The organism is Deltaproteobacteria bacterium, assembly GCA_020848905.1.
Classification (GTDB): Bacteria; Myxococcota_A; Polyangia.
The window spans coordinates 1-56,851 of record JADLHG010000050.1 but is presented as its reverse complement, the minus strand read 5'-3'; the positions used below and the strand labels follow the sequence as shown (position 1 = coordinate 56,851).

49 protein-coding genes (1 of these 49 cut by a window edge) are annotated in these 56,851 nt (G+C 71.1%); 17 read left to right on the top strand and 32 right to left on the bottom strand.

The annotated features are described in order from the left end of the window. A protein-coding gene (locus IT371_22605) for a polyphosphate kinase 2 family protein (GenBank protein ID MCC6750473.1) crosses the window boundary here: on the bottom strand, positions 1-613 show its 5' portion. Its footprint begins 284 nt before the window's first position; 613 of the gene's 897 nt are visible here — the first part of the coding sequence; its start codon is at positions 611-613; its stop codon lies beyond the left edge, outside the window. A gap of 71 nt (positions 614-684) precedes the next feature. On the opposite strand from IT371_22605, the gene IT371_22600 reads away from it, so the two are divergent. After that, positions 685-1,860 carry a pyridoxal phosphate-dependent aminotransferase gene (locus IT371_22600; GenBank protein MCC6750472.1) on the top strand — a complete coding sequence of 392 codons (1,176 nt, stop codon included), beginning with the start codon at positions 685-687 and terminating at the stop codon, positions 1,858-1,860. Here the strand turns inward: IT371_22600 and hrpB are convergent. Further along, on the bottom strand, positions 1,855-4,404 hold the full coding sequence (gene hrpB / locus IT371_22595; GenBank protein MCC6750471.1) for an ATP-dependent helicase HrpB: 2,550 nt from the start codon (positions 4,402-4,404) through the stop codon (positions 1,855-1,857). The two genes, IT371_22600 and hrpB, sit on opposite strands and share 6 nt — an antisense overlap. 50 nt (positions 4,405-4,454) lie before the next feature. On the opposite strand from hrpB, the gene IT371_22590 reads away from it, so the two are divergent. Then, positions 4,455-4,874, top strand: a complete 420-nt coding sequence (locus tag IT371_22590; GenBank protein ID MCC6750470.1) for a YjbQ family protein — start codon at positions 4,455-4,457, stop codon at positions 4,872-4,874. Positions 4,875-5,017: 143 nt separating this feature from the next. Next, positions 5,018-6,082 (top strand): glycosyltransferase family 2 protein, encoded by a 1,065-nt coding sequence (locus IT371_22585; GenBank protein ID MCC6750469.1) that lies wholly within the window; start codon positions 5,018-5,020, stop codon positions 6,080-6,082. An 18-nt stretch (positions 6,083-6,100) separates the two neighbouring features. Here IT371_22585 and IT371_22580 read toward each other — a convergent pair whose 3' ends face one another. The 3 genes from IT371_22580 to IT371_22570 form a co-directional block, all read right to left on the bottom strand. Then, complete coding sequence (locus IT371_22580; GenBank protein MCC6750468.1) at positions 6,101-6,889, bottom strand: ABC-2 family transporter protein; 789 nt, start codon at positions 6,887-6,889, stop codon at positions 6,101-6,103. Between the two features lie 6 nt (positions 6,890-6,895). Next, positions 6,896-7,636: an ABC-2 family transporter protein gene (locus tag IT371_22575; protein MCC6750467.1), complete on the bottom strand. Its 741-nt coding sequence runs from the start codon at positions 7,634-7,636 to the stop codon at positions 6,896-6,898. A gap of 62 nt (positions 7,637-7,698) precedes the next feature. Continuing rightward, positions 7,699-8,706, bottom strand: a complete 1,008-nt coding sequence (locus IT371_22570; GenBank protein ID MCC6750466.1) for an ATP-binding cassette domain-containing protein — start codon at positions 8,704-8,706, stop codon at positions 7,699-7,701. A 113-nt stretch (positions 8,707-8,819) separates the two neighbouring features. Between IT371_22570 and IT371_22565 the strand changes: the two genes are divergently transcribed. Beyond that, positions 8,820-10,250: a hypothetical protein gene (locus IT371_22565; GenBank protein MCC6750465.1), complete on the top strand. Its 1,431-nt coding sequence runs from the start codon at positions 8,820-8,822 to the stop codon at positions 10,248-10,250. Here IT371_22565 and IT371_22560 read toward each other — a convergent pair whose 3' ends face one another. Further along, positions 10,251-13,316 carry a hypothetical protein gene (locus IT371_22560; protein ID MCC6750464.1) on the bottom strand — a complete coding sequence of 1,022 codons (3,066 nt, stop codon included), beginning with the start codon at positions 13,314-13,316 and terminating at the stop codon, positions 10,251-10,253. Next, on the bottom strand, positions 13,313-14,779 hold the full coding sequence (locus tag IT371_22555) for a hypothetical protein (GenBank protein MCC6750463.1): 1,467 nt from the start codon (positions 14,777-14,779) through the stop codon (positions 13,313-13,315). The genes IT371_22560 and IT371_22555 overlap by 4 nt, the downstream gene beginning before the upstream one ends. Before the next feature lie 119 nt (positions 14,780-14,898). On the opposite strand from IT371_22555, the gene IT371_22550 reads away from it, so the two are divergent. Continuing rightward, positions 14,899-15,558, top strand: coding sequence for a pseudouridylate synthase (locus tag IT371_22550; GenBank protein ID MCC6750462.1), 660 nt, complete (start codon positions 14,899-14,901; stop codon positions 15,556-15,558). Here the strand turns inward: IT371_22550 and IT371_22545 are convergent, their stop codons facing one another. The 5 genes from IT371_22545 to IT371_22525 form a co-directional block, all read right to left on the bottom strand. Further along, positions 15,559-16,641 (bottom strand): NAD-dependent epimerase/dehydratase family protein, encoded by a 1,083-nt coding sequence (locus IT371_22545; GenBank protein MCC6750461.1) that lies wholly within the window; start codon positions 16,639-16,641, stop codon positions 15,559-15,561. It lies immediately after the preceding gene. After that, positions 16,638-17,690: an NAD-dependent epimerase/dehydratase family protein gene (locus IT371_22540; GenBank protein MCC6750460.1), complete on the bottom strand. Its 1,053-nt coding sequence runs from the start codon at positions 17,688-17,690 to the stop codon at positions 16,638-16,640. Before IT371_22540 ends, IT371_22545 begins: the two co-directional genes overlap by 4 nt. Positions 17,691-17,739: 49 nt before the next feature. Then, positions 17,740-19,164, bottom strand: coding sequence for an exopolysaccharide biosynthesis polyprenyl glycosylphosphotransferase (locus IT371_22535; GenBank protein MCC6750459.1), 1,425 nt, complete (start codon positions 19,162-19,164; stop codon positions 17,740-17,742). A gap of 208 nt (positions 19,165-19,372) precedes the next feature. After that, complete coding sequence (locus tag IT371_22530; protein MCC6750458.1) at positions 19,373-20,845, bottom strand: lipopolysaccharide biosynthesis protein; 1,473 nt, start codon at positions 20,843-20,845, stop codon at positions 19,373-19,375. 22 nt (positions 20,846-20,867) lie between these two features. Further along, positions 20,868-22,043, bottom strand: coding sequence for a glycosyltransferase family 4 protein (locus IT371_22525; GenBank protein ID MCC6750457.1), 1,176 nt, complete (start codon positions 22,041-22,043; stop codon positions 20,868-20,870). Between the two features lie 62 nt (positions 22,044-22,105). Between IT371_22525 and IT371_22520 the strand changes: the two genes are divergently transcribed. The 5 genes from IT371_22520 to IT371_22500 all read left to right on the top strand — a co-directional run bounded on the left by IT371_22520 (position 22,106) and on the right by IT371_22500 (position 29,013). Next, positions 22,106-23,953 carry a hypothetical protein gene (locus tag IT371_22520; GenBank protein ID MCC6750456.1) on the top strand — a complete coding sequence of 616 codons (1,848 nt, stop codon included), beginning with the start codon at positions 22,106-22,108 and terminating at the stop codon, positions 23,951-23,953. Between the two features lie 143 nt (positions 23,954-24,096). After that, positions 24,097-25,593 carry a radical SAM protein gene (locus IT371_22515; GenBank protein ID MCC6750455.1) on the top strand — a complete coding sequence of 499 codons (1,497 nt, stop codon included), beginning with the start codon at positions 24,097-24,099 and terminating at the stop codon, positions 25,591-25,593. Next, complete coding sequence (locus IT371_22510) at positions 25,590-26,825, top strand: glycosyltransferase (GenBank protein ID MCC6750454.1); 1,236 nt, start codon at positions 25,590-25,592, stop codon at positions 26,823-26,825. The genes IT371_22515 and IT371_22510 overlap by 4 nt, the downstream gene beginning before the upstream one ends. After that, positions 26,822-28,366: a radical SAM protein gene (locus tag IT371_22505; protein ID MCC6750453.1), complete on the top strand. Its 1,545-nt coding sequence runs from the start codon at positions 26,822-26,824 to the stop codon at positions 28,364-28,366. The genes IT371_22510 and IT371_22505 overlap by 4 nt, the downstream gene beginning before the upstream one ends. Continuing rightward, positions 28,363-29,013, top strand: a complete 651-nt coding sequence (locus IT371_22500) for a YkgJ family cysteine cluster protein (protein ID MCC6750452.1) — start codon at positions 28,363-28,365, stop codon at positions 29,011-29,013. The genes IT371_22505 and IT371_22500 overlap by 4 nt, the downstream gene beginning before the upstream one ends. Positions 29,014-29,031: 18 nt before the next feature. Here IT371_22500 and IT371_22495 read toward each other — a convergent pair whose 3' ends face one another. From IT371_22495 to IT371_22445, 11 genes are all read right to left on the bottom strand, one after another. Continuing rightward, positions 29,032-29,982, bottom strand: coding sequence for a hypothetical protein (locus IT371_22495; protein ID MCC6750451.1), 951 nt, complete (start codon positions 29,980-29,982; stop codon positions 29,032-29,034). A 162-nt stretch (positions 29,983-30,144) separates the two neighbouring features. Further along, complete coding sequence (locus tag IT371_22490; GenBank protein MCC6750450.1) at positions 30,145-31,122, bottom strand: creatininase family protein; 978 nt, start codon at positions 31,120-31,122, stop codon at positions 30,145-30,147. 10 nt (positions 31,123-31,132) lie between these two features. Further along, complete coding sequence (locus tag IT371_22485; GenBank protein MCC6750449.1) at positions 31,133-32,821, bottom strand: hydrogenase maturation protein; 1,689 nt, start codon at positions 32,819-32,821, stop codon at positions 31,133-31,135. A gap of 14 nt (positions 32,822-32,835) precedes the next feature. Continuing rightward, complete coding sequence (hypE, locus tag IT371_22480; GenBank protein MCC6750448.1) at positions 32,836-33,870, bottom strand: hydrogenase expression/formation protein HypE; 1,035 nt, start codon at positions 33,868-33,870, stop codon at positions 32,836-32,838. Continuing rightward, complete coding sequence (gene hypD / locus IT371_22475) at positions 33,867-35,027, bottom strand: hydrogenase formation protein HypD (GenBank protein MCC6750447.1); 1,161 nt, start codon at positions 35,025-35,027, stop codon at positions 33,867-33,869. The genes hypE and hypD overlap by 4 nt, the downstream gene beginning before the upstream one ends. Beyond that, complete coding sequence (locus IT371_22470) at positions 35,024-35,269, bottom strand: HypC/HybG/HupF family hydrogenase formation chaperone (protein ID MCC6750446.1); 246 nt, start codon at positions 35,267-35,269, stop codon at positions 35,024-35,026. Before IT371_22470 ends, hypD begins: the two co-directional genes overlap by 4 nt. A 58-nt stretch (positions 35,270-35,327) precedes the next feature. Continuing rightward, positions 35,328-36,077 carry a hypothetical protein gene (locus tag IT371_22465; protein ID MCC6750445.1) on the bottom strand — a complete coding sequence of 250 codons (750 nt, stop codon included), beginning with the start codon at positions 36,075-36,077 and terminating at the stop codon, positions 35,328-35,330. A 36-nt stretch (positions 36,078-36,113) separates the two neighbouring features. Then, the gene (locus IT371_22460) at positions 36,114-36,887 is read right to left on the bottom strand and encodes a hypothetical protein (protein MCC6750444.1); all 774 of its coding nucleotides are present in this window, start codon (positions 36,885-36,887) and stop codon (positions 36,114-36,116) included. 168 nt (positions 36,888-37,055) lie between these two features. After that, a complete protein-coding gene (locus tag IT371_22455) occupies positions 37,056-37,475 on the bottom strand; it encodes an OsmC family protein (GenBank protein ID MCC6750443.1) in 420 nt (139 codons plus the stop codon). Then, positions 37,472-38,386: a cysteine synthase CysM gene (gene cysM, locus IT371_22450; GenBank protein MCC6750442.1), complete on the bottom strand. Its 915-nt coding sequence runs from the start codon at positions 38,384-38,386 to the stop codon at positions 37,472-37,474. Before cysM ends, IT371_22455 begins: the two co-directional genes overlap by 4 nt. Continuing rightward, positions 38,373-39,167: an aldo/keto reductase gene (locus tag IT371_22445; protein ID MCC6750441.1), complete on the bottom strand. Its 795-nt coding sequence runs from the start codon at positions 39,165-39,167 to the stop codon at positions 38,373-38,375. Before IT371_22445 ends, cysM begins: the two co-directional genes overlap by 14 nt. Before the next feature lie 132 nt (positions 39,168-39,299). On the opposite strand from IT371_22445, the gene IT371_22440 reads away from it, so the two are divergent. Beyond that, on the top strand, positions 39,300-40,031 hold the full coding sequence (locus IT371_22440) for a hypothetical protein (GenBank protein ID MCC6750440.1): 732 nt from the start codon (positions 39,300-39,302) through the stop codon (positions 40,029-40,031). Here IT371_22440 and IT371_22435 read toward each other — a convergent pair. After that, positions 40,006-40,356, bottom strand: coding sequence for a hypothetical protein (locus IT371_22435; GenBank protein MCC6750439.1), 351 nt, complete (start codon positions 40,354-40,356; stop codon positions 40,006-40,008). The two genes, IT371_22440 and IT371_22435, sit on opposite strands and share 26 nt — an antisense overlap. Beyond that, positions 40,353-41,306 carry an alpha/beta hydrolase gene (locus IT371_22430; protein MCC6750438.1) on the bottom strand — a complete coding sequence of 318 codons (954 nt, stop codon included), beginning with the start codon at positions 41,304-41,306 and terminating at the stop codon, positions 40,353-40,355. The genes IT371_22435 and IT371_22430 overlap by 4 nt, the downstream gene beginning before the upstream one ends. A 189-nt stretch (positions 41,307-41,495) precedes the next feature. On the opposite strand from IT371_22430, the gene IT371_22425 reads away from it, so the two are divergent. Next, positions 41,496-43,409 (top strand): hypothetical protein, encoded by a 1,914-nt coding sequence (locus IT371_22425; protein MCC6750437.1) that lies wholly within the window; start codon positions 41,496-41,498, stop codon positions 43,407-43,409. Positions 43,410-43,425: 16 nt separating this feature from the next. On the opposite strand, the gene IT371_22420 is transcribed toward IT371_22425, so the two are convergent. Next, entirely contained in the window at positions 43,426-44,418 is a 993-nt protein-coding gene (locus tag IT371_22420; protein ID MCC6750436.1) for a sigma-54-dependent Fis family transcriptional regulator, read from the bottom strand. A 143-nt stretch (positions 44,419-44,561) separates the two neighbouring features. Between IT371_22420 and IT371_22415 the strand changes: the two genes are divergently transcribed. The 3 genes from IT371_22415 to IT371_22405 are packed head-to-tail and all read left to right on the top strand — an operon-like array spanning position 44,562 to position 46,351. Next, positions 44,562-45,239, top strand: coding sequence for a DUF542 domain-containing protein (locus IT371_22415; protein ID MCC6750435.1), 678 nt, complete (start codon positions 44,562-44,564; stop codon positions 45,237-45,239). 17 nt (positions 45,240-45,256) lie between these two features. Further along, positions 45,257-45,922 carry a hypothetical protein gene (locus IT371_22410; GenBank protein ID MCC6750434.1) on the top strand — a complete coding sequence of 222 codons (666 nt, stop codon included), beginning with the start codon at positions 45,257-45,259 and terminating at the stop codon, positions 45,920-45,922. Positions 45,923-45,976: 54 nt separating this feature from the next. Then, positions 45,977-46,351: a DUF488 family protein gene (locus IT371_22405; protein ID MCC6750433.1), complete on the top strand. Its 375-nt coding sequence runs from the start codon at positions 45,977-45,979 to the stop codon at positions 46,349-46,351. Positions 46,352-46,393: 42 nt separating this feature from the next. Here the strand turns inward: IT371_22405 and IT371_22400 are convergent, their stop codons facing one another. From IT371_22400 to IT371_22390, 3 genes are all read right to left on the bottom strand, one after another. After that, positions 46,394-47,998 carry a right-handed parallel beta-helix repeat-containing protein gene (locus IT371_22400; protein MCC6750432.1) on the bottom strand — a complete coding sequence of 535 codons (1,605 nt, stop codon included), beginning with the start codon at positions 47,996-47,998 and terminating at the stop codon, positions 46,394-46,396. 110 nt (positions 47,999-48,108) lie between these two features. Continuing rightward, positions 48,109-49,278, bottom strand: a complete 1,170-nt coding sequence (locus IT371_22395; GenBank protein MCC6750431.1) for an MFS transporter — start codon at positions 49,276-49,278, stop codon at positions 48,109-48,111. Positions 49,279-49,407: 129 nt separating this feature from the next. Next, positions 49,408-50,559 (bottom strand): hypothetical protein, encoded by a 1,152-nt coding sequence (locus tag IT371_22390; protein ID MCC6750430.1) that lies wholly within the window; start codon positions 50,557-50,559, stop codon positions 49,408-49,410. Between the two features lie 303 nt (positions 50,560-50,862). On the opposite strand from IT371_22390, the gene IT371_22385 reads away from it, so the two are divergent. Beyond that, the gene (locus tag IT371_22385; GenBank protein MCC6750429.1) at positions 50,863-51,810 is read left to right on the top strand and encodes an ATP-binding protein; all 948 of its coding nucleotides are present in this window, start codon (positions 50,863-50,865) and stop codon (positions 51,808-51,810) included. Between the two features lie 285 nt (positions 51,811-52,095). Next, entirely contained in the window at positions 52,096-53,118 is a 1,023-nt protein-coding gene (locus tag IT371_22380; GenBank protein ID MCC6750428.1) for a hypothetical protein, read from the top strand. A gap of 227 nt (positions 53,119-53,345) precedes the next feature. Here IT371_22380 and IT371_22375 read toward each other — a convergent pair whose 3' ends face one another. The 3 genes from IT371_22375 to IT371_22365 form a co-directional block, all read right to left on the bottom strand. Further along, the gene (locus IT371_22375) at positions 53,346-53,618 is read right to left on the bottom strand and encodes a helix-turn-helix domain-containing protein (protein MCC6750427.1); all 273 of its coding nucleotides are present in this window, start codon (positions 53,616-53,618) and stop codon (positions 53,346-53,348) included. A 595-nt stretch (positions 53,619-54,213) separates the two neighbouring features. Continuing rightward, entirely contained in the window at positions 54,214-56,007 is a 1,794-nt protein-coding gene (locus IT371_22370) for a DNA polymerase I (protein MCC6750426.1), read from the bottom strand. After that, positions 56,004-56,851: hypothetical protein (locus IT371_22365; GenBank protein ID MCC6750425.1), on the bottom strand; the 848-nt coding region annotated here is incomplete at its 5' end. The genes IT371_22365 and IT371_22370, both read right to left, overlap by 4 nt.

Here is a 56,851-nt window from a genome sequence, read left to right as displayed (position 1 = left end):
AGGCCTTCCAGTGCTCCCGTTCACGCCAGTCCCCCACGCTCAGCTTCCAGGCCGCCTTGGGGTCCGCCTCGCGCTCGAGCAGTCGCTCCTGCTGCTCCTCGGCGCTGATGTGCAGGTAGACCTTCAGCACGATCGTCCGGTGCGCGGCGAGGGTCTGTTCGAAGGCGTCGATCTGCTCGTAGCGGCGCGACCAGACCTCCTTCGGGACCAGGTCGTGGACGCGCACGACCAGCACGTCCTCGTAGTGCGAGCGGTTGAAGATGGAGAAGGTGCCGTGCCGCGGGGCGTGGGGCCGGACGCGCCAGAGGAAGTCGTGCTCCCGTTCCTCCTCGGTCGGGACGCCGAAGCTCGTCACCGAGACGCCGCGCGGATTCAGGTATCCGACGACGTTCTTGATCACTCCATCCTTGCCGGCGGTGTCGCGGCCCTGCAGCACGAGGAGGACCGCGTGCGTGCGGGCCCCCCAGAGGAGCTCTTGCAGGGAGAAGAGCTCCTCACCGAGAGGGGCGAGCGCCTTCTCCGCATCCTCGCGCCGGAAATTCTTCGGCGGACGGGTGGGAAGGCGTCCGAGGTCGACGGTCTGGCCCGGTCGGTCGAAACGGTAGTGTTTCATTGGGGGGTGGCTCTCCTTATCCGGCCCTTCGCCGCAAGCGTCGGGGCGATGGTAGCATCGACAGCGCATCCATGTTTTCGAGTCGGCTGCCAGAGTCCTTGACGGAGAACGCGCTCGCGCAGGCCCTCGCCGCGCGCCGGCGAAGCGGGTTGCCCCTCATCGACCTCACCGAGTCGAACCCCACGCGGGTCGGGCTTCACTACCCCGAGCGAGCGCTCGCCGAGGCCTTCGCGTCGGTGGAGCTGGCGCGCTACGCCCCGGATCCCCGCGGGCTGCTCTCGGCCCGCGAGGCCATCGCCGCGGTCTCCGACGGAAGGCTGGAGCCCGAGCGGCTCTTTCTCACCGCGAGCACGAGCGAGGCCTACGGCTTTCTCTTCAAGCTGCTCTGCGCGCCGGGCGACGAGGTGCTGGTTCCGCAGCCGAGCTACCCGCTCTTCGAGCACCTGACGCGGCTCGAAGGGGTCGTGGCGCGGCCGTACCGCCTGCACTATCACGGGCGCTGGGCGGCGGAGCTGGACGAGCTCCGCCGCGCGGTGAACCGTCGTACTCGCGCCCTCCTGCTCGTGAGCCCCAATAACCCCACCGGCTCGTGCTGCGAGCCGGCCGAGCTCGCCGGGCTGGCGGAGCTCTGCGCGCGAGGAGCCCCGGGAGGCGAGCCCCTGGCGCTCGTCGGGGACGAGGTCTTCGCGGACTACCCGCTTCACGAGGGTAGTCCGGCTCCGTCGGTGCTCGATCAAGAGCGCGCGCTCGCTTTCAGCCTGGGGGGACTCTCGAAGTCCTGCGGGCTCCCCCAGATGAAGCTCGGGTGGATCGCGCTCGGCGGACCGGCGGGGCTGCGGGACGAGGCCGCGCGCCGGCTGGAGGTGATCTGCGACAGCTATCTCTCGGTAGGGACCCCGGTGCAGCTCGTGGCCCCGCGGCTGCTCGAGCTCGGAGCCGATATCCGTGTCGAGATTCTAGAACGCATCAGCGGAAACCTGGCTCGGCTGGTCGCGGCGGTGGGTCGCCACCCCGCCTGCACGCTCTACCGGCCGGAGGGGGGCTGGACGGCCGTGGTGCGCGTGCCGGCCCTGCGGAGCGAGGAGGGGCTGGCGCTGGAGCTGGTCGAGCAGGAGGGCGTCGTGGTGCACCCGGGGTACTTCTTCGACTTCGCCCATGAAGCCTATCTCGTGCTGAGCCTGCTGCCCGACCCGCGCTGCTTCGGCGACGCGGTCGAGAGGGTGCTGAGGCGTGCGTGTGCGCTATGAGCGGCGGCGCGGGCGGCGCTCGGGTGGGGCGTTCCAGGGGTCCTCGGGCCAGGCGTGCTTGGGATAGCGGGCTCGCAGCTCCTTGCGCACCTCGGGGTAGGTGGTGTTCCAGAAGCTCCGCAGATCCTGCGTCACCTGCACCGGCCGGCCGGCCGGACTGAGGAGGTGCAGGAGCACCGGGGTGCGTCCTGCCGCGATGCGTGGGGTGTCCGCGAGGCCGAAGAGCTCCTGCAGGCGCACGGCCAGCACCGGGGCGCGCCCGGGGGCGTAGTCCAGCCGGACCTGACTCCCCGACGGCACGGCGAGCCGCGTGGGGGCGTGGCGCTCGAGGGCCTGACGCTGGGCGTGCTCGAGGCGCGCCACGATCCACGCCCCGAGCTCGACGGCACGAAGGTCGGCGAAGCTGCGTCGCCCGTGGCAGAGCTCCGGCAGGAGAGCTACGAGCGCGTCGTCATCGCAGGCGGGGAGCCCGAGCTCGGGCATCCAGGCCGCGAGGCAGCGCAGGCGGGCGAGGATCTGCCCCGTCTCGCCGTCGAGGGTCAGCGCCTTCGACAGCTCCTTCGCCGCCTCGGTGGCGAGGAGCTCCGCGGCCGCCTCGGCGGGGGGGGCTGCGCGCGCCTCCTCGAGGCAGAGGTCCTCGTGCAGGAGCCGCCTCGCCGCGATCACCTGCTGGCGGTCTGCGTCGAACTCGCAGACCACCTCCTCTCGCCGCGAGAGCCACGCGGGGTCCAGCTGACTGGCCAGGAGCACGCGCGCCTCCGGGCCCGCGCCGTCCACGGCGATGGAGAGGAAGAAGGGCGCCTCGCGCACCACGCTGCGCGGGTCCAGCACCACGCCGCGGCCTCCGACCATCAGGCCCCGCGGACTGCCGGGCTCCCGGCGGCGGGTCACGCGCTCGGGGAAGGCCGCAAGAAGCAGCCGCAACGGCGCAGCGTCGTCGGAGTTCCGGGAGCGGGCCGGCGGACCGAAGGCTCGCGCGGCTTCCCGCTCGAGCTGGGCGGCGGCGCGGCGGGCGTGGCGCAGGGCCGCACGGTCGAGCGGGAGGCCGGTGGGCCCGAGGTCGCTGGCGGTGGACTCGGTGGCCGCGAAGAGGAGCTCCAGTCGCAGGAGGAGGTCCGAGGGTCCGGTGGGGAGCTCCGAGGCCCGGACGCTCTCGGAAGAGGGGCCGCGGTCGAGCCGCAGGATGTCCCGCTCGGCGAGGAGGGCGGCGAGCCCCGCGCCCTCGCGGAGGCAGCCCCGGCGGTGGGCCTCGAGCAGAAGTCTCCCGAGGCGCGGATGCACGGGGAGCCCGAGGAGGCGTTTGCCGTCGGCCGTGATGGTGCGCGCTCCCTCGGCGAGCGCCCCGAGGCGCACGAGCAGCCGGTCCGCCCGCTCGAGAAGGCTCGGCTCCGGCGCCTCGAACCAGCCGAAGGTGAGCGGGTCGCTCCCCCAGGCCCGCACCTCGAGCACCGTCGGGGCGAGGTCCACGCGACGGATCTCGGGGACCGTGAAGGGCGCGAGGCCCACCTGCTGCGCGCGCGTCCAGAGGCGGTAGACCCGCCCGGGACCGGTGCGCCCGGCGCGTCCGGCCCGCTGATTGGCGGAGGCCACGCTGATGCGGGTCAGCACGAGCTGGTCGATCCCCGTGCGGGGGTCGTGCCGCTGGAGCCGCACGAGGCCGCTGTCCACCACCGAGGTCACCCCCTCGATGGTGAGGGAGGTCTCGGCCACGTTCGTGGCCAGGATCGCGCGGCGCTGGCGGCTGGGCGCGAGCACGCGGTCTTGCTCCTCGGCGGAGAGGGTGCCGTGCAGCGGCAGCACCTCCACCCCGCGCAGGCCCTCGAGGGCCCGGAGCGTGGCGCGGATCTCCCCGACGCCCGGGAGAAAGGCGAGGACGTGGCCGCCGCTCGGGTCGTCGCGCAGGGCTCGCTCTACGGTGGCGGCAGTCCGCACCGGCAGGGGACGTCGATCCTCGCGCTCCGCGTACTGCACCTCGAGGGGATGGCTGTGCGCCTCCGCCTCGAGGACGGGGCAGCCGCCGAGGAACGCGGCCACCGGCGCGGGGTCGAGCGTGGCCGACATGACCACGATCCGCAGCTCCGGCCGAACGCTCGTTTGAACCTCGCGCAGCAGCGCCAGCGCGAGCTCGCTGTGCAGGTTCCGCTCGTGGAACTCGTCCAGAATCACCCCCCCGACCCCCTCGAGGAGCGGGTCCTGCTGGAGCATCCGGGTGAGGATCCCCTCGGTCACCACGCGGAGGCGCGTGTCGTGGGAGAGGCAGCGCTCGAACCGGACCTGATAGCCGACCTCGCGTCCCAGCTCGAACCCGCGCTCGTCGGCGATCCGCCGGGCGATGGCGCGGGCGGCCACGCGGCGCGGCTGCAGCACGAGGAGCTGCCCGGGGAAGAGCTCCGCCTCGAGCAGCGCTGGCGGGACACGCGTCGTCTTGCCTGCGCCGGGGGGCGCCAGGAGCACGGCGGAGCTCTCGCGCCGTAGAGCGGCCACGAGCTCGGGGACGACCGGATCGATCGGCAGGGGCAGAAGGGGCGCGTGCGTGGTTGCCACGACGAGACGGCTCGGTCTACCGTCGGCGCGCTACGGCTGGAGGGCGAAGGATGAAATCACTCACGCGTCACCTGACCTTCAACGTGCCCGCGCGCCTGGGCTTCGTCAACATCACGCACGAGGTCGAGCAGGCGGTGACCGAGTCGGGGGTGCAGGAGGGGCTGTGCCTGGTCAACGCCATGCACATCACCGCCAGCGTCTTCATCAACGACGACGAGTCGGGGCTGCACCGGGACTACCAGGTCTGGCTCGAGAAGCTCGCGCCGCACGCGCCCACCGAGCAGTACCTGCACAACCGCACTGGCGAGGACAACGCTGACGCGCACCTGAAGCGGCAGGTGATGGGACGCGAGGTGGTGGTGGCCATCACGCAGGGGAGGCTGGACTTCGGTCCCTGGGAGCAGATCTTCTACGGGGAGTTCGACGGGCGGCGGGCGAAGCGCGTCCTGGTCAAGGTGATCGGCGAGTAGAGCGCCTGCCCCCCGGGGGATGCCGTCGGGGAAGCCTCCGTCGACGGGACTTGCCCTCGACGGGGCGAGTCGAGTATGGATCGGCCTTCCGCGGGCGAGGCGGCGCAGCTGCGCCGGTGGCAACGCGGGGGTGAGGCCTCCGAATGAGCGTGCAACTCCAGCCCGACGTCTGTGTCCCGAGCTCGTCCGCGCCTCTCGTGTCGGCGGTGGTGGTGAACTGGAACGGCGGCGACATGCTCTTCGAGAGCCTGGAGTCGCTCTTCGGTCAGAGCTACGGCCGGATCGAGGTGATCCTGGTCGACAACGCGTCCACCGACGGTTCGGGGGACGAGGCGGTGCGGCGCTTCGGCAGCCGCCTGCACGTGATCTGGAACGTCGAGAACACGGGGTTCGCCTTCGCCAACAACCAGGGGATCGCCCAGGCCCGCGGGGAATGGATCTTCCTGCTGAACAACGACGCTATCGCCGACCGCGAGGCGATCCGGGAGCTCGTGGACTTCGGCGCCTCGCGACGCGAGGTGGGGATGCTCGCCTGTCGCGTGCTCCAGAAGGACGCACCGGACCACTTCGACTCGGTGGGGCTGCTCTTCTACCCCGACGGGGTGGCGCGGTCGCGCGGGTGGGCCGAGCGGGATGAGGGGCAGTACGACCGGGCGGAGGAGATCCTGGCTCCCAACGCGTGCGCGGCCATGTACCGCCGCGCGATGCTCGAGGAGGTCGGGGTCTTCGACGACGCCTACTTCATGTACCTGGAGGAAATGGACCTCGCGGTGCGAGGACAGCTCTCGGGCTGGCGCTGCTGGTACGTGCCGAGCGCCAGGGCGTGGCACAAGAAGTCGGCCACGGCAGGGAACTCGTCGTCGAAGAAGGCCTACTTCGTCGAGCGGAACCGCGTGTGGAACGCGGTGAAGCTGCTGCCCCGCGGGATGCTGGTGCGGAGTCCGCTGAGCACGCTCCGGCGATACGTCGTGCAGGGGTACGCGGCGGCGCGTGGGCGAGGACTGTCGGCGGAGTTCGTGGGGCAGCACTCCTTCGGTCAGGTGGCGGGGGTGATGCTTCGCGCGTACGGCGCGGCGGCGCTCCGGTTGCCCGAGATGATGGCCAAGCGGCGCGAGATCCAGGGCCGGCGCCGACTCAGCGTCGGGGAATGGAACCAGCTCCTTCGGCGCCACGAGCTCAGCGTCGTCGAGCTGGCGATGAAGGCCTGAGCCGACCCCGCCCGAGATCTAGCCGCCGGCGCTGGTGTAGCGCCTTAGCGCCCGTAACCACACCACCCGCGCGATCCCCGTGAAGGCCAGCGCCCCGACGAGGGCCAGGCCCGCCCGCCAGAGCTCCAGGCGCTCGAGGATGGCGAGGGCCGGAAACGTGGTCATGACGGCGAGCGGGATGACGAAGGTGAAGAGGATCGCCAGCGCGCCCCGGTAGACCGACGCGGGCCAGCGCGCCGCGTCGTAGACCGACGCGAAGAGGAACGAGAGGTTGTCCACCTTGACCAGGATGAAGGCGAGGGCGATGACCAGGATCCAGATGGAATAGAGGATGAGCACCGCGCCGCAGAGGAGCAGCAGGGTGAGCGCCACCGCCTGTGGGGACGGGACGTGACCCAGGCGCCCGAGCGCGATGACGAGGATCGCGAGGCCGGAGGCGACGTCCACGAGCTTCGGCAACTCGAAGCGGGCGGTCGAGACGAGGAACTGGGCGTCGGCGGGCTTGAGCAAGAGGAAGTCCAGCGTCCCCTTGCGCACCTGCTCGACGACGGTCTGCAGCGCGGGACGGATCGCCCCGTCGAGAACCCCCTTGAGGACGGTGAACCAGGCGACGACCACCAGGGCCTCGTCCGCCTTCCACCCGGCCACCGTCTTCCGCCCCGAGAAGAGCACGAGCAGCGGGATGAGGGCGATGGCGGTCCAGAAGAGCGAGAGGACCGCGCCCACCACGAAGTCCAGGCGGTACTGCAGGGAGAGGAGGAGCGAAAGCTTGAGCTGCAGCGCGAGGAGGGTCAGGTAGCGGCGCACCGTGGCTCACCCACCGTAGGCGGCGAAGCGGCGTAGGCCGGCGCGCCAGAGGAGGAGGGCCGCGGCGTAGACGATGGCCACGTAGGTCCACTGGCTGGCGAGGGCGAGCAGGAGCTCGCGGCGACCGAGCAGGCCGAGGAGGGTCTCGACCGGGAACGAGAGGACGTAGCGAAAGGGGAGCCACTTGGAGAGGGCGAGCAGGCTGGCCGGGAAGAGCTCGAGGGGGATGGTGTAGCCCGAGAAGACGAAGAAGAGGCCGAGCCAGAGGTCGAAGAGCGAGAGCGAGCTCTCCCAGAAGAAGCCCAGGGTACCGATGACGAGCATCACGCCGAAGGTGAGGGCCCACGCCCCGGCGAGCGAGAGGGGGAAGACGACCCAGTGGAGCGGGTCCGAGGCGAGCTGGTCGCGGCCGAGCCAGAGGAGCGCGGCCCCCGCGATGGGGAGGGCGAGGAGGACGCGGATCGGCAGGGCGGCGAGGTGCTCCGCGGCGTACGAGACGAAGGGGTGGAGGGGCCGGAGCAGCCGCATGGCCAGCGCGCCGTGGCGGATCTCGTAGTTGAGCTGCCAGACGACCCACGCGCCGGTGAGAAGCCGGACGACGAGCGTGGCGAGGAAGTACGCGCTGAACTCCCGCACCCCGAAGCGCCCGACGGGAGCCTCTTCGGCCACCGCGCTCCAGAGGAGGAGCATGACGAGCGGCATATTGGTCGACAGGATCCAGATCAGGAACTCGCCGCGATAGGCCATCGCCTCGGCGAAGCCGACGCGAAAGAGCGTCGGGAGGGCGCGCAGGGTGCGACCGGCGCCGGTCACCGCGCGCTCTCCGCCGTCGCGGGGGGCGACGCCTTCGGTCGATCGAAGAGCTCGGCGAGGATCTCCTCGAGGGGGGCGTCCTCGACGGTCAGGTCCACGACCGCGAGCTCGGCGAGGGCCGCCGCGATGGTGCCGTTCAGCTCGGCCTGCGGCACCTGGAGCGTGACCTGCGCCTCGCCCTGCTGCACCAGGCGGCCCGCGAGTCGCGCGAGCTGCTCGGGGGTGGCGGGGGCGCCGAGGCGCAGGGTGACGCGCTTTTCGGGCCGGCTCGCGCGGGCGAGCTCCTCCAGCCCGCCGTCGTACGTCAGGCGTCCGTGGTCGATGACCACGATGCGCGGGCAGAGGGCGGCCACGTCGGCCATGTAGTGGCTCGTGAGGAGCACCGTCGCGCCGTGCCGCTCGTTGTACTCCTTGATGAAGCGGCGGATCGCGGCCTGCATCCCGACGTCGAGGCCGATCGTGGGCTCGTCGAGAAAGAGGATCTTGGGGCGGTGGAGCAGCGCCGCCACGAGCTCGCACTTCATGCGTTCGCCGAGGCTGAGCTGGCGCGTCGGCTTCTGCACGAGGTCCCCGAGCTGCAGGAGCGTGCTGAGCTCCGCGATGGTGCCGTCGGCCTCGGCGCGCGGGATCTGATAGATGGCCCGGTTGAGCTCGAAGGTCTCGACGGGGGGGAGGTCCCAGAGGAGCTGCTGCTTCTGGCCGGTGACGAGCGTGATGCTGCTCAGGAAGGCGGCCTGGCGCTCCTGCGGCCGGAAGCCCGCCACGCGCACCTCTCCGGCGGTGGGGTGGAGCAGGCCGGCCAGCACCTTCAGGGCCGTGGTCTTGCCGGCACCGTTCGGGCCGAGAAACCCGACGCGCGCGCCTGGTGGAATGTGGAACGAGATGCCGTCGAGTGCCGGGACCACCTCGTAGCGGCGGGCCACGAGCGAGCGAAGCGCGGCGAGGAGCCCCGGCGGGCGCTTGTGCGTGCGGTAGTGCTTGACGAGGTTCTGGACGTGGATCATGAGCCGCCGCGGCGGCGCAAGTGTAGCCCCACTCCGCCCCCCGGACCACCGACCCGGAGCGAAGGGCCCCGGCGCCTTGCGGGGTCCGGGGCCTCCGCGGTATGGAGGTGCGCATGACCGACGGAGAGCAGCGCCCTCCCGCGGGGCGCGCGGGGCGCCTTTCGGGACTCGCGCTGGCGGGTCTGTCGGGCGCGGCCCTCTTCGTCTCCGACTACCCGCTCCACCTCTTTCCGCTGCAGCTCGTGGCGCTCGTGCCGTGGCTCTGGGCGCTCGACCGTCGCGCGCCGCGCGTGCGGGACGCGCTGCTCGCAGGTCTCGGCTTCGGGCTCTGCTACACGCTGCCGCTGCTCCTCGTGCTGGAGTTCCCGCTCGGGATGGGCTTGCCGCTGGCGCTCTATCTGACGCTCCTCTGGATGGGCGCGTCCGTCGGCGTCCGCTGGGTGCGCGGCTCGCCGGCCCCCTGGGGCGCTCTCGCGACCGCCGGCGTGGTCGTGCTCGTGGAGTGGGTGGACTACGCCCTGGTCCCGGTGTGGGGGACCGCGCAGGCCTTCGTTCGCGTCTGGAGCGCCGCGCCGTGGGCCGTCCAGTTCGTGGCCGCGACGGGCGTGGCGGGCGTGGTCTTCGCCATCGTGGCGCTGCAGGCGCTGGGGCTGGACCTGGCGCGCTCCCGGCGAGCCTGGCGCACGAGCGGCATGGTCCTCGCCGCGCTGCTTCTCGCGCTCGGCCTGGCGAACGGCCTCGGCTGGTACGAGCGGCCGAAGGGGCTGCTCCGGGTCGCGGCCGCCGGGTGGACCTGGCGCGACCTGCCGCGGGGTCAGGCCACGCCGGCGAGCCTCGTGCTGGAGAAGGTCTTCCGCCCGCTGCTGGAGCGGGCCGCGGATGAGAAGGCTGCGCTCGTGGTGGCCCCCGAGGTGGCGTTCTTCGTCGGACCCACCGAGAAGGAGTCGCTCCTCGGCGAGCTGGCGGGGCTCGCGCGGCGGCACCGGCTGGCCGTGGTGGTGGGGTACTTCGACGTCGCGCGGCGGGAGAACCGGGCCGTCTGGATCGACGCCGACGGTCGGCGGCAGGCCGACTACGTGAAGACGCACCTCATCCCCTTCGTCGAGGTCTACCAGGGCGGGAGCGGCGCGCTCGCGCTGGTCGGGACCTCTGTCGGGGCGGCGGGGCTCATGATCTGCCAGGACGACAACTTCACCGACCTCTCGCGGGCGTACGCGCGCGCGGGGACGCGGCTCATGGTCGTGCCCACGAACGACTGGGCCCAGGTGCAGCGCTACCACTACGAGAACAGCCGCTTTCGGGCCCTCGAGGCGCGCTACGGCCTGGTGCGCGGGGCCTCGAACGGCACGAGCGCGATCGTTTCGGGGCGCGGCGAGGTGCTGGCCGAGCGGGACCACTTCCGGAGCGGGCCCGGGCTCGTAGTGGCGGACCTGCCGATCTATGCCGGGCGCACGTTCTACGCGAGGGCCGGCGAGTGGGTCGTGCTGGCGGCGGGGGTGCTGCTCGTCCTCGGCCGGTGGCGCCACAGACGCCGGGGACGCTGATCAGGGAGAGAGCGGGACCGACGGGGCCGGGATCCAGGGGCAGCTCGCCGTGGCCATGCACGGATCGTCGCGCAGCTCGCGTCCGCGCGTCTGATAGAAGCGCCCCACCATGTGAATGAGGAAGGTGTCGGTGTCGAAGGCGCCGCCCGTGTGCGGGACGCCGAAGCCGTGCTGTCCGGCCGGGTTCAGCAGGGGGATGCGGATCGCCGAGAGACCCGTGCTCGTCGCGCGCGTCAGGCGCAGCGGGGCGCCGAGGCGGGGCGCTTCCGGCGCGTGGGCGCCGCGCGAGAAGTCCTCCGGATCGGCGACGACCTGCTTGCCGTCGAAGCGGCGGGTCCACGAGAGCGCCTCCGTGACGTGGGCATCGATCAAGACCTGGTTGGCCGGTCGACCGAAGCGCGGGTCGGGAGAGAGGTAGTCCACGATCCCCGCCGCGCGCGCGGCCGCGATCCCCGTGGCGACGGGGACCGAGGTGTCCCCGGCGGTGACGATGAAGCAGATGTTGGAGCCGGGGCGGGCCCGGTCGTAGTCCTCGGTGTGCAGCGGATCGGCGAAGACGTGCGGGGCGTAGCTCACGGGGTCGCCCGGGTCGACACCCATCTGGGCCAGCACGAACATGCGGCGGAAGTCGGGGGTGTTGCGCTGCAGGCCGAGGCCCGGCGTGAGCGCCACCAGCGGGCTGCCGCTCGCGTAGCGCACGCCGTGCAGGTCCACCTCCGCGCCGAAGCGGTCGTAGGTGGCGCGGAGGGCGCCGGTCGGTCCCTGGAAGACCCGCACCTCGAGGCGTTCGCCGAGGCGGGGCGTGTCGACCACGCGCGTCGGCGGCTCGGGGCTCGCCGGGTCGATCCGGAGCAGCACGCGGAGCTCGGTGGGGTCGAGCGCGTTCGCCGCGACGTGCAGGCGCGCCCGCCCACCCTCGCCGGCGTAGGTGACGTACCGCGCTCCCGAGGCCAGGTTGGTCAGCTCGACCCGGTCGCCGGCGCGCACGTCGACGTTCGGCACCAGCACGCGCGTGACGGCCTTGTTGGCGCTCGGGACTATCGCCGCCAGGTCCGTCGATCCCGGCTTCTCCCCCGGTCGCACGATCAGGATCGGGGCCATGCTGCGCAGCATTGCCGCCTCGGGGACCCCCGGCGTCGTGGTCCGGCCCGAGATAAACGTCAGGCCGCCGCCCCCCGCCGACGGTGCGCCGGCCACGATGGCGGGCTCCACCGCGTTCACGATGGTCGACACGATCCCGCCCAGGCTCGTGCCCCAGGCGAAGTAATCGACCCCCGGCCCACCCAGGTCCACGCGGCCGTCTCCGTCGAAATCGCCGAGGAGCTCGGGCTTGCCGTCCCCGTCGAGGTCCTGCCCGCTCCGTCGCTGCCCGTCGAGGGCTCGCAGGGCGCGCGTCAAGACCAGCAGGTCGAGCACGGTCTGCCGCACCATGTCGCGAGTGTGAAAGACGTCTCCCGAGAAGAAATCGGCGCCCGGGTCGGGCTGCCCGTCGTTGTTCAGGTCGCGCGCGCGTCCCGGCCAGAGCGCCTCGAGGGCCGGCCGGATCTTGAGCAGGCCGAAGATGCCCTTGGCCACCTCGAGCACGTCCTTCGCAGGGGCGAAGCCGTGCCCGTAGGCGTCGATGGTGCAGCTCGCGATCCCGTAGCGCGCCATGTGCCCCGAGAAGAGGAGGTTCTCGACCCGGCTCTGCCCGTAGCCGTGGGCGTAGAGCGCCACCGGGAAGGGAGCGCCGCGGCCGCGGTCCTGGCGCGGGACGGCGCAGAGGAAGGGGATGCGGTGCGTGCCATAGACCGCGTGGCCGGTCTTGCGGTCCAGGTCCCAGACCTCGTCCTCGTCGGCGGGGTGCCCCGGGCCGGCGTGACGATTCCGGTCCGCGAGCAGGTTCGGACCCTCGACCTCGCCCATCACCACGTACGCGACGTTGTCGAAGGACTGCGCGAGCGCCTTGATCCCCTCCGGGTCCGTCCCGGACTGGGTCGGCCCGATGTAGATCGGGCCGAGCACGCCGGCGAGAGAGCGAACCTGCGCGCCCGGCAGGAGGTAGGGGCTGCCCCCGCCCGTGTAGACCTTGTGCAGCGTGAGTCCGACGGGGAACTCGCGCGCGAGGTGCGCAAAGGGCCCCACGCCGTAGAGGCCGCGACGGAGCGCCTCGAGGTCGCGCGTGGGTCCCTGGGTGGTGAAGGTCCAGGCGAACGCCACCTGGTCGAGGTCGAGCCCGTAGCGGCGGAGCACCTCCGGCAGGCCGCGCAGGTCTTCGGTCTGCTTGAGGTGGTGCACGTACGGAAAGGGCGAGCGTACCGGGTGGCCATCCTCGCCGGTCAGTCGCTTGGTCAGGACCACCGCATAGCGAGCTTCCTGCTCGAGCGGCACCACGGGCTTCAGGAGCAGCGTGTCGGTCGCCTTCTCGTAGAAGGTGAGCAGTCGGTCGAGCGGGTCGCCGCCGCGCGGGTGGACGTTCGGAACGTCGAGAACGCCGTCCCCGTCGGTGTCCTCACCGGGGTCGAGCCGGCCGTTTCGATTCACATCCTCGTCGGTGGTGTCGAAGAGCAGGTTGGCCACCTTCGCCCGCGGGTCCCCCTCCCAGAAGGCGGTGAGCCTCGGGAGCGTGAGGGGGAAGTTCCCCTGGTCGAAGTCGAGCAGCACGGCCTGGCCGTAGCGTGGCGACCGCGGCTCGAGGTTCACGAGCAGCACCGCGTCGTCGTCGAAGTCGCGGTTCGCGCGCTGCCGCCGGGTCAGGTTGTCCAGGTCCAGCGGGGCGTCGAAGCGGACGGTGATCGCCCCGTAGGTGCTGAAGCCCTCGAGGCGGCTGGCGTGCTGCCGCACCTTGCGCTCCATGCGGGTCGGCGCGCCGAGCGGCAGATTGAGCCGCTTGCCGGTGGGCGAGTCGGGGTCGGGGCGGGTCGCGAGGTCGTTCGGAAAGGGGAGGTCGGGGAGGGGCTGGGCGTCGAGGTCGAAGATCACCTTGGGGCCGGGGCCGGGGTCGGCCCACTCGAGCCCCTCGGGACGCGGCCCCGCGCACCCCGCGACGAAGGCCGCGAGCAGTCCGGCCAGGCGGCGCCGGGTCACTGGTATCTCCAGTCCAGCAGGAAGCGCCCCACGACTCGGTCCACCCCGCCCATGAAGCGGCCCGCCGCGTCGTTCAGCGCCTCGCCGGGGAAGAGGTGTCCCCAGTCCAGGCCGAAGTTCACGCCGAGGCGCGGTGTCAGCGCCCAGCGGTAGCGCGCCGACGCGTGGACCTCGAACCCGAGCTCGCGTGCCGTCCCCGCGCCGCCGAGGAAGTTGCGATTCACGCCCCCCGCGCGAAAGGAGAGGTACGGGTCGACGAGGTCGGCCGCGCTTCGGGCGTAGAGCAGCCCCGCCCGCAGCGTGAGGCCGCGCACCGGTCGCAAGAAGAAGTGGGTCCAGACGTAGAGGGCGTTCGTCACGCTGCCGTTCGAGGGGACGTTCTCGGTCCCCGAGGGGGCGACGGCCACGTGGGCCCGGTCTCCCGCACGGTCGGCGGCCCGCGCGCTCATCGCCGCGAGCACCTCCGGAAAGAGCACCATGCCGACGGCGTAGTCGGGGTGGAAGCTGGCCGCGCGAGCCACGTCGTCTCCGCGGTCGTTATCTCCCGAGGCGTAGCCGAGTTCCGTGGTCAGGCCGACGCGGGAGGGTCGATGGGAGAGGGTGGCGCGCACCACCGCGCCGCCGGCTCGCACGGTGACCCCCTCGAGGTGGCCCTCCGGGCGCAAGCGGTCGGTGCTGCCGAAGAGGGCCAGCGCTTCGAAGCCGAGGCCGAAGATGAGCCCCGACCGGCCGAGCCGCTGCCGGATCTTTCCCGACGCGTCCAGCACGCCGACGCGCAGCTTGTCGCCGTCCTTGTCGTTCTGGTGCCGGTAACCGCCGTAGACGCCGAGGAAGGCCTGCCGGGTGCGGTAGAAGAGGGAGCCCACGGTGTTGATCGCCACGTCCCCGTTGCTCAGGTTGGCGTTCGTGTCCCGGTAGACGAGGTCCACGGCCGCCGCGACGTAGAGGTTCTGCGCGGGCATGGTGGCGAAGGCCGCGCGCTCCACGAGGTCTCCGAGGTGCGCGTAGCCGAAGGGGAGGTTGCTCTCTCCGTTGTTGGCCAGGATCCCGAGGCCCCAGTTGCTCGCCGTGTGGCCGAGGCGCAGCTCGCCGATGCGGCTGCGCCAGGCCACCATCAGGCGTCGCGGCTCGACGCGCTCGAAGGCGTTACGCTGGTGGCGCGGGAAGAGCACGTACTCGGCGCCCACGGTCGTCGTCTGGCCGGCCACCATGCCCGTGAAGAGATCCAGCCCGAGCTCGATGGTCAGGCCTTGCCCCGGGCGGGACATCTTGCCCATCAAGCGCAGGCGCTGCTCGGCCCAGGCGTTCTGCCCGAGCGTGCTCCGCTGGTCGTCGATCGGAAAGCTCGTCAGCCCGTGCGTGAGGAGACGGTACTCGGCCAGAAACTGCTGCTCGGGATCGTGCGCCGCCCGGATGCGCGGCTGAGCGGCGGCGGGGAGGGCGCACAGAAGGCCTAGAAACACCAGCGGCGACCATTTCACGGGGGGGGACCTCGGGTTCGAGTCGCACCTTTATACACTGGCCCGACCGACCACGTCGACGGGTAGCGTGCGGCGCAGACCATGGATAAGCTTGGTCGTACATGGTGCGACTCCTCTACGAAGACGCGGAACTGGTCGCGGTGGACAAGCCGAGCTGGGCCGTGGTGCACCGCGCGCGCGGTGCCGCCGGAGCCGTCGTTCTGGCCGAGGTGCTGGCCCGCCAGGTGGGGGGGCCGGTCTTCCCGGTGCACCGCCTCGACCGCCAGACCTCCGGGGTGATGGTCTTCGCCCGGACCTCGAGCGCCGCGTCGGTGCTGGCCGGGGACGTGCGCGAGGGGCGCTGGCGCAAGCGCTACCTCGGGCTCTGCCGCGGCGTGGTCGGCGAAGCCCGCGAGGTGGATCACCCCGTGGCCGACGGGGAGCGCCGCCTCCCCGCGCGCACCGACTTCGACCCGCTCGAGGCCTTCTGCGGGCGCTACACGCTCGTGCGGGCCTTTCCGCGCTCCGGTCGTCGGCATCAGGTGCGCTACCACCTGAAGCACATCGCCCACCCCCTCATCGGGGACGCGAACTACGGTCAGGGGGCGATCAACCGCTTCTTCAAGGAGACCTTCGGCCTCTCGCGCATGTTCCTGCACGCCGAGGCGCTGCGCATCGTCCACCCGCGGCGCGCGGAGCACCTCTCCTTCGAGGCGCCGATGCCCGCCGAGCTCGAGGAGGTGCTGGCCCGGCTCAGGATCTACGAGGGGCCGGTGCTCTGATCAGCCCTTCATGATCGCCTCGACGAACGCGCGATGCTCGCTGGCCCACCGGCAGAGGCCGAGCAGCAGCTCCTCGCCGGTCTGGCTCGGCTCCCACCCCCAGTGCGTTGTCACGCGGCGGTTGTCGGTCACGTAGTAGGGCATGTCGAAGGGGCGCTCCTCCCGCGACGCAGTGACCAGCCCCTCGCGCCGGAAGAACTCCTCGCAGAGCGCAGTGGTCTCGAGGAGCGAGAGACTGCTCTTCAGGCCGCCTCCCACATTCAGCCGCCTCGGTACGGGGCGGCCCGGCTCGTGGAGCTGCAGGGCCACGAGCCGCGCGAGATCCTCGGCCGAGACGAGGTCCCGCACCTGCTTTCCCGTCCCGCCGAATCCGAGGTAGCGCAGCGGCCGGCCGACGAGGAAGGCGTAGACCCAGAAGGAGAAGACCCCCTGGTCGATCTTGCCGAACTGGCCGGGGCCGGCGATCACGCCGCAGCGGTTGACCCAGACGGGGAAGTCGAAGGCCTGGCCGTATTCGAGGGCCAGGATCTCGCCGGCCAGCTTCGTCGCGCCGTAGAGCGAGACGGGGGGCTCGGTGGAGAAGGTCTCGTCGAGCCCCTCCACGCTGAGGCCGGGGACCCCCTCGACGCGTTGCGGATCGAGGGCGAGGCGCGTGGCCTCCTCGCGCACCGGGAGCGCGTTCAGCGCGGCGACCGAGTAGACCCGGCTCGAGCTGACCAGCACGAGTCCCGCGCGGTGCTGGCGGCAGTACTCGAGCACGTTGGCGGTGCCGACGAGGTTGTGTTCTACGAGCTGCTCGGCGCTCCCCGCGCCGAAGCCGCCGAGGCCGGCGAGGACGCTCGGGTTGGCCGCGCAGTCCACGACCCAGTCGGCCGGGGGGAGGGCGCGGAGGTCCGACGGGTGGCGGATGTCTCCGTGCAGCAGGGAGACGCCGTGAGCGGCGAGCGCGGGCAAGCTCGTCTCGGCGCCGCGCCGGCTGAGATTGTCGAGGCCGACGACGGTGCAATCCGGGTGGGCCTGCCGCAGGTAGAGCGCGAGCCGCGAGCCGAGGTAGCCCGCGCAGCCGGTGATGAGGATCTTCACGCGGTCAGCCTCTGCCGCCAGGCGGCCACGATCTCCTCGAAGATGCGGTCGAGCGAGACGGAGAGGTCCCAGCTCGGGTAGTGGTCGCGCATCTTGCGCAGGTCCGAGATGTAGCAGATGTGGTCGCCCGCGCGGTTTTGGTCGACGTATTCGTATTGCATCGGCCGGCCGGTCAGCTGCGCCACGCGGTCGAAGGCCTCGAGGATCGAACAGGCGTTCCCCCGGCCACCCCCCAGGTTGTAGACCTCGCCCGGCCGCGGCGCAGCGATGAAGGCCTCGGCGAAGCGCGCCACGTCGAGCGCGTGGATGTTGTCCCGCACCTGCTTCCCCTTGTAGCCGTAGACGCGGTAGGTGCGCCCCTCCAGGTTCACCTTGACCAGGTAGCTCAGAAACCCGTGGAGCTCGACCCCCGAATGGTTGGGGCCGGTCAGGCACCCGCCGCGCAGGCAGCAGGTGCGCAGGCCGAAGTAGCGGCCGTACTCCTGGACCATCACGTCGGCCGCCACCTTCGAGGCGCCGAAGACGGAGTGCTTCGACTGATCGATGGTGAAGCTCTCGGGGATGCCGGCCGCGTAGGCCGGGTCGTCGTAGTCCCAGCGCGTGGGCAATTCCTTGAGCCGGATGCGGTTCGGCGCGTCGCCGTAGACCTTGTTCGTGGACATGTGCACGAAGACCGCCTCGGGGGCGTGCTGCCGCGTGGCCTCGAGGAGGTTGAGCGTCCCGCCCGCGTTCACGTCGAAGTCGTCGTGCGGCCGCGAGGCGGCCAGGTCGTGGCTCGGCTGCGCGGCGGCGTGCACGATCGCCTCGGGGCGTAGCTCGGCGACGAGGCGGTTCACGCCGGCGCGGTCCCGCACGTCCTGCTCCCGGTGGCGAAAGGTGGGGTGGAGCTCCTCCAGCCGGCGCTGGTTCCAGCGCGTGTCTCCCGCCGGGCCGAAGAAGTCGGCGCGCATGTTGTTGTCCACGCCGAAGACCTCGTGGCCGCGCGAGGCGAAATAGCTCACCACCTCGCTGCCGATGAGTCCGCTCGAGCCCGTGACCAGGATTTTCATCGTCTCTCCGTCCACCCGCCCGGCGGGCCGGGAATTTAGCACATGCGTTCTAGTACGCTCCGCGGCCTCGGAGCACCGCGGGGAGCGTGAGCAGGAGCAGCTTGAGGTCGAGGGCCAGCGACCACTCGTCCACGTACTTGAGGTCCATGCGCATCCACTCGTCGAAGCCGAGCTGGCTCCGGCCGCTCACCTGCCACAGGCCGGTGAGGCCCGGCTTCATGGTCAGCCGCCGACGATACCAGCCGCGGATCTGCTGCTGCTCGCCGATCGGCAGCGGCCGGGGACCCACGAGGCTCATCTCGCCGCGGAGCACGTTGATGAGCTGGGGCAGCTCGTCCAGGCTCGTGCGGCGGAGGAAGCGCCCGAGGCTCGTGACGCGGGGGTCGGCCGTCAGCTTGAAGGTGGGGCCGTCCTGCGGGCTGGCTTCCTTGAGCGCGGGTTGCTGCGCCTCGGCCTCGGGGACCATGGTCCGGAACTTCAGCATGCCGAAGCGGCGTCCGTAATGCCCGACGCGCTGCTGGCGGAAGAGGACGGGGCTGCCGTCGAGCAGGCGAATGGCGAGGGCGATCGCGAGGAGCACGGGGGCGGCGAGGAGGAGCAGGAGCGCTCCGAAGAGGAGATCGGCGGCGTGCTTCACGGCGAGCGAGGCCGGGCGCTTCGGGGTGGGTTCGAAGGCCAAGAAGGGCTGGCCGAGCCAGGTCACGATTCGCGCCGGGGCGGAGAAGGGGACCAGCTCGATCGCCACGGCCGAGGGGACGCCCACCTGGTCGCAGGCGTCCATGAGCGGACGAGCCTCCTCGGGGCGATGGAACGGGGGGAAGAAGAGCACGCGGTCGATCGCCTCGTCGTGGAGGAGCTCGGCCAGCCGGCTCACGGACCCGAGGTGGGTGGAGGAGCCCTGCTCGTCCGCGGCGCCGGGGGTGTCGGAGAGGCGGCCCACGAGGCGCGGGGCGAAAGGCCCCGTCTCGCCGAGCGAGGAGACGAAGGCGCGCAGCGTGTCGGTCGGGTCGCCCACGAGAAGGAGGCGGTCCTGGCCCGAGCCGCGCTGGTGCTGGTAGCGCCGCCATTGCAGCAGGAGCAGCCGCTCGAGATAGAGCAGGGTCAGCGTCGAGGAGGTGAAGAGGGCCACGATGGAGCGGTTGATGTGAGCCTGCGTGAGAAAGAGCACCAGGGCCAGCGCGGCGAGGCCGAGCAGGTGGAGCTTCACCAGGTCCTTGAGGATGCGCAGGGGTCCCTGGCCGAGCTCGGCGATCCGATGCAAGTCGAAGAGGGCGATGAGAAAGAGCCAGAGCGGGATGCTGATGGCGACGATCAGCGCGCAGTGTTCGAAGGGGGCCGTGGCCTTGAGCTGGGGAAGAAAGTGGCGGAGCGTGGCGTGGAGGGCAAAGGCCAGCGCCATGGACGCCACGACCACGAGGGCATCGATAAAGAGGACGAGGCGCGCGACGGCGCCACGATCTGCGGGGAGGCTCATCGACGGGTACGCGGTGCTAGAGCGCCGAACAGTTTGACCTCGGTTGTGAAATCGCCGATGTGCGTCGCATCGCTGCGTTGCTCCTCGGTCACATATTCCCGATATGCTCCCTCGTCGCGCCTTGCGCTGCTCGCATCTCGACGATTTCGCTCGGTCGGCCAAACTGCTCGGCGCTCTGGGGGGATCCTAGGCGTGGGGGCGACGGGGGTCAACCGGGCGGCCTCCTCCAGGTGACGAGGGCTCGGCGGAGGGAGGGCGAGACGAGCGCGAGCGTGGCCGCGGCGGCGGCGATGGCCCCGCCGACGAGCGCGAGCTGGATCGTCGACGCTCCGCGCGAGGCCCAGACCGCGACCGAGGCGACCGCCGCGGGGAGGGCCGTCCAGGCCAGGAGGCCCGGATATCGAGAGCCGGCGAGCTGGCACGCCGCCGCGGACAGGAGCAGGTAGAGCAGCACGTTCGCGATGGCGGTGGCCAGCGCGAGGCCGAGGATGCCGAAGCGGGACCCGAGCAGGAGCGAGAGCGCCACCTGGGCCACGACGGCGACGACGTGGAGGGGGATGCTGACCGAGAAGCGGTCCACGGCCATGAGGGCCGCGCTCGACGGGCTGCCGGTCGCGTTGAGGAGCCACGCGAGGGCCAGGTAGGGGAGGAGGTCGCTCGGAGCCGCGCTCTCCGAACCCAGCCAGACGCGGAAGAGCGAGGGACCCGCGAGCACCAACGCGGCTGCGGCGGGGGTGAGCCCCAGGGCCAGCGCGGTCGTGCTCCCCTCGAACTGGAACCGGCCGCGTTCGCGCTCCTCGGCGGTGGCGGCCGGACGGAAGTTGCGCACGAGCCGGTGGAAGAGCGATTCCCACAGCACGTGGGAGAGCTTGTAGAGGGTGCTGGCCCACTGGTCGGCGGCGCTGAAGGCCCCGAGGGCCCTGGCCGAGGCGAAGAGCTGCCCGAGGGGGACGGCCGAGGAGTAGACCACCTTCCCCAGGCCGCGCGTCAGGTTGTAGCCGACCGAGTAGCGGAGGAGCTGCCACAGCCGCGGCCAGTCGGGAGCTGCGGGGCGCCCGATGGGGAGCTTCAGGCGGGCCAGGGCCACGAGCAGGGTGACCACGCGGACGAGCGGGAGCGCGGCGCGCAGCACCTGGATCCCGACGATCCCCAGCTCGAGGTGCAGGCCGAGCAGCACGACGCCCAGGTCCAGCACGGCCCCGACGATGGCTACGGCGTTGAGCTCCCGGATCCAGCCGAGGCCCTGGAGCGTGCCGGAGTAGAGGTTGCCGACGATGTTCAGCGGATAGCTCACCGCCGCGGCGAGGAGCATCAGCTTCAGCTCGTGCGAGTGCGCCACCGTCGCCGTGGAGAGGCCGCGACCCCCCACGAGGGCCAGCGCGCCGAGGACGAGCGTTCCCACGGCCGAGGCGAAGAGGGCCAGGAGGAAGGTCTGGTTCAGACCGGCCAGCACCTGGGCGCGCTCCTCCTGCCGCGCGGTCTCGTAGACGGCGACCTCGTGAATCGCGAGGTCGAAGACGAGCACCATGTCCACGGTCGCGGTGGCGAGCGCGACCATCCCCCAGTCGTCGGAGCCGAAGCGCTGGACGATCGCCCGGGTGAGCCAGAGCGTGGTCGCGAAGCGCGTGGCGCGCGAGATGACGCCGGCGGCGAGGCCCGAAGCGAAACGATCGGAGCGCATCGGCTGCCCGGTCTCCTCGGCGTCAGAACCCGGCCAGGGCCCGGTCGTAGATCGCCTCGAGGCGCGGGGTGAGGAGCGCCCAGGCATACTTCTCCTCGGCCACGGCGCGCGCGCGCTCCCCGAGGGTGGCGCAGCGCTGGGGATCCGTGAGGAGCTCGGCCATCGCCCGGCCGTAGCCCTCGGGGCTGGCGGGGGCGAGCAGCCCCACCTTGTCCCGCTCGAAGATCTCCACCATGTCGCCGACGGGGTTCGCGAGGACGGCCCGGCCCGCGGCGAGGTAGTCCCCGAGCTTGATCGGGCCGCGCGCCTGATTCATCAGGTTGTCCGAGCAGGGCATGAGGAGCACGTCGGACGCGCCGAGGTAGAGCGGTACGCGCTCGAAGGGCTGGGTCCCGACGGCGTGCACCGCCGAGGTCAGCTCGAGGCGCTCCACGAGCGCTTCGGCGTGGGGGTTGCGCGGGCCGACGACGAGCAGCCGGGACTCGGGGACGCGCTGGCGCGCCACGGCGAAGGCGCGAATCGCCAGCTCGAGGTCGTACTGAACGAAGCCCACGAAGCACGCGATGGGCGCGGTGGCGGGGAGGTCCAGCTCGCGGCGACACGCGGCCCGGTCCAGCACGGGCACCGTCCGCACGTTGGCGCCGGAGGGGAGGTAGTGCACGCGATCGCGACGCAAGCCGAGGTCGAGCGCGCGCTGTTCGAGCTTCCGGCTCGTCACCGTCACGTGGCGCGCGAAGCGACGGAAGCGCTCTTCGAGGAAGGTCTCGAAGGGAGCGAAGGCCACCCGCCCGATCCAGCTCTTGCGCTCGGAGATCGCGCCGCCGCGCCCCCACCAGTCGGCCCAGTCGCTGACCCACGGGACGCGCCGGCCGAGGCGCAGGGCGAGGCTCGGCAGCAGCACCACCGGGCGGCAGTCGAAGCCGTGCACGACGTCGAAGGGCTCGCGGGCGAAGCGAGCGCAGCGAAAGAGGGCGTCCCAGGGGTCCCAGCCGGTGCGGGCGAGGCCCACGCCGAGGTCCGGGGTCTCGACCACCCGAACGCCCTCGAGGAGCCGCTCCTCCGCGCGCAACCGCTCCTTGGGCGCGATGGTGGCGAGCGTCACCTGATGCCCGCGCAGCGCCAGCTCCCGCCCGAAGTAAAAGGCGCGAAAGAAGGTGCTGCGCCAGATCACGTTATGGTTGAGCATCAGGACGTTCACGGTGCTCTGCCTCGATCGGCGGCCATGCTACCATGGGCCTCCCGCCGAGCAACGAAGCCAGGATGAACGAGACGCACGAAGCACCTGCTGCTGACGCCCCGGACCGGGGTGGCGAGGCCGTTCGGTCCTCCGCCCGGCGCGGCCGAGCTCTGCTGGCGGTCGGCGTGCTCGGCCTGCTCGGCGTCGGGTTGCTCGCGACGGCCATCCCGGGCGTCTTCACCGTGGACGAGGACAACTACCTCGCGACGGTGGTGTCGCTGCGCCACGGCCGGCTGACCGTCCCCGGGACGGAGGGCTTGCCGCCCAGCAAGGAGCTCATCTGGTTCGAGCCCACGCCCCCCCGGGGAGAGCTGGAGCGCACGCCGGTCACCTCGGGAGCGCCGCCGCTCTACGCCCTCCTGGCCTGGCCGGCCTCGTTCTTCGGCTGGCGAGGGCTCGTTGCGCTGAACGTGCTCGCCTTCCTCGGGCTCCTCTGGGTCGTACACCGCTATGCGGCGAGGCACGCGACGCGCGCAGTTGCGGCGTGGGTCGCCGTGGCCGCTTGCGGCCTGGGGGGGTACCTCGTCGAGTACGCGCAGGGCGTCTGGCCGCACCTGATCTCGATCTTCCTCAACACGGCGGCTTTCGCGCTGGCGAGCCGGGCCCGCGAAGGCGGCAGGCTGCCGGTCCGCGCCTTGCTCGGGGCGGGGCTGCTCGCGGGCCTCGCCGTCGGGGTGCGCTATCCGAATCTGCTCTACGCGGTGGGCACGGGTCTCGGGCTCTTGCTCCTCGCCGAGCGGCGCGTTGCCGCGAGCGCGCTCTTCGCCGCCGGGATGACCGGGCCGGTGCTCCTCAGCACGTTGCTCAACGGGCTGCGCCTCGGGGTCTACAACCCGGTCACGCGAGGCAAGGAGTACTACCGGGCGGGGGACGCGGTGTACCGCAGCCGCGCGCTGGAGCTCGTGGTCGGTTTCGCGGCGCGGTTTCTCGACTACGGGCTGCTCCCCGCGGCGACGGGGGACCACGCCCGGTGGCATCCGTACCTGAGCCGCAGCCAGGAGGGGATCTACTACGTAGGGCGCGCGATCAAGAAGGCCTGGGTCCAGTCGGTCCCCTGGGTGCTCGTGCCCGTCCTCTACGCGGTGCGCAGCTGGCTGCCCGGACCTGCCGGGGCGAGCGCTCAGGGGGCGACCACGCAGCGCGCCGAGCTGCGGGCCATCGCGCTCGTGTGCGCGGTGGTGATGGCGAGTCTCGCCTCCTTCGGGTTACGCCGCGACGACGGACTCTGCTACAACCAGCGCTACTACCTCGACCTGCTTCCCGTCGCGGCGGTCGCGCTGGGTTGGGCCCTCGAGGGGGGGCTCGCCGCGGGCGCTCGTCCGCTCGGGCTCGGCGCGCTGCTCGGCGCGGGTCTCGCGCTGCCGGTCCTGCTCCTGCCGACCGGCGAGGGGCCGAGGTTTCTCCTCCTGGCGAAGGTCCCGCTCCTCCTCGGGGGCGTCGCGCTGCTCGGCTGGGTGCTCGCCAGCGGGCGGCGTCCGCGGGCGCTCGTTCTCGTCGGGCTCGCGCTCGGCTGGGCGGCGGCAGTGCACCTCGGTGACGACCTGCCCGCCTCGCGGCTGCACCGCGCTTGGCACCGTAAGCAGCTCGAGGCGATACGCCCGCACATCCCCGACCGCTCCGCGCTCTTCGCTTGCTGGGGGCGCAAGGATGCCCTCGGGCCCTTGCTCCTCGAGCGAGACCTGGTCATCGCGGACCTCAAGTACGACGACGGCAAGACCGCCCCCGCGCTGGCGAACGCGCTGCTCTCGCAGGGACGGCGCGTCTTTCTCCTCGGGGACGGGTGTGCGCGGGAGTGGGTGCTCGAGCTCTTGACCGGTCGGCCGATTCGGCGCGTCAAGGCCTCGGTCTTTCTGCTCGAGCTGTCGCGCTAGCCGTTACGCGAGCCGTCGCCGGTTGCCTGCACTGCGGAGCGTCCGTATAGTTGTCTGCGACTACATCCGTAACCGTGCGGACCATCGGCGCTCGTGACCTCCGAAGCGGTGGACGTCGCAGGAGGTCGGGAGGCGTACCTGCCATGAGAGTAGCTCTGGTGAATCCCCCCTGGCGCAGGCCGGGGCACTACGGGGTGCGAGCCGGCTCGCGGTGGCCTCACTTCGAGGTCAACGGCTGCCGCTACATGCCCTTTCCGTTCTACCTGGCCTACGCGGCCGCGCTCCTCGAGCAGGACGGGTTCGAGGTCTCGGTCTTCGACGGGTGTGCGACAAAGGAGGCCGACGAGGCCTTCCTCGACCGCGTGGTCGACTTCCGGCCCGACCTGCTGGTGCAGGAGAACGCCACGGCGTCGATCGCCGAGGACCTGCGCTGGGCCGAGGCCTTCAAGACGCGCACGGGGGCCTTCGCGCTGATGACCGGGCACCACGTGGGCAAGATGCGTGACGACCTCGGGCGCTACCCGGCCATCGACGCTCTCGCCGGCGGCGAGTGGGAGTACACCGTTCTCGAGGTGGCGCAGCGTCGGCGCGACGGGCGAGGGCTCGCGGGGATCGCCGGGCTGACCCACCGCGACGACGGGGGGAACCTCGTTCACGAGCCGCGCCGGCCGAACGTGGAGACCCTGGACGCGCTCCCCTTCCCGCATCGGCGGACGCTCGCCATGGACCTGTACCACGACAACCCCGGCGACCTGCCCGACCCGTGTCTGCAGCTCATCGGCTCGCGCGGCTGCCCGTATACCTGCCACTTCTGCGTCTGGCCGCAGGTGGTCTACGAGGACAACCGCTACCGCGTGCGCTCGGCGAAGAACATGGCCGACGAGATCGAGCAGATCTTCCGGCGCGAGACCTTCCCCTACCGCTCCTATTACTTCGACGACGACACATTCAACATCGGCAACACGCGCCTTTCGGACTTCGCCGACGAGCTCATCATGCGCGGGCTGGACCACATCCCGTGGGGGGCGATGTGCCGGCCCGACACGCTGGCCCCGCGGGTGCTCGAGCGGCTTCGCCGGGCAGGGCTGCACGCGGTCAAGTACGGGGTGGAGTCGGGGAACCAGGAGATCGTCGAGATCAACGGCAAGAAGCTGGACCTCGAGAAGCTGCGCGAGACGATGCGCGTGACGCGCGGGCTCGGGGTCAAGACGCACCTGACCTTCTCCTTCGGGCTGATCGGCGAGACGCGCGAGACGATGCGTCAGACGCTGGACCTGGCGCTCGAGCTGAGTCCCGACACGCTGCAGTTCTCGATCGCCACTCCCTTCCCGGGGACGCGTTTCTACGCCTACGCCGAGGAGAAGGGGCTGCTTCTGACGCAGGACTTCAGCGCGTACGACGGCATGTCCCGCTGCGTGGTGCGCACGGACCACGTCTCGGCCGAGGAGCTCGAGAGCTTTCTACAGCACGCGTACGAGACCTGGAACGAGCACGTGGCCGGTCGCGGAGGCCTCTTCAGGCGGGTGGCGCAGCAGCCGGTCGCCTCGGTGAAGGTGGCGCTCGGGGACCCGCGGCGCGTCGTACATCTGGCGCGCGGCGTCCTTTCTCGGGCCCTGGCCCGCGGAGACCGACGGGCATGAGCGAGCGTTCCCTGCGGATCCTCATGGGGATCCCCTTCGACCTCTACTACCAGCCGTTCACCATCCGTTCGATACGCTTCGCCGAGGAGCTGGCACGGCGCGGGCACGAGGTCACGGTCGTGTACGCGCCGATGCGCGAGGGGCGCCGCGGGCGCGCGGTGCGGACCTCGCTCCCGTCGAGCTTCCGGGCGATCGCCTTCCGCATGGTGCGCGAGCCGGGGCGCTGGCCCGAGCTCTCGGAGCTCGTCGCCGCCGCCGACGTGGTGCACTTCCAGAAGTGCAAGCCCCCCATGTCGTGGATCGTCATGGGGCTCGCGCGGTATCACGGCAAGCCGCTGCACCAGGACTGGGATGACGACGAGCTGGCCTTCTGGCGCCAGGCCACGCTCGAGGCCGCGACGAACCCCGACGTGCCGTGGACCCGACGCGTGCCGGGGACGGCGAGGGCCGCGGCCGTGATGACGATGAGCGGCGCGACGGAGTACGTGATCCCGCGCCTCGTGGACACGGTGGGCGGCGCCACCGCGAGCCTGCGGCGGATGAGTCTCGAGCGCGGCTGCGCGGCGGGGGACATCTTCCCGGCGCGCGTGGGGGTGGACGCCGACCAGTTCCACCCGGGGCGGCGCGACGAAGCGCTCCGGCGCGAGCTCGGCCTGGCGGGGCCCACCATCATCTACGCGGGGAGCTTCGACGTGCTCCCGGACCTGCTCTTCTTCGTGGAGGCGCTGAAGGTCACCTTCGCGCAGGTGCCGAGCGCGCGCTGTCTCGTCGTCGGAGACGGGTTTGGTCGGCGGCGCTTCGTGCGACTGCTCGAGGAGGCGGGGTTCGGCTCGCGCGCGGTCCTCACCGGGGGGCTTGTCCCCTTCGCGGAGATGCCGCGCTACGTGGCCTCGTGCGACCTCGCGGCGCTTCCTTTTCGGGACACGGCGATCAACCGGTCGAAGTCGTCGCTCACGCTCCTCGAGTGCATGGCGTCGGGGTTGGCCGTGGTCACGCACGACGTGGGGGACACCGCCTGGACCCTCGGCGGGTGCGGCGAGGTGGCTCGCCCCGACGACGCGCGCGACTTCGGGGCGCGCATGGCTCGCCTGGCGACCGACGAGGCGTACCGCCGCAGCCTCGGGGAGAAGGCGCGCGAGCGCGCCGCGGGGAACTTCTCCTGGGAGCGGTCCGTGGACTGGCTCGAGGAGGCCTATCGCCGCGCGATGGCCAAGCGGCGGGTGCCGGCATGACGGTCTTGCTGGCGAACGCCCCCACCCGCATCCCGACGGAGAACGGTCTCGAGCGCTACTTCGTGAAGGCGGGGAGCCGCTGGCCCTTCTCGCTGGAGAAACCGGTGGGCGAGCCGCCGCGGTACTGCCCCTTCCCCTTCGGGCTCGGCGTGCTCGCGGGGCTGCTCGAGCGCGCCTCCTTGCCCGTCGAGGTGCTGGATGGTGTGGCGCTCAACCTGGCCGAGAGCACCTTCCTCGAGCGCTGCGTCGCGCTCCGGCCGCGCGTGATCCTGCTCGAGGCCACGACGCCGACGGTGGTGCAGGACCTCGCGGTCTGTCGCGAGCTCAAGGCGCGCACGGGAGCTCTCATTGCGCTCGCCGGAACGCATCCGACGGTCTTCGCCCGCGAGCTGCTCCGAGAGGAGCCGGCGGTCTCGTGGGTCTTCCGCGGCGAGTACGAGCTGGCGGCGCTGCGGGCGATCCAGGCCCTCCTGGCGGGGGAGGACCCCGAGGGGGCGGTCGTGGCCGCCACGCCGGGGATCGTGGTCGGGCGCGGCGCGCGCGGCGAGGAGCGCGAGGTGCTCGAGGGCCCCGAGCCCGAGCCGATCTTGGACTTGGACGCGCTCCCCTTTCCGGCGCGGCACCTCTTCCCGACGCGGCAGGCGCCCTCGATGTGGCCCTACTGGGACGGGTTCTGCCAGCGGCGCCCGGCGGTGCAGCTGCAGAGCACGCGGGGCTGTCCGTGGCGCTGCACCTTCTGTCTCTGGATCCCCGTGATGTACCAGCAGGGCCCCTATCGCACGCGCTCGCCGGGCCGCATCGTGGACGAGATGGAGGAGGTGATCGGGCGGTACGGGGCGCGCGAGATCTACTTCGACGACGACACCTTCACCGTGCGCGAGGAGCACGTCCTCGGGCTCTGCAGCGAGCTCGAGCGGCGCGGGCTGAAGGTCCCCTGGTCGGTGATGGGGGACGCGATGGCGGTGACCGAGCGGGCCATCGACGCCATGGCGCGCGCCGGGTGCATCGGCATGAAGTTCGGCCTCGAGAGCGCCAACAAGGAGGTGCTCAAGGCGACGCGCAAGCCCGTGAAGACGGACAAGGTGCGCGACGTCGTGGGCTGGTGCGCGAGGCGCGGCATCAAGACGCACGCCACGGTGACCTTCGGCCTCGAGGCGGACACCTCCGAGAGCATGGCCGAGACGCTGGCCTACTGCTGCGGGCTGCCCGTGGATTCGATCCAGTTCTCCATCGCAACCCCCTTCCCGGGGACCGAGCTCCACGCGCGGGCCGAGCGTGCGGGCCGCATCCGCGCGACCTCGTGGATGGACTACGACGGTGCCCGCTCGACGGTGCTCACCTTCCCGGGGATGCTCGGCGAGGAGGTGGCCTCGTTCGCGCGGCGTGCCCCCTCCGCCTGGCTGAAGAGCCGCCTGCGGGAGCCCGCCTGGGTGCGGCGGCAGGCCCGGTACCTCGCCCAGACCCTGGCCGATCAGGGGCTGCCGGGGCTCGTCCGCCGGGTGAACCGGGGGCTCGCGCTCTTTCTCAGTCGGCCCACGTGAGGCCCCCTCTTCCGCGCGGCTCGTCGGTCCCAGAACCCGCACCGGACGCCCCGTACATCGCGCGGCTCCTCCGCCCGTGGCGTGAGCTCGCCGGGCGCGTGGACGCGTTCTACTCCGCCGTGGAGGCCCGCGCGCTGGGACAGCTCCGCTGCCGACCGGGCTGCGCGGCGTGTTGCCAGCAGGACCTGACGGTGGTGCCGCTCGAGGCCCTCGCCGTGCTCGAGGGTCTGGAGGGCCTCGACGCGAGCGCGCGGCGAGGGCTGGGGGAGCGCGCGGCGACGGCGGGTCCTCCGTGCGTCTTCCTCGTGGACGGACGCTGCGCGGTCTACGCCCACCGGCCGCTGGTTTGCCGCAGCCACGGTCTGCCGATCCTGGAGCGGGACGAGGACGGAGAGCGCGTCTCGTGCTGCGAGCTCAACTTCGCAGGAGAGGATCTGCCGGCGGAGACCGTCCTGGACGGCACTCGGCTCTCGACCACCCTGGGCCTCGCTGACACCCTGCTGCGACGGGACCTGGGCCTAGCGGAGGAGGGCGGGGGGCGCATCGCGCTGCGGGCGCTCGCCGCAGCCGGGTGGGAGGCCTTGCCGGAGTCCGTGCGTGGGGCTCTCGTCGGTGAGAGGTGCGCGCCTCCCCCTGACGAAGGCTGACGCGTTCCTCCCTCGGCATCACATGCAGCAGAGCTTGCCCGTCCAGTGCTTGCCCGTGCCGGTGCAGTCCCAGGAGTAGCCCGAGACGCACGTGGTGGCGTTCTTCACGCAGCAGAACTTGCCGGTCCAGAGCTCCGCCGAGTCGCTGCAGTCGAAGCTGTAGCCGTCCACGCACTTCACGGGGCCCACCAGGCAGCACTGCTTGCCGGTCCAGTGCTTGCCCGTGCCGCTGCAGTCGAAGCTGAAGCCGTCCACGCAGGTGGAGGCGTTCTTGACGCAGCAGAACTTGCCGGTCCAGTGCTCGTTCGTGCCGCTGCAGTCGAAGCTGTAGCCGTCTGCGCAGGTTACCGGGCCATCCACGCAGCACTCCTTGCCCGTCCAGCTCTCGCCGGGGCCGGTGCAATCGAAGCTGTAGCCGTCCACGCAGACCTTCGGGCCCGGCACGCCGGCGTCCGGGGAGGGGCGGCTCGCGTCGGCGGCCGGCTTGCCGCTGTCCCGGCGTCCGACTCCGGCATCGGCCTTCGTCTCGCCGGGACAGAAGGTCTCGCTCCGCGTGGCCGAGCAGGCGGCGCTCTTGTCGGCGCACTTGCCGTCGATGCACGCCGCCGCGAGAAAGCTGCGCGAGGCGGCGGAACAGCCGCAGCAGAAGGGCTGGCAGTCGGCGAAGGTCGTGCAGGTGCTGCCGGGGGACTTGCTCCCCTTCAGCTCCGACGGCGAGGTGGGGCAGCCGCCGTTCTTCTGCTCCCCCTGGCGCGAGACTGTGCTCGAGGTCCCTTTGTCGGAGGTGGAAGCCCCGCCGTCGGTCCGGGGGCCATCGCTTCTCGGCCCGTCGTTTCCGGCTCCGTCCGAGGCCGCGCCATCGACTCCGCTCTGGCTCACCGCGCCGTCGGCGGCGTTGTTCTTCTCGGAGCAAGCCCCGAGCGACCACCCGAGGAGGGCGGCGCAGCCGAGTCGTATGAGAATTCCCATCGTCGGTCCTCCGTTCTGCCGCCGGACGGCCTGTCGTGCATAGCAAGGTGTGCGAGGCGTGAAAAGGCGGGGATGCAGTCTCCAGGTCGGACGCGCGATCCTTGGGGGGAGGATGTGACGTGACGCACAGCCGAGCGACGGAGACCTCGTCTCCTCAGCGCTCTAGGGGAAGCGGTGGAGCGCCTCCTCGGCGACGGCGAGTCCCGGGATGCGTCCGCCGAGTGTCGCGAAGCGCATCCAGCCCAGCACGGGCTCGGGGGGAGGGGCGCTGCCGTCGAACACCGCGCGCACGCCGCGCGAGAGGAGGGCCGCGATGTGGGCGGCGAAGTAGGCCCCCGCTTCGGGGCTCGCGCAGTCGGGGCGCCCCGTGTAGCCGTAGAAAGGGCGCACGGAGGTCCAGCCGCGCCCGAAGGCAGCCAGCTCGAGTTCGCGGGCGAGTCGCGCCCGCCCGAGGCGGGAGGCGAGCCGCGACGCGCGCGTCAGGAGCGGGTCGGGCGTCACGGCCGGGCAGGGGGGGAGCGTTCGATGGACCGGGGAGACGGACTCGGGGGCGTAGTGCAAAGCGAGCGAAGTTTCAAAAAAGCCTGCGTGGAGGTCCGTGCGCAGCTCGGCGAGCACGAGCTGCCGCAACGCGGGGTCGGACAGGTGTGCGACCGCCAGCGCGTGCTGCTCGGGGCTCTCGAGCGCGAGCAGCTCCTGGAAGAGGAAGTTGAGCGGCGCCACGGCGGCGATGCCCTGCCGGCCGAGCCAGCGCACGCCGTGCTGCAGCGCCACGCTCTGCAGCGGCGCGCCGTGGAAGGTCATCAGCACCACGCGCTGCGCACCGAGCCGCGCCAGTCCCTCGCAGGCGCTCTGCACCAGCTCGCGGAGGCGCGCGTACGAGGTCTGGCGCGAGCCCTGCCCGGGCAAGGCTTCGAATCCCGCCTCCAGGTCGGCCCCGAGCAGGAGCGGCCAGTCCTCCCCGGAGGGAGTCAGGGCGGCGTGAAGCTCCCGCACGATGCCCCGCGAGACGAGTCGGTCGTTGTGCAGCGAGAGGTGCGGCCCGTGATACTCGACCGGGTTCACCGTGAGGTAGACCGGCACGCCGCGGGCGCAGAGGGCGCGCGCCTCGCGCTGAGGCAGATCGAAGGGGTCGAGCATGGGCAGCACCTCAGCGATGCAGGGCAAGGTGAAGGGGCGTTCTAGAAAGGGGCGTCTTGTGCACGAAGTGGTAGCGGGCGACGTGGTAGCTCGCGTCGAAGCCGAAGAAGCTCCGGTGCATCGCCTCGAGCTCCGCCGCCCGGTACGCGGCGAGGGGGCGTTCGCGTTCATCCTCCGCGCGTCGCCGGGTCTTGTCGGCGAGAAAGGCCGCGGCGGCAGGTTCCCGGGTCAGCTCGACGACCCGCGCGTGGACCGCGGCGCGGAAGGCCTCCCCGATTCCTTCGAACCGCTGGTCGATGAGGCCCAGGCGTTCGGCCTCGACAGTTCCCATGGGGAGGCGGCCCTGGGTCAGCGCCTCGGCGTGCTCGCGGCCCACCTTGCGCGGGAGCGTGTAGGTCCAGTACTCGGAGCCGTAGAGGTTCCCCATCGACTTGTAGTGCGGATTCAAGACCACTCCCTCGCGGGCGAAGAGCCAGTCGCAGGCGAGGGCGAGAAAGAAGCCGCCGGCGGCGGCGTTCCCGTGGAGCGCGGCCACGGTGATGCGGTCGGTGGCCGAGAGCAGGGTCAGCACCACGTCGTCGATGGCCTGGATATTGACCCACGAGGTCTCCGCGGGGCTCGGTGAGGCCTCGATCAGGTTCAGGTCGAGCCCGTTGCAGAAGAAGTCGTGTCCGCCGTGGAGCACGAGGGCCCTCGTGGGGCGGCTCAGGGCGTGTCGGAGCGCCGCGAGGAGGTGACGACAGCGCGCCGGGCCGAGCGCGCCGTTGTAGAGCTCGAAGGTCAGGTGGCCGACGCCGTCCCGCTCCCGGTACGAGAAGGGCTGGAAGGTGGGGGTCGACTGGGCCTCGAGCGGCACGTCGAGCTCGGGGAGGTTTCCGACGCGAGACCCGAGGACCATCGCCGCCGGCAGCTTGAAGGTCGCCTCGTCGTTCCGCACCGCCTGGAGCTGGCCGAGCCAGACGGCACCGTCGCGGGTAGCGCGACAGAGAGCCCCGTCGCGTTGCGCGAGCCAGGTGCCCGGGGTGCCGCGCAGCGCCCCCTCCGGCCAGGCGTCGAAGCAGCGGATGCGGAGCCCGTCCAGGTCGTCCTCCACGCCGGGGGCGCCGTCCGCGCTGTGGAGCTTGCGCAAGACGGTCTCGGTGGGATCGGTACTCCATTCGATGGGGCGGTCGGTGGCGCGCATCCTCCGGCGGGCACGGCCCGTCCGCTCGCCCGAGAGCTCGGCGAGGGGCGAGGGTCGCTCGCCGCGCCCGAGCCGGGCCAGCGCCTCGCGCAGCGACCGCACCGCGGCCTCGGTCACCTCGAAGCGATAGAGGCTCCCCTTGCGCGCCGCACGCATAAGGAAGGTGGCGCTGGCCCAGACCTCCCCGCCGTCCAGCTCGGCGTTGGCCTGGAGCGCCGTGACCCCCCAGCGCTCTTCGCCCTCGAGCACGGCCCAGTCCAGCGCCGAGGGGCCACGGTCCCCCGGGATCCCCGGGTGGAGGACGATGCACGGCAGCACGCGCCAGATCTCGTCAGGGATGCGCCGCCGGAGATACGGCGCGACGAGCACGTCGGGGCGGAAGAGCGCTACGGCCTCGGCAGTCACCTGGTCGTTGACGTCGAGCTCGACCGAGACCTCGTGTCCGTCGTGGCGGAGCTCCACGTGCACGCGCTGGGTGAGGCTGTTGAAGCTGTGGGCGAGGAGCAGGATGTGCACGGTCGGTCGATCCCTCAACAGATGCGCGGGAGCTGGTCCCCGGCGAGCCAGTCCAGGACGCGCCGACCGCCGAAGGCCGTTCGGAGCTCCACGAAGCCGTGGGGATCGGGGACCACCTCGCCGATCGCGGCCGCGCGGCGCCCGAGCGGGTGCGCGCGTAGAGAGGCGAGTGCGGCGTCGGCCTCCTCGGGTGGGCAGACAGCCACGAGCTTCCCCTCGTTGGCCAGGTAGAGCGGGTCGAAGCCGAGGAGCTCGCAGATGGCGCGTACCTCCTCGGTGACCGGGATCGCCGTCTCGTCGAGCACCATCCCCACGCGCGACTGGTGCGCCAGCTCGTTGAGCGTGGCGCCGAGGCCGCCGCGCGTGGGGTCGCGCAGGCAGCGCAGGTGGGGCGCCGCCGCGAGGAGCGCGGCGACGAGCTCGTGAAGCGCCGCGCAGTCGGAGACCACCCGCGCCTCCAGGTCGAGCTGCATCCGCCCGGCGAGGATGGCCGTGGCGTGCTCGCCGAGGGAGCCGCTCAGGAGGAGCCTGTCGCCAGGGCGCGCGCGGTCGGCGCCGAGCTCCACCCCGTCGGCCAGCACGCCGACCCCCGTGGTGCTGATGAAGAGCCGGTCGGCCTTCCCCGGCTCCACGACCTTGGTGTCCCCGGCCACGATGGTGACCCCCGCCGCTCCGGCCGCGGTGGCCATCGAGCTCGCGATGCGCGCGAGGTCGGCGAGAGGGAGCCCCGCCTCGAGCACGAAGCCGGCCGTCAGGTAGAGGGGGCGAGCCCCCGTCATGGCCACGTCGTTGATCGTCCCGTTCACGGCCAGCGAGCCGATGTCTCCACCGGGGAAGAAGAGCGGCGAGACGACGTGCATGTCCGTCGAGACGACGAGGCGGCCGGGGATGGGCGGGAGGACCGCGCCGTCGTTACGCGCGTGGAGGGTCGGGTTGCCGAACGCGGCCAGGAAGAGCTCCTCGACCAGCCGGTGCGTGGCGCGACCCCCCGAGCCGTGGACCAGCTCGACGCAGGGCTCGTCGTGGGCGCCCGAGGCCGCGGTCGTCATCGGCCGACCTCCGTGCTGGCCGGGGGAGGAGACGCGCGTCGCGAACGGCGTCCGAAGGTGTAGTGCGCCGCGCAGGCCCCCTCGGAGGAGACCATGCACGAGCCGATGGGGCTCTCCGGGGTGCAGAGCGTGCCGAAGAGCGGACACTCCTCGGGGGCGAGCGCGCCACGCAGCACCGCCCCGCACTGGCAGGCGGGATTCTCCCGTCCGGCCGGCAGGGTGAGCGGAAAGCGCTGCTCGGCGTCGAGGTCGGAGAAGGCCTCGCGGATGCGGAGCGCGCTGTAGGGGATGGTGCCGAGGCCGCGCCACTCGAAGGTGCGTCGGAGCTCGAAGACCCGCGAGACCACGGCCTGGGCCCTCGCGTTCCCCTCGCGGGTGACCGCGCGGCGGTACTGGTTCTCGACCCGCGCCTGGCCGGCGTTCACCTGGCGCACGAGCATCAGGATGGCCTGCAGCAGGTCGAGCGGTTCGAAGCCGGCGATGACCACGGGCTTGCGGTACTCCTCGGCGAAGTGCTCGTAGGGCCGGCTGCCGATCACCACGCTGACGTGCGCGGGGCCGACGAAGCCGTCGATCGGTACTGCGGCGAGGCGCCGCACCTGGGTGGACTCGAGGATGCTCGTCATCGCCGAGGGGGTGAGCAGGTGATTGCAGTGGACCGAGAAGTTCGTCAGGCCGAGCTCCCGCGCCTGCTCGAGGAGGAGCGCGGTGGCCGGTGCGGTCGTTTCGAAGCCGATGGCGAAGAAGACGACCTGACGGGTCGGTTCGCGGCGTGCGAGCTCGAGCGCTTCGGCCGGGGAGTAGACGGAGCGGACGTCCGCGCCCGCGGCCCGGGCGTGGAGCAGGCTCGTGCGGTGCGAGCCGGGGACGCGCAGGAGGTCGCCGAAGGTGCAGAGCGCCACGCTCTCGTGCTGCGCCAGGGCGATGGCCAGGTCCACGCGCGCGCTGGGAAGCACGCAAACGGGGCACCCCGGCCCGTGGATCATGCGCACCTCGGGAGGGAGGAGCTCCTGCAGGCCGTAGCGCCAGAGCGCGTGCGTGTGGCCGCCACAGAACTCCATCAGGCGGTAGGTGGCGCCGGGGTGGACGTCGCGCCTGAGGGCGGCGAGAAGCGCGCGAGCCGACGGCGCGTGCCGGAAGTCGTCCACGAACTTCACGGGGAGCGCTCGTCGGCGGCCTCGGCGGCGGCGGCGAGCCCGGCGAAGAGCGCCAGGGTTCGCTCGGCCTCCTCGGGGTCGAGTCGCCCGATAGCGAAGCCCGCGTGGACGATCACGTAGTCACCGACCCGCACCTCGTCGAGCAGCGCGACGTGGACCGTCTGGCGCACGCCGCCCAGCTCGGCTTCGGCGCGTCCCGCGTCGTCGAGGGAGACGACGCGGAGGGGTACGGCGAGGCACATGAACAGGTGATAGCACCTCTCCGTCGAGGTGCTCAAGGGAGGGGCCGAACTCCGAAGGCTACCTGACGGCGTCCACGGCGCCCCCCGCCGGGGGTGGCCCGAGGAGCTGCTGCTCGGTCATGGCGTTGAACTCGGCCACGGTGTTCACCGGTACGCCGACGGGGCCGACCCAGTCGTTGCCCGCGTGGATCAGCTTGGGCAAGAGGTTCGCGGGGGTGTTGGAGCGACTGACGCCGAGACGGTGCCAGAGGCTCTGGCCGGGACCGACCTCGGCCGAGACGAGCCACCACATGCAGCCCGCGTGCTGTCGCTCGCCGGGGCGCCGCGCCACGTAGTTGTTCCAGTTCAGCCCGTCGGTGGCCCAGAAGTTCAGCAGGTGATCGAGCTCCGCCCGGGGAAGTCCGAGCGCGAGGTACCTCCCCGCGTAGTTGGTGCCGAGCTGAGGGTTCGCGTTCGGGTCGCGGTAGGCCCCCGACGAATAGCGATAGTAGCCGACGGCGCCGATGCTGATGGTGGCGTGGACCGGGTCCTGCTGGATGGAGCGATAGGTCAGCGCCCCGTTCGCCACGCCGAAGATCTCGGCGAAGCTCTGCGCCGTGTTGGCCAGCACGGGGACGATGAGCCGCTCTACGCTGCGGCCACCGGCGTCGAGGTTCGCCACCCGCATCGGGAGGTTGTTCACCTGGCAGTACTGCGCGGCGAGCTGACGCAGGCGCGCGGGGGCGCGGGCGGAGGCGGGTCGTGCCGGGCAGAGGGCGAACGCTGCGACGACGAACAGACTGAGGCGTCCGGGTGCGAGGCGGGTCATGACACTCCTCGAGGTGACCGGCAGTGGGCCGAGTAGCTAGCGAATGGCGTCCGCGGCGCCGCCTCCCGGGGGAGGGCCGAGGAGCTGCTGGTCGGTCATGGCGTTGAACTGATCGAGGCTGTTGACCGGCACGCCGACGGGGCCGACCCATTCGTTGCCGGCATGGATCAGCTTCGGGAGGAGGTTCGCCGGCGTGGCGGAGCGGCTGACGCCGAGGCGGTGCCACAGGCTCTGGCCGGGCCCGCTTTCGGCGGAGACGAGCCACCACATGCAGCCGGCGCGCTGCTGGGCGCCGGGGTGCCGCTGGAGGTACGTGTTCCAGCCGACGCCGTCGGTGGCCCAGAAGTTCAGCGCGTGGTTGATCTCTTGCGGGTTGAGACCGAAGGCGCAGTAGAGACCGCCGTAGGCCGGGGTCATCACGGGGTTCTGCTGCCGGTAGCGCTGGGCGAAGTACCCCTGGTTGCCGCTGCCGTACGCCATGTACTCGTTCGTCCCGAGTGAAAGCTGGACGTGGATGTTGTCGTTGCTCGGGCAGCGGTAGACCATCGCGCCGTTGGCGGTGCCAAAGGTCTGCTCGAAGCTCTGGGAGGTGTTCGCGAGCACCGGCACCACCAGACGCTCGACGTTGCGCCCGGGCAGGTTCAGGTTCACCGCCCGCATCGGCAGGTTGTTCGCGCGGCAGTACTGCTCGGTGAGTTGCCGGAGCCGCGCCCGCGTCTGGGCGCGAGCGGAGCTCCCGAGGAGGGCGACGAGCGCGAGGAGGGCGAGAGAGAGTGCAGTGCGAGATGCGGCGCGGCGAGCTGGTGCCATCGTGGGATACCTCTCCTTCGAGAGAGGCAGACAGCAACCGCCGTGCCACGGCTCGCCACTGGAATGACGCAGGTATTCCGCGCGCGGGATCGCGGGGCTCACGCGTTTCCGGACGGCGTCGCTGGAACTCGGAGGCGGTGCGGACGAGGGAAGCGGACGCGCCCGCCGCTACGTCGTCGGTTCGCGGAGCGTGATGCGGTGGGAGATCTTGGCAGTGGACTCCAGCATCCGCGAGACGGAGCAGTACTTCTCGAGGGAGAGCTTCACGGCGCGTTCGAGCTTGTGCAGGTCTATGGCCCCCGACGCGACGTAGTGCAGGTCGATCTGCGTGAGGACGGCGGGGATCGCGTCGGCACGCTGCGCCTCGACGTGAACCTCCAGGTCTTCGATCGGCTGGTGCTGCTGGCCCAGGATGTGGAGCACGTCGAGGGCCGAGCAGCCGGCCATCCCCATCAGCACGAGCTCCATCGGGCGAACGCCCTCGCCCTGGCCGCCGGCGTTCGGCGGACCGTCCAGCAGGGCCTTCTGACCGCTCTCGCTGAGGCCTTCGAACTGCGCTCCCCGCGTACGACGAATCGAGATCTTCATGGCGCTCCTTTCGGTGCGTACAGGTTGGACGAGAGGTAGCGGTCTCCCCGGTCGCAGATCACCACGACGACAAGTCCCGCGTCCAGCTCGGAGCAGACACGGAGAGCGGCCGCCACCGCGCCGCCGCTGCTCGCCCCGGCGAGGACCCCGCAGGTTCGCGCCAGCGTGCGCGCGGTCTCGTTGGCCTCTTCGGCGCTGACCTCCAGCACGCGGTCCACGCGGGAGGGTTCGTAGATCCGCGGGAGGTAGGCCGCGGGCCAGCGTCGAATGCCGGGGATCTGCGAGCCCTCCTTGGGGTGTACGCCCACGATCTGGATCGTCTGGCGCTGTTCCTTGAGGAAGCGCGAGGTGCCCACGATCGTGCCCGTGGTGCCCATCGCCGAGACGAAGTGGGTGATCGCCCCGCCGGTGTCGCGCCAGATCTCGGGCCCCGTGCTCTCGTAGTGCGCGAGGGGGTTATCGGGGTTCGAGAACTGGTCCAGCATCAGGTAGCCGCCCTCCGCGCAGCGGGCGCGCGCGACGTCGATGGCGCCCTCCATGCGCAGCGCCGCCGGCGTGAGGACCACCTCGGCCCCGTAGGCGCGCATGGTTTGCACGCGCTCGGCCGTGGCGTCCTCGGGCATCACCAGCACGAGCGGGATCCGCTGCGTGGCGGCGATCATGGCCAGCGCGATGCCGGTGTTCCCGCTCGTGGGCTCGATGAGGCGCATGCCGGGACGCAGCTCGCCCCGGGCGATCGCGTTCCGGATCATCCACCAGGCGGCGCGATCCTTGACGCTGCCGCCCGGGTTGGTCCCCTCGAGCTTGCCGAGGAGGCGCACCTCCGGTCGCCCGACGAGCGCGTCCAGCGCCACGAGCGGCGTTTCGCCCACGAGGGCGGTGAGGTTCCACGAGGCGTCAGCCGTGTACATGGTCTCCGATGCGGCGCACGCGCGCGAGGTCGGGCTCGGACAGGGGGCCCGCGTCCAGCGCCCGCACGGCCTCGGTGAGCTGCTCGCCGTCGGCGGGACCGATCATGCAGAGGTCCACCGCCGGGTGGGAGAGCACGAAGCGGTAGCACTCGCTGGCCGAGAGCGGGCGCTCCCCCGACGGCATGCGCCGCTCCTGCAGGAGCTGGCCCCAGCGCGTGGCGGTGTAGGTCGTGATCCCTGGACGACCCTCCGCGGGCAGGTGAGGAAAGACCTCGACCTCTGCCCCGCGATGCGCGGCGTTGTAGCGGATCATGAAGATGTCGATCGGCGAGCTGGGGCGGGCGAGCAGCTCGCGGAAGTTCTCCCGTCGATGCCCCGAGAGCGCGAGGAAGCGGACCTTGCCCTGCGCCTTGAGGGAGAGCGCCGCGTCGAGCACGCGCTCCCGCGGGTAGTGGTTGAACCAGCCCAGGATCAGGACGTCCGCGTAGTCGATCCCGAGGGCTCGCAGCCCGCGCTCGTGAAACCGCGACAAGACGAGCCCCGTGTGGTCGTAGGTCTGAAGGGCGATGACCAGCTCCTGACGGTGGGTCCGGGCCAGCCGCTGGAGCGCGCGCTTCATCCCGCCCCGACGGGGCGACGACCAGTAGAAGTAGTTCAGGCCGTGCTCGTGGAAGGCCCGTTCCACGGCGTCGTCGGGAACGCCGTAGCCGGAGGCGAGGCCTAGCCGGCTCACCCGGAGGCCGGTTCGCCCGAGGATCGTCCGGTCGCGGAAGGTCGTCACGTTTCGACCGTAGGCCCACGGGCATCCCGCTGGCAAGGGGGAGGGCGTCGCTGGACAGGTGGCGGTGAATGTTTGCTCTCGGATGACCCACTAAGGGTCCGGTGCGGAGGGGACATGCCTGTGCGAAGTCGCGTGTGCTGGTTGGGATTCATCGCGGGGCTCGCCGCGTCGAACTCGGGCTGTTCCGGGGCGCCGAGCGGCTCTGACGACGCGAACGCCGGCCCGCGAGACGCCGCCGTGGGGGACGCGGTGACGGGGGATGCTTCCTCGGGCGACGCGGTCGGCGCCCACGATCTGTCTCGGGCGCGGGACGCCGCGGAGCGCGACCGGGGAGGCCGCGACGCGTTCCGGCCACAAGACCTTCGGCCGGACCAGCGGCGGCCGGACGCGCGCGCGAGAGACGGAGCCGCGACGCGAGACAGCGCTTCCGTCGGAAGTTGCGGGCCCGGCCTCACGTGTCAGCCGGGGCAGCCGTGCGGCACCTACGACGGTCAGCAGGCCATGGCGTGCGAATGCGGCGCCAGCGGCACCTACGCCTGCGGGACGCCGCTAACACCGCTCACCATGCCCTGTCCGACGGCCCCCACACCGCCGCAGCCCTGCGCCCCTCTGAGCGTGCTCTGCGTCAGCACGGGCCTCGGCGGGTGTTCGATGACGGCCTGCGCGGCCAATGGCCTCGGCGCCTGGCACGGTGGCTGTCAGCTCACGCCACGGTGCCCCGCGGCGGCGGTCTGCGGCACGGGCTGCAACGTGCCCGGCGCGAGCCTCGTCTGTAGCTGTATCAAGAGCGTGCTCAACCCGTCGGTGAAGACGCCCTGTTCGTGCATGGCCGTGGGGCCTACCTCGGCGTGGATCTGCACCTGACCGACGGAGGCGCGAGGTCCGGTGCGCCAGGCTGATTCACGGTGGGAGTTTCGCTGCGTGGGACGAGTTCCAGCGCGATGGCCGCGCTTCGTCCGAGGAGTCGGTTGAATCGTCGCACGGTTCCGTAGACGCCGCCCACGACGAGATCGTGGATCGCGTGGACTGTGCGCGAGGGAGCGGCGATGGGGGGCAGGGTCTCGGTGACCCGGAACGAGCGAGCTGCCGTCTCGCGGTGCACCCGTTCGAGGGCGGCACAGCCGTGTTCGACGCCGTCCTCGACGAGCCGTTGCAGTCCCCGCAGGCGCTGGAGGGTTTCCTCGGTCACGAATCGGGCCCCTCCGCGCACCACGCGCGGAGCCGGTCGTAGACCCGGAGGTCGTGCGCGAGCTGGAGGTGCGTCGCCTCCGGGATCACATGGACGCGATCGGCGGGCAGGGGGCTCGCCGCCCGGAGGCTTCCGTCCGTCGCGCTGGAGAGTGCGACCACCGCGTCGCCGAACAGCAAGGACAGCCGCGGGTCTCGCGCGACCGATCCCGCCACGAGGTGGTGCGCGATACCCGGAAGCAGCGGCACGGGATGTTGCGGGTCGCGCAGGGTGATTCCGTCCCGGCGGCGGGCACGGTCCTCGTGTCGCAGATCGGCGTCGCCGAGGTCCTTGATCCCCTCGCTGCGCAGGTCGCCGAGCTCGGCGACGAGGCGCGCGTAGGGGTCCGGTATCACGCGAAGCAGGCCGGCAGCGGCCCGCCCCAGGCGTTCGAGCGCCGCGCCGCGGTGGGGCGTGCCGACATAGAAGGCCCGACGCACCCGTTTCAGCCAGGGCGAGCCGGCCAGGGAGGCCTCGTGGCAGGCGCTGCGCACGACCAGGCCACCGAGGCTGAACCCGACGAACACCAGCTCTTCGAGCGGGCCGGGGTAGACGTCGGGGAGCGCCTCGAGCAGCCGCGCCAGCGCCACGCCGTTGTCGGGGATCGGCAGGCCGGAGTTGAAACGCAGGTAGAGCGGCGTCCAGCCGAAGTCCCTCTCGAGCAGGGACCCGTAGTCGCTCCCGTCCGGGAGGCGCCACACATCCTCGGTGCACATCAGCCCATGAACCAGCAGGACCGCGCGTCGCGAGGCCTGCGGGTAGGCGCGGGCCAGGGCGGCTGCGGCAGCGGGGACCGGTCGCCCCTGATGCACGAGAGTCATCTCCGTGGCGAGCCCATTGCGCGTGCGGGCCAGGTAGTCGCCCACCGCGCCGTTCAGCACACCTAGCGCGAGCTCCAGCCGGGAAGTCATGCCTCGCAGTCTGGCACGACGTGGCGGCGGGGGGCCAGGCGGCGCTCGCATCGAGGAGGCCTGCGAGACGGAGCAGCCACTGACCGGTCTTCGAAGAGGTCGCTCGCCGACGCGCGGCCATCGACCGTTGGAATTTCGACGGCTTCGGTCTTCGGCGCGCGCGGCCCGCTCCTTGCTCCGCGCGGGCGCATGCCGAGACGGCGTCTTGCGATCTGCCCATTCGTCCTTCTGACCCTGGCCCTTGCATCCTGCGGAAAGGTTCCCGACGAGAACCGGCGCGGAGCCGCGGCTTGCTCGCCGCAGGGCGGTTGCGCTGGCCCGAACGAGCTCGCTCCGCTCTTCGCCCGGCCGCTCGTCGTCTACAACCTCGCGGAGGCCGCGCAGGGCGATCCCGCTTCCTACTACGACGCGCAGGTCTTCGTGGCCGCGCTGCAAGGCTTGCTCAATCGCTCCACCCCCCGGCTCTATGTCCTCGTGCCCAAGGATCCGCGACACGAGAACTTCTGGTACGACGATGGTTACTCTTCCTACGACGAGTACTGGTTGCGCCGTCTCTCGGAGAAGTCGCTCGTGCGCGAGGTCGTGCGAGTCAAGAGCCTGGAGGTGCTGCTGGGCTGGGCGCGTCAGCTCACGACCGAGGTCAAGGGCCTGGCCGTCTGGCACGAGGCGACTCCGGCCACTCTGAACGCGGCGTTCACCGCGGCCGGTGTGGAGAGCCTGATCCCGGTGCGGTACTCCGAGGCGCCCGACAGCCTGTATCAGCGGGCGCTCCGTGCCAAGGTGCCCGTCCGTCGAGATTTCCGCTCTCTGACGACCAAGGGACAGGTCTACCGCTGGCTCATCGACACGTACCTCAAGCCGGGGCGCGTGGACTCGACCGTCTTCGGCTACACGCTCGACGGATACTTCCTCAAGGACCCCGAGCGTCAGGCGCGGAACGCTCCCACGCGCTTCGGCCAGCCCGAGTCGTTTCACGTCTACAACAACCAGATCCTGAGTCGCGACGATCTGGTGGCGCGGCGCGCGTTGATGTTCGACCTCCTGCCCGTCGAGGACGGGGCGCCGAACGACGATCCGTCCCAGCCCCCCGGGCAGGACCTGGCGCTGCTCCGTGAGATCCTGTCGTACGGGCAGGCGCGCCTCCCCAAGGGCCGCATCGGCACCGTGGTGGGGTTTCCGAACTGGGCCTTCAAGTACGCGCGGCCGTACGGGGCCCGCGAGGCCTGGGACCTCGAGTGGTCCTTCGCGCGCGAGATCTCGCGCTTCTACTTCGCGAAGGACGCCGACGCGATCCATCCCGCGGGCATGTCGAACGCGTCCGTCTTCCGGCACTTTCCGCTCCGGCGCAAGGCACCGAATCGCCCGCCGCTCGCCCGCCCTCCCTACGACCCGCAGAAGGTGTACGTGCATCTCCACCTCGGGGACTACGATTCCGCCGCGTGGATCTGGTTTCACGGTCGCCATCTCTGGGACGACCCCGCGCGGGGCCGGATACCTCTGTCGTGGGGTTTCAATCCGAACCTCGCCGAGCGCGTGCCCCCCCTGTTCGCGCACTTCTTCGACACGGCGACGCCGAACGACTACTTCGTGGGCGCGGACACGGGGGCGGGATACCTGAACCCGGGGTTTCTCGACGACGCGGGCCTCGAGCGGTGGGTGGAGCAGTGCACGACCTACTACGAGCGACTCGGCTACGAGCACACGGGCTGGGCGCTCAACGGATGGGCGGGAAGCCTCTCCGCGAAGGTGCGAGACGCGTTCGCGCGGTGCTCGCCGGGGGGCGTGGTGGCCCACGACGGCTTCGACGACGGAAGAACGCTCACGCAGGCGCGGGGTGTGCCTTTCGTCGCCGAGCTTCGAGACAGTGGCTCGGGTCAGGCGATGGCCTACGGCCTCCGCGACGAGACCTCGGCGGAGGTGCTGGCCGAGCGCCTGCTGGCACAGCGGCCGTCGCACGGACTCATCGCCCTGCGCACCGTGCTCGTGGAGCCCACGCGGCTCGTGGCCCTGGCGAAGGCCCTCGCGGCACGTGGGGCGGAGGTCGTGGACCCCTACACCTTCTTCGACGCGGCCAGGCGGCGCCTCCGCGCCGCGCCGCCCTGAGGTTCGCGCCGACCCCTCAGACGGTCCGCAGCTTTCGCCACAGGGTGTTTCGCGCGATGTCGAGGACCCGCGCCGCCTGCGATGGGGAGCCCCCGCACCCGTCGAGGACGCGGAGGATGTGTTCGCGCTCCACCTCGGCCAGCGTCTTCAGCGGCTCCCCTTCCGGCGGCGATTTCGCGCGTGGCGCCTTCGGGGCCGGGTCGAGGAGCTCGCCGGGCAGGTCCTCCTCCCCCACGGTGGGGCCGGTCGCCAGCGCCGCCCCGTGCTTCACCACGTTCTCGAGCTCCCGGACGTTGCCCGGCCACCCGTAGCGCCGCAGCCGTCTCTCGGCCGCCGAGGAGAAGCCCTGGCTCGCCGTCCGCTCCTCGGCGAGGAAGTGACGTGCCAGGGGCAGGATGTCCTCCGCCCGCTCGCGCAGCGTCGGCACCTCGAGGGTCAGCACCTTCAGGCGGTAGTAGAGGTCCTCGCGAAAAAGGCCCTCGCGCACCCGGCGGGGGAGGTCGCGATGCGTCGCGCAGACCACGCGCACGTCCACCTCAAAGGCCACGTTCTCCCCGACGCGCCGGAGCTCGCCGTGTTGCAGGGCGCGCAGGAGCTTGGCTTGCAGCGGCGGCGGCATCTCGCCGATCTCGTCGAGGAAGAGCGTGCCTCGGTGGGCCGCTTCGAAGAGGCCGGGGCGCGCGGAGGCGGCGCCCGTGAAGGCCCCCTTCGCGTGGCCGAAGAGCTCGGACTCGAGGAGCTCGGCGGGGAGGGCCGTGACGTTCACCGCCACGAACGGCTCCTTGGCTCGGGGCGAGTTGGCGTGGAGGATCCGCGCGACCACCTCCTTGCCCGTGCCCGTCTCGCCCAGCACGGCCACCGGCGCGTCGCTGGCGGCGAATCGCGCGGCGCGCTTGAGCAGCCCCTGCATCGCGGCGCTCTTCGCGACGACGTGGGTCGCCCCCTTCAGCCGGGGGGCGACCGGCACCAGCCCGCAGAGGTTGCAGAACTCTCCCGCTCTGTGTTCCATGGGTTACATTATGGAACGTATCACGGAACGCGTCCAGCTGGGGCGAGGTCCCGCCCCGGGAAAGGCCGGCGATCATGGCCCTCCGAGGGCACCGCCGGGAGGTGGCCCGATCCCTGCTAAGTGCACGTGGCAAGGAGAACTGCATGCTCAATCCAGAACGGACCATCGCCGACACCGTGCTCGATCACTCCGAGTGCGCTCAGGTCTTTCAACGCCACCGCATCGACTTCTGCTGCCGCGGACATCTGAGCATCGAGACCGCCGCGCGCGAGAAGGGCCTCGCGCTGGACGCGCTCCTGGCGGAGCTCTCCCAGGCCATCGCGTCGCGACGCGGGGAGCCGCCCGCCGACCTGCGCGACCTGCCGACGCCGCACCTGCTCGAGCACATCGTCGGCGAGCACCACGAGTACCTCCGCAAGGCGCTCCCCTTCGTGCTGGCCCTCGCGACCAAGGTGGGCCGCGTGCACGGCGAGCACAACCCGAAGCTCCGCGATCTGGCTGTCGTCGTCGAGGAGCTCAACGAGGCGCTCCTGCCGCACCTGGACGCCGAGGAGCTGCGGCTCTTCCCGGCGCTGACGGCGTCGGAGCCGGATCGGGTGGCGCTGTCCGAGGAGTTCGACTCCATGACGGAAGAGCACCTCGCCGTGGCCAAGCTCCTCGAGCGCACGCGTGCCGCCACCGACGACTTCAGCGTGCCGGCTTGGGCCTGCAACAGCTATCGGACGCTCTTCTCCGAGCTCGAGCAGCTCGAGGGGGACGTCTTCACCCACGTGCACCTCGAGAACCACGTCCTGAAACCACGGTTCACCTCGGCAGCGTGATGGAGGCGAAGAAATCCATGGATCCGAAGCTCGCGACGATGAAGAGGGCTGCGGCAGGAAGGAAGCTCCTCGTGGCCGCGTCGGTTCTGGCCGGACTGGGCGCACCGGGCCTTGCGGAAGCGCACTGCGACACGACAAAGGGGCCGGTGGTGACGGCGGCCCGGACGGCCCTCGAGCGCCGCGATCCGCGCCTGGTCCTGCACTGGGTCCGCGCCGAGGACGAGCCCGCGGTCCGGCGCGCGTTCCAGGAGGCGCTGACCGTTCGCGCGCTCGGACCCGCGGCGAAGGCGCTCGCCGACCGCCACTTCTTCGAGACGGTCGTGCGTCTCCACCGTGCGGGGGAGGGCGCCCCGTACACCGGTCTGAAGGACACCGACCCCGAGCCGATCATCGCGGCGACCGACCGGGCATTGGCCGAGGGGTCGCGGGCGAAGCTGGAGGAGACGCTGGTGCGGGCCGTGAAGGAGGGACTCGCCAGACGATTCGCGTCTGCGAGCAAGGCCAGGCGCTTTCGGCAGGGCGACGTCGCCGCGGGACGCGCCTACGTGGCCGCGTACGTCCCGCTCGCGCACTGGGTCGAAGGGATCCTGGCGGCAGCGGAGGGGCACGGCGGCTCCCGGGAGAAGGTCGCGCACCCTCCGTCGCACGGCCACGACCAACGGGCCGGCGAGCACGCACACTGACGGCCCGGGCGCGACGAGGCTGTTGCGCGGGACCGGGCGGCGGGGAGTCGAGCGATGGTCAAGACGAGACGATGGAACGACCCTACCGAAGCCGACGACGGCCTTCGGTTACTCGTGACGCGCTATCGCCCGCGCGGCGTGAGAAAGGGTGACGAGACGTGGGACGAGTGGACGAAGGAGCTCGGTCCGAGCCGAGAGCTCCATCGGGAGTACGCCAAGGAGGGGGCTCTCGACTGGTCGGCGTTCCGCCAGCGGTACCTCGTCGAGATGAAGCAGGCGGTGCCGCGCACCCTCATCCAGAACCTAGCCGCGCGCCACCAGACGGGCGAGGTCGTGACGCTGCTCTGCTTCTGCGCCGACGAGAAACATTGTCACCGGAGCCTGCTCAAGCGGCTGGTCGAGGACGCTGACTCCTCGCGCAGGGGCTGAAGGCGCCCGTCAAGACGAGCGGTTCCTGCCGGGCCCGGGCCCCTACAGCTCGTGGGCGCCGAGGTCGGGTGAGGTGCCTCGTGCCTTGCGGAAGAAGTCTTCCTGGACCTCGCTCAGGACCTTGCCCTTGTTGATGCCCGGCGAGCTCGACTGGACCTTGAAGTAGTCCGGGAGAAGCTGCCCCGCCGTGGTGGGGCCGGTGCGGGCGAGCTTCGGATCTCCGACGACGTCGCCCGCGCGCGCGGCGCCGGAGGGCGGAGCCTTCGACCAGAGGTTGCTCGAGAAGCTCAGACCGGTGAAGGTGTCGAAGGCGCCCACGGGCAGCCCGCCCTCTTGCAGCACGAGGTTGTTTTCGACGCGCACGTTCTGGTGGGGGCCGCTGTTGAGCACGATTCCGGCCTCGGAGCTGCTGTTCACGAGGGTGTTGTGGGCGATGAGCACGTTCTTCATGCCGTGCTGGAATCCTTGCCACCAGAAGACGTTTCGCGCACAGCCGAGGACGAGGTTGTTGACGATCGTGATGCCCTGCGAGCCCGGGTAGGTCGCGGTGTTCTTCTCGTCGCCCATCATGATGCCGGCGTGCGACCCGTTGGTTACGACGGGGCTCCCCGTGTGATAGACGAGGTTGCGCTGGACGAGGGCGTTCACGGCGTCCGAGACGTAGATGTTCGAGTGGTTGTTGTAGACGATGTTGTCCTCGATGACGGTGCCCGTGGACTCGAAGGTGGAGATGCCTTCGCCCCAGTTGTCGTGGGAACGGTTACCCCGCAGCGTCACCCCGCTGACGAGGTTGCGAGCCGCGCAGAGGGCGCAGGCCCAGCCGCCACCCGCGTAGGGCGTCGAGCCTGGCCTGTTGCGGGCCGCGTTCTGCCAGACGTGGCAGGACTCGACCAGGCTGTTGCTGCCGCTGACGAAGATCCCTTGCTCCTGATTGTCGTGCACGTTCATCGCTCGGGCGAGGCCGTGTGAGCCTTCGAGGCAGAGCCCCATCCAGTCGGAGTTGCGCACCTCGAGGCCCGAGAGCTGCACGTACGCGCCGGAGACCGTGACGAGGCAGCCCCAGGTCGTCGGGCGGCCCTTGGCCCCCTCGACGACCGGCGTCTCGCCGGAAAAGGCGACGATCTGAATGGGCTGGGCCGCGCTGCCGGAGCGGGAGAAAGTGACCGTCTCGGCGTAGAGGCCTCCGCGGACGACGAGACGGTCTCCGGCCGCCAGCGCGCTGCCCCCCTTCTGAAGCGTCTTGAAGGGCAGCGCCTGGGTGCCGGGGTTCGTGTCGGTGCCGCCGGGCGCCACATAGTAGGTTTTCCCGGTCACCGGCGACAGACCGTCGGCCATGCCCCGGTCGGCGGTTCCGCGGTCGGGAGCGGGCCTGCCGTCGCGGGCTGCGCCTGCGTCACGCCGCGCGTCGGCGCTCGGCTTCCCATCGCGTCGTGCGTCGACGCTGCCGGCCCCGTCACCCCCCGCGTCGGCGCTCCCGCTCGCGTCGCGCAGCGCGTCGCCCGCCGCGGCAGCGTCGCGGCTCGCGTCCAGGGCGCTGCCCAGATCCACGCCCCGGCCGCCTTGCGGGCTCTCCTTGCACCCCGCGACGACGAGGGCGACGAGCAGCAGCGCCGCCGTGGTCCTTCTTCCTGGTTGCGAGCTCCTCACGGGTTCTCCTCGGCCGCTCTCGTAGTCGAGCGGAAGCGTTCGGTCGGCTCGAGCGTGGCACGCGCGCTCTCCACAGGGCAAGCGCATGACCTCGACCTGAACGACTGGCCTCAGGCGGCGCGTCGGCGGGAAGCGCGAGCGACGGCGAGCTGCCCGAGGGCGGCGACGAGGCCGAGGAGCGCGCACGCGGCCCAAATGACGTTGGCACCGAAGCGGGCGATGACGCGGCCGCCGAGGAGCGGAGCGAGGAAGGAAGCCGCTCCCCAGGAGAGCTGGTAGAGGCCGAGGTAGCTCGCGCGCAGGTGCGGCGGGGCGAGGTCGGCGACGACCGTCGGGCCGAGCGGGAGCGTGAGCATCTCGCCGAAGGTCCAGAGGACGACGGTGGCAGCGTAACCCCAGGCGGTGCTCGCGAGGGCGGTCAGGCCGAAGCCGCAGCCGGTGAGGAGCGAGCCCACGCAGAGCACCCATCCCCGGTCGCGACGCGCCAGCCAGCGCACGAGGCCCGGTTGCAGGAGCACGATCAGTACGCCGTTGAAGGCCATGAGGAGGCCGTAGTGCGTCGGAGGCAGCCCCGCTCGGCGGAGGGCGAGCGGGAGGGCGAAGAGCCACTGGCTGAAGACGAGCGCGAGGAGAAAGGAGACCAGCACGAAGGCCAGCAAGAGCGGGTCGCGATAGGGGGCCGCGAGGTCCCCGCCGTGCCCGCTCGTGGCGGCGCTTCCGGACGGGCGCGTCTCGGGGACGCGGACCCAGACGACGATGCCAAAAAGGAAGGTGGTGGCCGCGTCCAGCACAAAGAGGGGGAGAAAACCGCGCGTGGCGAGCAGTCCTCCGAGGCTGTTGGCGACCGACATGCCGAGGTTCACGACCCAGTAGATCAGGCCGAAGGCGCGCGCACGCTCCTCGAGCGGCACCACGTCGGCCACGACCGCGTTCATGGCGGGCCGATAGAGCTCGCCAAGGATGCCGGCCAGAAAGGCCGAGAAGGCGAGGTGCAGCGGCGCGCGAGCGAGGCCGAGCTGCAGCATTGCGAGCCCGCCCCCGACGAGCGCCAGGGTGAGCGAGGGGCGACGGCCGATACGATCGGCGAGCAGGCCGCCCAGCGGTCCGGAGGCGAGGGCGCCGAGTCCCCAGAGCGCGACGATCGTGCCCGCCCGCGCCTCACCGAGCTCGCGCGCCTCCGACAGATACCAGGCCAGATAGGGGACGACGAGCGTGCCGCAGCGGTTTATCAGGGCACCGACCCAGACGGTCCAGAAGGTGGGGGAGAGGGGCGCGGCCACGGCGCGTTGTAGCGGAGGTGCGTGGTCGGGCGCAATGCGGCCCCGCTTGCGGGCCGGGCTCGGCGAAAGAAAGGAAGCGCGTGGTTCGCCGATCGCGGGCGCGTCAGCGGCGGGCGTCCGAGGTTCGCGTCAGCGCGGAGCCCCGAAGAAGCTGCCGGCGAGCCGCGAAAGCTGCTCGCGCGCCGCGCTCGAGGTCTGGTAGTCAGCCGCGGTGACCTGGCTCGCGAGCTGGCGCACCGAGCCGAGCTGCGCCTCGGGAACCACCGTCGCGAAGGCCTCGACGACGGCGCCCGCGCCGAACAGGCGGCCCACGAACTTGATGGCCTTCGAACGGTTGCGGGCGTCGAGGTCCTTGATGGCGGCGTGCTGCAGCTCGCTCTTGAAGGAATGCGGATCGGCCTGGTGGTCGGCCCACTGCTGGTAGCCGCCGAGGGCCCGGATCGCGGCTTGACGCGCCTCGGGGAGGGGATTCGAGCGCACGGTCTGCTTGAGGAGCGGTAGTCCGAGGCCGGCGAGGACATAGAAGCCGGACTCGTTGCCGAGGCCCGGATCATCGAGCGCGGCGACGAGCCCGCGCCAGCCCTTCGGGTTGTCGAGGCGGGCGAGCTCCCCGTAGAGGCTGTACTTGGTGAAGACGTCGGCGCGCGCGAGCGCCTCGTCGAGCACCACCGTGGCGCGGGTGCCGCCGATGCGACCGATGGCCCCGATCACCGTGCGTTCAGGGTTCTGGGAGAGCAGCTCCTTGAGGAGCGGCAGCGCTTCTTCGCCGCGGAGCATGGCTACGGCGAGGATCGCCGCCTGGCGGGGTGTGGTCTCGCCGACCGTGCGCATCACCGCGCCGCCCTCGTGCACCGGCTGCTGGCCGCGCGCGATGCGCTCGAGGAGGGGCAGCGCCTCGAGCACGCCACGCCGGCCGAGCTCCAGGATCGCGGCAGTGTTCGGGGCGCGCGTGAGCAGGGCACCAATGGTCGCGTTCGTCGCCTCGTGCTGGACGGCGCGGCGGAGCCAGCCCAGGCCGACGGCCTGCGGGATGGCCCCGACCGCGCGCCGTCCGGCCTCTTCCACGCGCCGCACGTGATCCCCCGTGGCGAGCGCCACGACCTGCGCGTCGCTCAGCTGTCCGAACGCGCGCTGAAAGGCGGCCGCCCTCTCGGCTCCGAGAAAGGCCTCACCCCGTTGCTCGGCGGGACCTCGCGCGAGGGCTCGCCCTCCGCCGAGGAGCGAGGCGAACCCGAGCAGGGCCAGGGCCGCGCCGGGCCATCGAAGCGTGTGTCGTGCCATCACCGCACCTCCTCCAAGAGCCCGCAGAGTGCATACGCCGAGCCAGGAGGAAGGCGCGGCGATCATGGGAGCTTGGAGCAGATCACGCGCTTGTACCGGCTCTCAGCTTCGACGAACGAGGCGGCCAAGGTGGCCAGCCGCCCGAGTGCACCGACCCTGCGTGGGGCCGGGTGGGTGGGGGTCAGCCGACCCCGTCGCACGGCGCGAGGCCGGTCTAGGTCGTTGAAATAGTGGCAGCATCACCCAGTCCGCTGCGTGGCATGTGGTTTGCTAAATGAGGCGCAGGCACTCGGAGCTGGACCCATGACGTCACGACGCACCGTTTTCAGGCTGACGCTCGCGATGGCCCTCCTCGGGGCTAGCGCCGCGACCGCCGGCCGCAAGGCGCGCCCGCAGGGGCACCATGCGTCGATTGGCGACGCGCTGGCATCACTCCCCGCGTCGGACGGCTGGCAGACGATCGAGGTTGGCGCGAGGACCCTCTGGGTGGGTCCGCTCGCTGAGGCTCCGACCTGGGTCGCGCAGGGCGATCGCGGGCAGCCTGCCGGACGAGCCGTTGTGGTCTCGAACGGGATTCACGGCGCTCGGCCGTACCAGGTGGCGCTCGTGAGGCGCACCAAGGGGGGCGGCTTCTCCGTCACGTCGAAGAACCTCCCCGCCTTCGAGACGCTGGGCTCGGCGCAGGCAGCGGCGATGGGGCTGATGGAGCACTACTCCTTTTCGCGCGGCAAGTCGGAGTGGAAGCGGCGACGCTACGACCGCGGGACCGGACAATGGAGCGGGGAGGCGCCCGCACCTCCGGGCCGAGCGAAGACCGTGACGTCCTTCAGCCTGCGAGGAAAGGCCCACACCGACATCCTCGAGCCCATCCGCGACCTCATCCAACGCGCCGGGGCAGAGGCCGGCGTCGACGAAGGGGCGGTCTACCACCTCAAGCTGGCCGTCTCCGAGGCGGTCACGAACGTGATTGAGCACGGCTACGGCGAGAGAAGGCCCGAGGAGCGCACGGGCCTCGAACGGCTGCGGTTCCAGGTTTCGGTCGCGCCCGGGATGATGACCGCCAAGATCATGGACCACTCGCCCCCCTTCGATCCGCGCAAGCAGCCCGAGCCCACGCACCTCCACGCAGACCTGTTCGACCGGCCGATCGGCGGGGTGGGCATCCACGTCATGCGGAAGGTCCTCTCGAGCATGCGCTACGCGTCGAGGGGGCCGTGGAACACCCTCACCTTGGTCAAACGCTTCAAGTAGCGCGCGCCGAGGGGCAGAGCGCCAGCTCGTTGTGGCGCTGACCGTCCACCTCGAGAGATAGGGCTCTTCCGCTCACCGGCCCCCCGGCGGTCCTGGGGGCGGACGCCAGCCCGGTAGCGCGTGGCAGTGCAACCTGAATGCACCATCGGCCAGGACGCCCCGGCAAGTCGGGCGGCCCCCGGCAGAGGAGTCAGGCGCGTGCCGCTACAGGCAGTTGCGTCTGGCACGTGGGGTGCACTCCCGAGGCCCGTGCGATGGCCGCCCGCGGCCCGCCGGAGGGACCCCATGCGCAAACCGATCCTCGCCCTGTCGCTCTCCTTCCTCTCGCTGAGCTGGGGCGCCGCCGCCTCTGCGCGAGAGGGTCGGTACTCGGAGGTCTTCGACCCGTCTCGGCTTGCGGCGAACCTGAACGGCAAGCTGAGAGCCCTCCTGGCGGCCACGGGTCTGACCGACGCGCATCGCGTGCGCATCGAAGGTCTGCTTCCCCCCGACCAGGGCTACCAGCGGCTGTTCCACGCGACGGACCGGCCCAATCCCGCCTGGGGCGAACGCCACCCCGAGGGGATCTACGGGTGGCGCGAGCCCGGCGATCCGGTCGCGCACACCGACGGCGCGCAGCATCAGTTCTGGTTCATCGAGAGGCGCCCGGCGCCGGACGGCCGGCAGCGATTCGTGGCGAGCGGTGCGAGCTTCTTCTCAGACGACGGAGCGGCCGGTAGCCGCGGCGCCTGCAGCCACGGCTGGGGCACCTACGCGGACCTCGGGCAGGGCTGGCTGCACGCGCAGGTCTCCGCGGACAAGCGCGTAGCGGTCGTGCATAACGAAGAGCGCGGCGTGATCTTCGACGAGGCGCACCCCGACTTCGGCAAGGTGGCTCGGATGCAGGAGCACGCGGAGGTGCGCATGCTCACCCCCGGTCACTTCTGGGTCGGCTATCGGGCCTTCGCGACGCACGATCACGCGGGCCAGCCGCTCGCGCGGCCCTTCCGCTGCGGCAACGTGTCGATGGTCGAGACGGCGCCCCTCATGGTGGCGGACGCGCTGGCGCTCTGGAGCGGGGCGGGGCTCGGCGGCGTCTTCGAGGGCGAGGGCCTCTACCGCGTGGCCCTCGGCGCCGGGCGGGCCGTGCAACAGAGGATCTTCGTCATGCCGGTACCGCTGCGAGGGATCGCGGGTCGCGCGGCCTTCGACCTCGACATCCGCAGCGGCCGCTACTCCCCCGAGAAGCTCGTCCGCGTCAATCGCGAGGACGAGCGAGGCCCGGCGGATCTCTACGGTACCTTCGTCGGCTTCTGGGACCAGCGCTGAAACGAAAAAGGCCCGAAGGTGCGAGACCTTCGGGCCTTGAAAACCGAGCGGGGTGGACGGGACTCGAACCCGCGGCCTCCGGCGTGACAGTTCCGCCAATGATTCCAATGGCATCCGCTGCTGTCCCGACGGAGTGTCATTTCGCGCGCTTGTCGCGGCGTTGGTCCGCGCCTGTCCACGGAACACGACACCAGCAGACCCGGCCGTTGATACGGCATTGATACAGCTCACCGCCTCACCCCAACGAGATCACTCCGACGGAAGCGGACTCGACGGCCCTGGCGAACGGCCGGCAAGCTGCCGCGCTGCGCGGCCTTCAGCACCGCGTCGCGGGTCATGCCCAGTAGCTCGGCGGCCTGCTCGGCGTCGAGGAGCTGGTCGAGCAGCGGTGCGGCCTGAAGCTCCTCGCGGACGACCCGACGCACAAGCTCCTCCAGCGCATCTCGCACCGGCTGCGACTTGAGGGCGGCCACCAAGTCAGCGTCGAGGCCGAGGATCATCGCCCGCCTGCTATCGTTGCCACGGGTGGGGAAGCCACGCTCGTTGCGGCACGGCAGCACCGGGTGATGCGTGTGACCGTCGGCACGGTACCGGAAGAGCGTCCGCTCGTGGCGCTTGGAGGGTGCCCCGGTCGTCCGTCCGCTGCGAAGCGGGGCCTGCCCTAGGAGTCATCGGTGCACCGAGTGTCGTGGGGCGATGCCAGCTCCGATGCCAGCTCCGCATCTATCTCGTGCACGAGAATGGTTACTCGCGGTTTTCGACCCGGCCGCCGAACCACGGCGACAAGTCCCGCACCCTCGAGCGCGCGCAGTGCTCGTCCTGCGGCAAAGCGAGAAATGCCGAAGCGCGCCGCGGAGAACGCCACCCGTGCTGACCTCTCCAGGCCCGCAAGGAACCAAAGTGCAACTCCGACGTGCAGAGCCTTCCCAGGGAGGTGGGAGGCGGGAAGGAGCCACTGGTCGAAGGGAACGGGTCCTTTCAAGAACCGAGTGCCAGGGCCGTGCCGCGGCACCGGTACCCGTGGGGGTTTGGGGACGTGGTCACTTGATGAGAGACGAAATTGCTCTGGATCGATCGCCATGATCTCTCCCTCTTCTAAGACACAGACACAGGAGATAGAAGACTGGACGGGTGAGCGCTGGCGCTCGGGTCCCGTTGCAGATCCGCACCGAGGTGGATGCGCTGCTGCAACATCTCCGACACCGCCTCCCACATGCGGGCGCCGCGTGGGTCGGCGTAGCGATCCGGGTGCCGAATCACCTTGGTATCGGAGCGCAATTCGAAGCCAGAGAGCACGACACGAGATGCCTCCGCCATCGCGGCCTGAGTCTCGGCCACCACCTCCTCGAGCTTGGATATCGGTGCCTCGATGAGCACCGCGTCGTGCACTGGCGCACAGACCCTGATTCCCCGCTCCGTAGCGAGGCAGCAGGCAAGCCGCAGCATCTCGGCGCCATTGCTCTGCATCGGGAAGTTTGCCAGTGAGCGGGGGTTCACACCGGCACCGACGTGAAGCTGCCAGCCGAACACGGTCCACAGGCGCCCGTGCAGCATGCCAAGCGCCTGTGCCGCTTCGACCCAACGCCAGTATCGCGGGTAGGTTTGCCGGTGCAACCGCAGCAGCTCGCGACCCGCCGCCTCGCTTCGTCCGATCTTGCGAGCCAGCGAGGCCTCGCGCATCCCATACTGGACACCCAGCGCGCAGGCCTTGAACAGTTCTCGTTCCTCGGGGTGGGAGTGCTTGGTTGCGCCCGCCGGCACGGCGCCCGCCTGCCGCGCGAACGCGAGATAGGGGTCCCCAGACAGATACGCGCCAGCCATCCGCTCGTCGCCCGACAAGGCAGCGGCGATCCCAAACTCTTGCTGGGACCAATCGACGTAGGCGATGCCCCATCCCGGTGGCGGCCGAATGAGCGATCGCAACCACACGGACGGTCCGAAGATGAACCTCGAGTTGCTCGGTTGGTTTCTTCCGGTGGATGCCCTGAAGGCTGAGAGCATGCAGCGGTTTCGTCCGTCATGTCCGACGGCGAGATCGTTCAGCCGAAGCTTTGCCAGCGCCGTGCGCGCCTCGCGGATGGGCGCAGTAATCGGGTAGAGTCGCCCCATCTCGTGGAACGTGTCGTCATCAAGCGCGAGGCGCCCGGACTCCAGGCGGGGCCACGGAATGCCTTGTTGCGCCAGCCAGGCCTCGAAACGCACCGTCGAGAAGGCGCTGCCATCAAAGACGCCGTAGTTCTCGTCGATGCGCGCGACAACCGCGACCTTGAGGTCGTCCCACGAGGCCCGCAGGCGGTCGAGCGTGGCCACGTCTACAGGGACCCCGGCAACCTCCATCGCCGCCGCGGCAACCATGTACCGCCCCCGGAGCAGCGCGCGAGGCAGGTCGACGCGCGGCAACATCACGTTGAGGAGCCGCACAGTCGCGTCGACGTCGGTTTGGCAGTACTTCATGAGTGCCTCGAGTTCGTCTGAGGCATAGGGTCCGCCGCGCATGGCCAGTTCTCGCATCGCCTCCTTCCGGTGTGCTTCCATCGCGTCGATGCCGAAATAGGTGCAAGCGCCGAGGAGTCCGTCGCCCGCGGGGCGTGCACGGCCGTTGGTCAGTACGCGGAACTCGCAGAAGAGATCGAGTACTCGGTGAGGCATCGGCCAGCCGAGAACGGCATGGCAGGTCCACTCGGCGCTCGAATAGTAGGCAACGAGCAGGCAGTCGTTGTTCAGGCAGTAGGGCGGCCGGCGCAGATCGGCGCCTGCTAGGCGCACCGTTCGCTCACTGCGCAGATCGCGAGCCACCGCACAGATCGGCGTTGGCAATTCACCCGGAGCCGCAGTGAACTCAAAATCCACCGCCCAGACCGAGGAGAATGGCAGCGCATCAAGTGTCACGACGCCCCCAGAAGTTGTCTGACGACCTCGTGGTCGACGGAGCGGATGAACCTCTCCTTGAAGGCGATCTGGAGGAGGTCGCCGAACGTCTTGTCACCCGGCCACTCGGGCTCGGGGATCGCGTCGCTGGTCGCCTGAAGGACGTCGTAGGCGCCGAGGCTCATGTTTGCGGCGAGGCGGATCCATCTCTGCTCAGCGAGTGCGGCAGCCTTGTGAGCGCTCTCGCTCCATGCGTCGGCACGTCGCTGCTCGTCGGGGAGCTTCACCGGCCATAAGAAGAGCACTCCTTGCCGGGTCATGGCGGTATACAAGACGACTCGCTTGATCTCGCCGGGAAGCTGCATGGCGACTGCCGGGTCGACCAAGTACACCTCGCGGTCTTCGCGAAGCTCCACCACAGCGGTGGGCAGGCGCCAACTCTCGCCCGGCCGCACTCGCACGAACCATTGCCGATCGGGCTTCCGGACCGGCACGTTCAGAAGCGCCTTCTTCACGCCAACCGTCGAGGCGAAGTCTTGCGAGAGGCGCAGGCGTTCGGGGTCAAACGGATTCAGATCCTCCTTCTGGGCGCCGGGGGGCATCTTCTCGGGGTTCGTCGTCTGTTCCGCCGGATCCGGCCGATCCTGCTCGACAAAACTGATACTCGTTGACCGATTCGTGTTCATCTGACTCGCCTTTCTCGCCCCGTGGGCGGTTGGGCTGCGTTGACCGACGCCGCCCTCTCTGCCAACGTGAGTGAGACAGTCGGCGCATCCGGAATTACCCTTGAGGGCGAGAGTGGCTGCTGAGAGATGGCCCGGGCAGAGAAGAAGACCATGAGTCGAACACCACGGCTCCGCGCTGT

Coding starts and splice junctions, on each gene's coding strand:
- IT371_22590 (MCC6750470.1), top strand. CDS start 4,455: ATGAAATCACTCACGCGTCACCTGACCTTCAACGTGCCCGCGCGCCTG.
- IT371_22470 (MCC6750446.1), bottom strand. CDS start 35,269: ATGTGCCTCGCCGTACCCCTCCGCGTCGTCTCCCTCGACGACGCGGGA.
- IT371_22495 (MCC6750451.1), bottom strand. CDS start 29,982: ATGGGAATTCTCATACGACTCGGCTGCGCCGCCCTCCTCGGGTGGTCG.
- IT371_22600 (MCC6750472.1), top strand. CDS start 685: ATGTTTTCGAGTCGGCTGCCAGAGTCCTTGACGGAGAACGCGCTCGCG.
- IT371_22575 (MCC6750467.1), bottom strand. CDS start 7,636: ATGGCCTATCGCGGCGAGTTCCTGATCTGGATCCTGTCGACCAATATG.
- IT371_22505 (MCC6750453.1), top strand. CDS start 26,822: ATGACGGTCTTGCTGGCGAACGCCCCCACCCGCATCCCGACGGAGAAC.
- IT371_22510 (MCC6750454.1), top strand. CDS start 25,590: ATGAGCGAGCGTTCCCTGCGGATCCTCATGGGGATCCCCTTCGACCTC.
- IT371_22465 (MCC6750445.1), bottom strand. CDS start 36,077: ATGACCCGCCTCGCACCCGGACGCCTCAGTCTGTTCGTCGTCGCAGCG.
- IT371_22535 (MCC6750459.1), bottom strand. CDS start 19,164: ATGAGCCTCCCCGCAGATCGTGGCGCCGTCGCGCGCCTCGTCCTCTTT.
- IT371_22490 (MCC6750450.1), bottom strand. CDS start 31,122: ATGCTCGACCCCTTCGATCTGCCTCAGCGCGAGGCGCGCGCCCTCTGC.
- IT371_22375 (MCC6750427.1), bottom strand. CDS start 53,618: ATGATCCTCGGCCTCGACGCTGACTTGGTGGCCGCCCTCAAGTCGCAG.
- IT371_22585 (MCC6750469.1), top strand. CDS start 5,018: ATGAGCGTGCAACTCCAGCCCGACGTCTGTGTCCCGAGCTCGTCCGCG.
- IT371_22540 (MCC6750460.1), bottom strand. CDS start 17,690: ATGAAAATCCTGGTCACGGGCTCGAGCGGACTCATCGGCAGCGAGGTG.
- IT371_22515 (MCC6750455.1), top strand. CDS start 24,097: ATGAGAGTAGCTCTGGTGAATCCCCCCTGGCGCAGGCCGGGGCACTAC.
- IT371_22405 (MCC6750433.1), top strand. CDS start 45,977: ATGGTCAAGACGAGACGATGGAACGACCCTACCGAAGCCGACGACGGC.
- IT371_22460 (MCC6750444.1), bottom strand. CDS start 36,887: ATGGCACCAGCTCGCCGCGCCGCATCTCGCACTGCACTCTCTCTCGCC.
- IT371_22425 (MCC6750437.1), top strand. CDS start 41,496: ATGCCGAGACGGCGTCTTGCGATCTGCCCATTCGTCCTTCTGACCCTG.
- IT371_22455 (MCC6750443.1), bottom strand. CDS start 37,475: ATGAAGATCTCGATTCGTCGTACGCGGGGAGCGCAGTTCGAAGGCCTC.
- IT371_22520 (MCC6750456.1), top strand. CDS start 22,106: ATGAACGAGACGCACGAAGCACCTGCTGCTGACGCCCCGGACCGGGGT.
- cysM (MCC6750442.1), bottom strand. CDS start 38,386: ATGTACACGGCTGACGCCTCGTGGAACCTCACCGCCCTCGTGGGCGAA.
- IT371_22420 (MCC6750436.1), bottom strand. CDS start 44,418: ATGGAACACAGAGCGGGAGAGTTCTGCAACCTCTGCGGGCTGGTGCCG.
- IT371_22390 (MCC6750430.1), bottom strand. CDS start 50,559: ATGGCACGACACACGCTTCGATGGCCCGGCGCGGCCCTGGCCCTGCTC.
- IT371_22415 (MCC6750435.1), top strand. CDS start 44,562: ATGCTCAATCCAGAACGGACCATCGCCGACACCGTGCTCGATCACTCC.
- IT371_22385 (MCC6750429.1), top strand. CDS start 50,863: ATGACGTCACGACGCACCGTTTTCAGGCTGACGCTCGCGATGGCCCTC.
- IT371_22530 (MCC6750458.1), bottom strand. CDS start 20,845: ATGCGCTCCGATCGTTTCGCTTCGGGCCTCGCCGCCGGCGTCATCTCG.
- IT371_22565 (MCC6750465.1), top strand. CDS start 8,820: ATGACCGACGGAGAGCAGCGCCCTCCCGCGGGGCGCGCGGGGCGCCTT.
- IT371_22380 (MCC6750428.1), top strand. CDS start 52,096: ATGCGCAAACCGATCCTCGCCCTGTCGCTCTCCTTCCTCTCGCTGAGC.
- IT371_22430 (MCC6750438.1), bottom strand. CDS start 41,306: ATGACTTCCCGGCTGGAGCTCGCGCTAGGTGTGCTGAACGGCGCGGTG.
- hypE (MCC6750448.1), bottom strand. CDS start 33,870: ATGACGACCGCGGCCTCGGGCGCCCACGACGAGCCCTGCGTCGAGCTG.
- IT371_22410 (MCC6750434.1), top strand. CDS start 45,257: ATGGATCCGAAGCTCGCGACGATGAAGAGGGCTGCGGCAGGAAGGAAG.
- IT371_22570 (MCC6750466.1), bottom strand. CDS start 8,706: ATGATCCACGTCCAGAACCTCGTCAAGCACTACCGCACGCACAAGCGC.
- IT371_22550 (MCC6750462.1), top strand. CDS start 14,899: ATGGTGCGACTCCTCTACGAAGACGCGGAACTGGTCGCGGTGGACAAG.